Genomic DNA, 57,671 nt, shown 5'->3' on the forward strand with positions numbered 1-57,671 from the left:
TGAGTGCCCACACAGATTGTCTGATAAATTGTTAAAGAGCAGTGCAACGCGGCTTTCGCTCAGCGTTGCGAGGTGGCGTATATTACGCTTTCCTCTTTCAGAGTCAACCCTTTAATTCAGGATTTTTTCTCTTCCGACCCGGCTTAATCTGTGAAGTTGTTCACATTTGCCGTGTCAGTGGGAGCGCATTATAGGGAGTTCTTTTGGTATGGCAAGCCTTAAAATACAAAAAACCTATCAAGCGCTCATTATTTGAACTTATCCATCCATATCACAAATAGCCGAAACCGCTAAAACCCAGACCTGGCGCGGCCTGCGCCTCATTTCAGACTAAATGCCAATTTTTCAAAAAATGCATGGCGGCCAGCATGCAGATAGCCGCCTCTGGCTTAGCGGAGCCACAAACGGCGGATTAAGCAGCCGCTTTGACTCACGACAAAGCGCCCTCGCTTCACACCTTTCTATAATCAGGGCCGTTTCTTCCTTACTGGTGTGAATCTATGGCTTATCAACTGAACATTAACTGGCCCGAGTTTTTAGAGAAGTACTGGCAAAAGCAGCCGGTAGTATTAAAGAATGCTTTCCCGAACTTCGTCGATCCGATCACCCCGGACGAGCTGGCCGGTCTGGCCATGGAACCGGAAGTCGACAGTCGGCTGGTTAGCCTGGTGAACGAGCAGTGGCAGGCCAGCAACGGGCCGTTCGAACATTTTGATGGCCTGGGCGAAACCGGCTGGTCGCTGCTGGCGCAGGCGGTAAACCACTGGCATATGCCCGCCGCCGAGCTGGTTCGCCCGTTCCGCGTGCTGCCTGACTGGCGCCTGGATGACCTGATGATCTCCTTCTCGGTCCCGGGAGGCGGCGTTGGCCCGCATATCGACCAGTATGATGTCTTCATTATTCAGGGCATGGGCAGCCGCCGCTGGCGCGTGGGCGACAAGCTGCCAATGCGTCAGTTCTGCCCGCACCCGGCGCTGCTGCACGTCGATCCTTTCCCACCGATTATTGATGAAGACCTCGAACCGGGCGATATCCTTTATATCCCACCGGGATTCCCGCACGACGGTATCACCCACGAAACGGCGCTGAACTACTCCGTTGGCTTCCGTGGGCCAAACGGTCGCGACCTGATCAGCAGCTTTGCCGACTACGCGCTGGAAAACGATCTTGGCAGTGAGCACTACAGCGATCCGGACCTGACCTGTCGCGAACATCCCGGCCGGGTAGAAGAGTATGAGCTCGAACGCCTGCGCGGAATGATGATCGACATGATTAGCCAGCCGGAGGACTTCACCCAGTGGTTCGGCCGCTTTGCCACCACCCCGCGTCACGATCTGGACATCGCGCCGGCCGAGCCGCCTTATGCAGAAGAAGAGGTTGTTGATGCCCTGAACGGCGGCGAAACGCTGGCCCGCCTGAGCGGCCTGCGGGTGCTGCATATCGGCGACAGCTTCTTTGCGAACAGCGAAGCGCTGGAAATCACCGATGCCGAGGCGCTGGATGCGCTGTGCCGCTACACCTCACTGGGTAAAGATGAGCTGGGCAAAGCGCTGCACAACCCTGAATTTATCGCCGAGCTGACGCGCCTTATCAACCAGGGTTACTGGTACTTCGAAGAGTAAGCCTCCCAAAGCCTGGCACCGCCAGGCTTCTTTTTATGGCCTGCTTTTATTACGCCCGTTTTGGCAGCATCAGAATAAAGCGGGTTGCGCGTACGTCGGACTCCACCGCCACGCTGCCGCGGTGCGCCGTGACGATTGATTTAACGATCGCCAGGCCAATGCCGCTCCCCTCGCCTTTACGCTGGCGGGAGGGATCGACGCGGTAGAATCGGTCGAAAAGCCGCGACAGATGTTCCGCAGGGATCGGCGCTCCCGGATTCTCAACGATCAGCTGAACCTGGTCATTGGCCTCCGTCAGATGAACGGTGACCGCCTGGCCGCCAGGCGTATAGCGAATGGCGTTAGAGAGCAAATTACTCATCGCCCGGCGCAGCATCAACGGATCGCCAACCACCCAGCAGGCGCTGCCGCTAAAGTGCAGGGCCACTTCCCTCTCCTCGGCCCAGGCTTCAAAGAAGTCGAAAACCTTGCTGACCTCGTCGGCCAGATTCAGCGCTTTTAGCTCCGGAATCAGTTGATTATTGTCAGCCTGCGCCAAAAACAGCATATCGCTGACCATTCGCGACATCCGCGAGAACTCTTCCAGATTGGAGTACAGCACATCCTCCAGCTCTTTCTGGCTGCGGGTCTGACTGAGCGCGATCTCCGTCTGGGTCACCAGGTTGGTTATCGGCGTGCGGATCTCATGAGCAATATCCGCGGAAAAGTTGGACTGACGGGTAAATACATCCTCTATACGTTCAAGCATATGGTTAAACGACAGCACCAGCCGCTCCAGCTCAATCGGCACAGACTGCGGGTTTAAGCGCACGTCGAGGTCGCGGGAGGTAATGTTTTGAATCTGTCGGCTGACCCGGCGAATCGGCTTATGTCCGTGATAGACCACGAACAGCACAATAAAGATGATAAGGATGCTGATAATCGTCGCCGCCGAAATCAGCCTCGCCTTCAGATCGTTAATATAGTGGAGATGGAAATCGATCGACAGGGCCATAAGCAGGTGATAGGCCGGCCTGCCGTCCGCCGCACGGCTAAGCGGCAGCATAATCAGCCGCCAGGAGCGGGTCTGCATCTGGTGATTGTCATGGGTTAACGCCCGCGGATGCGGGTCTACCCACGAGATGACGTTGCCATCCTGCAGCCTGGCGGCGAGCCCCGGCGTACTCATGATATGGCTGAGGTCCGGGCCATTCGGCGACTGGAAAAGGATCTTGCCGCTGCCGTCATCGAGGCAAATAAAAACGTTGGCGTAGCCATCGATCACGTTCTTTAAGATCTCCAGCCGCCGCGCCTGTGGATAGTCGGCATGGTTGAGCACCGTCTCAAGGGTGGTGGCCAGCTGCCTGAGGTCGTGGGCGTCACGCTCTTCAAAATGCGCCTTTACCGAGTGGATCATTATCCAGGTGAAGGCGAAAAAGGCCACTATCGTCGCCAGGCTGATAAAAAAGGTCAGCCGCGTCGCCAGCGAAAAAGGCCGCTGCAGAAGCTTAATCGCCATCCGGCACCTCAAGCACATAGCCGACGCCGCGCACGGTCTGGATGAGCTTAGGCTCAAAATCATTATCTATTTTGCCCCGCAGCCGCTTCACCGCCACGTCAATGGCGTTGGTGTCGCTGTCAAAATTCATGTCCCAGACCTGAGAGGCGATCAGCGAACGGGGCAGAACTTCCCCCTGATGGCGGATAAAGAACTCCAGCAGCGTAAACTCTTTGCTGGTCAGCGTGATGCGTGCGCCCGCGCGGGTCACCCTGCGGCTGACCAGATCGAGCGTTAAATCCGCCACCTGGAACTGGCTCTCAACGATCGTCACCGCCCCGCGGCGCAGAAGCGTCCTTACGCGCGCCAGCAGCTCGGCGAAGGCAAAGGGCTTCACCAGATAATCATCGGCCCCGAGCTCCAGCCCCTTCACCCGATGTTCAACGGTCCCCAGCGCGGTCAGCAGCAGGATCGGCATGCCCTTATCGGCGGATCGCAGCATTCTGACGATATCCCAGCCGTTCACGTCCGGCAGCATGATGTCGAGGATCAGCAGGTCATAATCGCTGGTCATCGCCAGGTGATAGCCATTCAGACCGTTATCCGCCAGATCGACAACAAAACCGGCTTCCGTCAGCCCTTTCGTCAGGTACTCGCCGGTTTTCATCTCATCTTCGACGATCAAAATCTTCATCACCTGCTCCTTCACGCGACTGTGGTGCGGGTTTCCAATTTTAGAGGAGCCCAACCGGATAGCAATGAATTCTCAGGAAAATGACAGCTTTGTCATTTTCCCGTCACGCGTCAAACAGACGCCGTTGCGTAAAGTACAGGCATTCCCTGATAGCCGATAAACCTGCCACTATGCGCCAGTTAAAGCTCATTTCGCTCAGCGTTATTTTCATTCTGACGGGCTGTATCTCCTTAGCCCCGGACTACCGCCAGCCGCCCTCGCCGGTGCCGCAGCAGTTCTCTCTCAGCCAGAACCAACTGGTGACGCCGCCTGCGGGCTATCAGGACACCGGCTGGCGCGCCTTTTTCGCCGATCCGCAGGTTAAATCGCTGATTGCGACCGCGCTCGTCGATAACCGGGATTTGCGCATGGCAACCCTTAAAGTACAGGAAGCGCGGGCGCAGTACGGCGTGACCGATGCCGATCGCTATCCGCAGCTGAGCACCGCCGCCAGCAGCACCTACGGCGGGAAGCTCAAAGGCGATACCACCACCAGCAGCGACTATCAGGCCGGGCTGAACCTCAGCTTCGATCTCGACTTCTTTGGCCGCCTGAAAAACATGAGCGAGGCGCAGCGGCAGACCTTTTTCGCCAGCGTAGAAGCCCAGCGCGCGGTGCACATCTTATTAATTTCAAACGTTTCGCAGAGCTACTTCAACCAGCGGCTGGCCGCAGCGCAGCTCGCCGTGGCGCGTGAGACGTTACAAAACTACCGCCAGTCCTACGCTTTTGTAGAGAAACAGCTGCTGACCGGCAGCAGCAGCGTGCTGGCGCTGGAGCAGGCGCGCGGGGTGATTGAAAGCACCCGCGCCGACATCGCCAGGCGGGAAGGCGAGCTGGCGCAGGCCAATAACGCCCTGCAGCTGCTGCTGGGCAGCTATCAGCGGCTGCCGGACGACGCGGCCGACAGCGCGGCGGATATTCACAGCGTCAGGCTGCCGCCCGCCCTCTCCTCGCAGATCTTACTCCAGCGTCCCGATATTTTAGAGGCCGAGCACGGGCTGCGGGCGGCGAACGCCAATATCGGCGCCGCGCGGGCGGCCTTCTTCCCGTCGATTACGCTAACCAGCTCGCTTTCCGGCAGCAGCGCCGACCTCTCCAGCCTGTTTAATCCGGCCAGCGGGATGTGGAATTTCATCCCTAAAATCGAGCTGCCGATATTCAACGCCGGGCGTAATCAGGCCAATCTCGATGTCGCCGAAATCCGCCAGCAGCAGTCGGTGGTGAATTACGAACAGAAAATCCAGAACGCCTTTAAAGAGGTGGCCGACGCCCTGGCCCTGCGCCAGAGCCTGGCGGATCAAATCAGCGCCCAGCAGCGCTATTTTGCCTCCCTGCAAATCACCCTGCAGCGTGCCAGAACGCTCTATCAGCATGGCGCGGTCAGCTATATCGAAGTGCTGGACGCCGAACGTTCGCTGTTCGCCACGCAGCAGGCCCTGCTGGATCTCAACTACGCCCGCCAGGTTAACGAAATTCAGCTCTTTACCGCCCTCGGCGGCGGCTGGCTGGAATAAACCATTATTGAATATCAGGAGTGTTAATCATGAATCATGTCGCAAAAACGGTCATTTTGGGCCTTCTTATGTCTGCAGCGAGCTTCGGCGCCCAGGCTGCCGGGCACCAGCATGGCGAAATGATGTCCGCCGCGCCAACCGCCGGGCAGACGCAGCTCATCAGCGCGACCGGTGAAGTTAAAACCATTGATATGGAAAGTAAAAAAGTCACTATCGACCATGACGCCATCCCGGCGGTGAACTGGCCGCCGATGACCATGCGCTTCACCATCACCCCGCAAACCCAGCTTAACGCGATTAAGCCCGGCGATAAGGTCACTTTCACCTTTATCCAGCAGGGCGGCCTCTCCTTATTACAGGATATCCACGTTAACTAATAAGGTGTTCACGGAGCGCATTACGATGGTCTCTCTAAAACTTAAAACCGCTGCGCTCATTATCAGCAGTATGTGTCTTGGCGGCGTTATTGCAGCGGGCCTGTATATCGGGCTTTCGCCCGCTCACCCTGCGGGCGATGCGGATCCTGCCGCCGGGCAGGCGCGTAAAGTCCTGTTCTGGTATGACCCGATGTACCCCAATACGCGTTTTGATAAGCCGGGAAAATCGCCGTTTATGGATATGGACCTGGTGGCCAAATACGCCGATGAAGAGGCCCAGCCCTCGGCCGCCCCGGGCGTACGCATCGACCCGACGCAAACGCAGAATCTGGGCGTCAAAACCGCCGCCGTCGCGCGCGGGCCGCTAAGCTACGCCCGGACCTTCCCGGCCAATGTCAGCTATAACGAATACCAGTTTGTCATCGTCCAGGCGCGCTCGGCGGGCTTTATCGACAGGGTCTACCCGCTGACCGTCGGCGATAAGATTAAGCAAGGCACTCCGCTGATTGACCTGACCATTCCGGACTGGGTCGAGGCACAGAGCGAATATCTGCTGCTGCAGGAAACCGGCGGCACCGCCACCCAGGTGGAGGGGATCCTCGAGCGGCTGCGCCTCGCCGGGATGCCGGATGACGATATCCGCCGCCTGAAGGCGACGCGCAAAATTCAGACCCGCTTCACCCTGAAAGCGCCGATTGACGGCGTGATTACCGCCTTTGATCTACGCGCCGGCATGAACATCGCCAAAGATAACGTGGTGGCCAAAATTCAGGGCATGGACCCGGTGTGGATTAGCGCCTCGGTGCCGGAATCCATCGCATGGCTGATTAAAGACGCTTCGCAGTTTGTCCTTTCCGTTCCGGCATGGCCGGACAAAACCTTCACCATCAGCAAATGGAGCATTCTGCCCGGCGTGGATGCGGCTACCCGCACGCTGCAGCTGCGTCTGCAGGTCGATAACCCGGATGAAGCGCTGAAACCGGGAATGACCGCCTGGCTGAAGCTGAACGCGCAAAGTCAGCCGATGCTGCTGATCCCGTCGAAAGCGCTGATCGACAGCGGCGCGGAACAGCGGGTCATCACCGTGGACGGCGACGGCCGCTTCGTGCCGAAACGGGTCGAGGTCTTCCAGCAGTCCGGCGATATGACGGCGATCCGCTCCGGTATTCGCGAAGGAGAGAAGGTCGTCGCCAGCGGCCTGTTCCTGATTGATTCCGAGGCCAATATCTCCGGCGCGCTGGATCGGATGCGCGCCCGGCCGACCGCCGCGGCGCCGAGCATGCCGGATAACGCGGCGCATGCGCACTAAGGAGATGACAAATGATTGAATGGATTATCCGTCGCTCGGTGGCCAACCGCTTTCTGGTGATGATGGGGGCGCTGTTCCTCAGCATCTGGGGGGCGTGGACCATCGTCCACACGCCGGTGGACGCCCTGCCGGATCTCTCCGACGTCCAGGTGATCGTCAAAACCAGCTACCCCGGACAGGCGCCGCAAATCGTTGAAAACCAGGTCACCTGGCCGCTAACCACCACCATGCTGTCGGTGCCGGGCGCCAAAACGGTGCGCGGCTTCTCGCAGTTCGGCGCTTCCTACGTCTACGTGATTTTTGCCGACGGCACCGATCCCTACTGGGCGCGCTCGCGGGTGCTGGAGTACCTCAACCAGGTGCAGGGCAAGCTTCCGGCCGGCGTCAGCGCCGAGATGGGCCCGGATGCCACCGGCGTCGGCTGGATCTATGAGTACGCGCTGGTCGATCGCAGCGGCAAGCACGACCTCGCGGAGCTGAGATCGCTGCAGGACTGGTTTTTAAAATACGAGCTGAAAACCATCCCGGACGTTTCGGAAGTGGCGTCGGTGGGCGGCGTGGTTAAAGAGTATCAGGTCGTGGTCGATCCGCTGAAGCTGACCCAGTACGGCATTACCCTGTCGGCGGTGAAATCGGCGCTGGATACCTCCAACCAGGAGGCCGGCGGCTCTTCCGTCGAGCTGGCGGAAGCCGAGTATATGGTGCGCGCCAGCGGCTATCTGCAAAGCCTCGACGATTTTAACAATATCGTGCTGACAACCGGCGACAGCGGCGTGCCGGTATATCTGCGCGACGTCGCCAGGGTACAAATTGGCCCGGAGATGCGCCGCGGCATTGCCGAACTGAACGGCGAAGGCGAAGTGGCCGGCGGCGTGGTGATCCTGCGTTCCGGTAAGAACGCCCGCGAAGTCATTTCGGGCGTAAGAAGCAAGCTTGCGTCCCTGCAGGGCAGCCTGCCGGAAGGGGTTGAGGTGGTCACCACCTATGACCGCAGCCAGCTGATCGATCGGGCCATCGACAACCTCAGCGCGAAGCTGCTGGAGGAGTTTATCGTCGTTGCGCTGGTCTGCGCCCTGTTCCTGTGGCACATACGCTCGGCGCTGGTCGCCATTATCTCTCTGCCGCTCGGCCTGTGCTTCGCCTTTATCATGATGCATTTCCAAGGGCTGAACGCCAATATCATGTCGCTCGGCGGGATTGCGATTGCGGTGGGGGCGATGGTCGATGCCGCCATCGTGATGATAGAAAACGCCCATAAGCGGCTGGAGGAGTGGGATCACCAGCATCCGCAGCAGCGCCCCGACAACGAGACGCGCTGGAAAATCATCACCGATGCTTCGGTGGAGGTCGGCCCGGCGCTGTTTATCAGCCTGCTGATTATCACCCTGTCGTTTATCCCGATTTTCACCCTCGAAGGGCAGGAAGGGAAGCTGTTCGGCCCGCTGGCGTTTACCAAAACCTGGTCGATGGCCGGGGCGGCGCTGCTGGCGATCGTGGCGATCCCGATCCTGATGGGATTCTGGATCCGCGGCAGGATCCCGGCGGAGAACAGCAACCCGCTCAACCGTTTTCTGATCCGCATTTATCACCCGCTGCTGCTGAAGGTGCTGCGCTGGCCGAAAACGACCCTGCTGGTCGCGGCGCTGACGATCCTGACGGTCATCTGGCCTCTCAGCCGGGTGGGCGGCGAGTTTCTGCCGCAGATCAACGAAGGCGATCTGCTGTATATGCCGTCGACGCTGCCGGGGATTTCCGCCTCGCAGGCGGCGGATATGCTGCAGAAGACCGATAAGCTGATCATGACGGTGCCGGAAGTGGCCCGCGTGTTCGGCAAGACCGGTAAGGCCGAGACCGCCACCGATTCCGCGCCGCTGGAGATGGTCGAGACCACCATTCAGCTCAAGCCGCAGAATCAGTGGCGCCCGGGGATGACCATGGAGAAGATCGTCGAGGAGCTGGATAAAACCGTGCGCCTGCCGGGACTCGCCAACCTGTGGGTGCCGCCGATCCGTAATCGGATCGATATGCTCTCTACCGGGATCAAAAGCCCAATCGGTATAAAGGTCTCCGGCACCAATCTCGCCGACATCGACGAGAGCGCCGAGCAGATTGAAGCCGTGGCCCGCACCGTGCCGGGCGTCACTTCGGCGCTGGCGGAAAGGCTGGTCGGCGGACGCTATCTCAATATCGATATTAACCGTGAGAAGGCCGCCCGCTACGGCATGAGCGTCGGCGACGTGCAGCTGTTCGTCTCGTCGGCCATCGGCGGCGCGATGGTGGGCGAAACGGTGGAAGGCGTTGAGCGCTATCCGATCAACATCCGCTACCCGCAGAGCTATCGCGATAGCCCGCAGGCCCTGCGCCAGCTGCCGATCCTGACTCCGCTGAAGCAGCAGATAGTCCTCGGCGACGTGGCGGAGGTGAAGGTGGTGACCGGTCCGTCGATGCTGAAAACCGAAAACGCCCGCCCGACCAGCTGGATCTATATCGACGCCCGGGATCGCGACATGGTTTCGGTGGTTCACGATCTGCAGCAGGCCATCGCCCAGGGAGTGAAGCTGAAGCCGGGGACCAGCGTCTCCTACTCCGGCCAGTTTGAGCTGCTCGAACGCGCCAACCAGAAGCTGAAGCTGATGGTCCCTATGACGCTGATGATCATTTTCGTGCTGCTGTACCTGGCGTTCCGTCGCTTTGGCGAAGCGCTGCTGATCATCGCCAGCGTGCCGTTCGCGCTGGTCGGCGGCATCTGGTTCCTCTACTGGATGGGGTTCCATCTGTCGGTGGCGACCGGCACCGGCTTTATCGCCCTCGCCGGGGTAGCGGCGGAGTTTGGCGTGGTAATGCTGATGTACCTGCGCCACGCCATTGAAGCGGAGCCGTCGCTGGAAAACGCGGAAACCTTCAGCGCAGACCGGCTCGACGAGGCGCTATACCAGGGCGCGGTGCTGCGCGTGCGGCCAAAGGCGATGACCGTGGCGGTGATTATCGCCGGCCTGCTGCCAATTTTATGGGGCACCGGCGCCGGTTCCGAGGTGATGAGCCGTATCGCCGCGCCGATGATTGGCGGGATGATCACCGCCCCGCTGCTGTCGCTGTTTATTATTCCGGCGGCCTATAAGCTGATGTGGCTGTACCGGCACCGACGCCCGGCGCAGCGCGCATAACCGAGCGGCGAGCGGGCCGGATCGCTATCCGCCCCGCTCGCCCTCGCCGACTTATCAGGAGGCAACTAGCACGTTGATGGAGACATCTTCGTCACTCGATGCTGGATATGCGCCCGGAGCAGTTTCTCCATTTCCTCTTCTCTCACTTCGGGAGCAATTTTTTCACACGCAAAGGCCAGCGTTCGCTGCCGGTAAGGAGCCAGCAATGGGTTATTATTTACTAATAATTCACCAATCGCCTTAATCCGGCTCGGTTCAAGCTCCGGCAGCGCTTTAATGATTGCCCCGCATGGAATATCGCCATCCTCCTGGATCATAACCAGCGAATAAAAATCGCTGAAGGCTGAGAATTTCCAGGCCGGCACGTTAAATTTATTATAGTTAACTCCGCTGCTGCCGATATTGGCAAAATCGACGGTATAGAACGGAATAAAATCATTTGCCTGCAGGGCCAGAGAAACAAATGCTGCATCCCCGGTCTTGTGTATCGTCGCCAACAGCAGGTTCAGCAGAAACTCCATCTGTGTAACCGTCAGATCCACAGATATCACCTCCTCATTTTGCAGAAAGAACAGAAAAGTGACCCTATCCTGACGATATTTCATCACGAAATCGGTCACCCGAAGCGCGACATTGGGATTCTGTATCTCATCAAGCGTGACGGAGAGCGTGCGGTTGTTTAACCGTTCTGTATCAGCGATGGTGCGTGCTCTGATGCTTTCAGGGTCCTCGCGGAACACCATCTGCAGCCTGCGGTAACCGCAGAAAACAGCAAAAACCAGGTCCTGTACCCGATCCGGCGGAAGGTACATGAGCGTTTCCGCAATCAAGACGCTTTGCATCTTCAGGGCCAACGCCAGCACGGCGTCGGGTGATTTAATGATCCCGGTATTAATGCCCGTTAAGATGTTCATAAAATAGTCTCCGTAGTAAGCTGCTGTGGCAATAAGGTAAGTTTCGCTAAATCAATGATCCGATCGGCACAGGCGATGGTTGAAGGACGGTGAGCAATAATAATCCGGGTGATGTTTAAAGATTCAATTGCCGCGTTGACCATCTTTTCATTATTAATATCAAGATGACTGGTGGCTTCATCCATAAATAGAATTTTCGGTTTTTGGTAGAGCGCCCGGGCAATAAGCAGGCGCTGCTTTTGACCGCCAGAGATCCCGGCGCCAAGCTCGCCGATAATCGTTTCATAGCCCATCGGCATGCGCAGAATCTCTTCATGAATATTGCATTTCATCGCGCAATCAACGATCAGCGTCTGATCCACCTCATCATCAAAGCCCGAAATATTATCGGCAATAGATCCGGAAAACAGGCGGTCTTCCTGTAATACGCAGGCAATGCTGCTGCGGAAGTTATTAATGCCGATTTTGTTAATATCAAAACCGCCAATAAATATGTCCCCCCGCTCGGGCGTTAGCAGACCAGACATAACTTTTAGTAACGTAGTTTTACCGATGCCTGACGCACCGATCAGCGCCACGGATTCTCCTGCGGCAACGCTGATATTGACGTTAGAAAAAACCGGTTTTGACAGCCGGTCGTACTGATACGCCAAATTCTGCACTTCTAAAGAAACGCCGATATCATCTGCAAAAATCTTTCTTACCGGCGACTCAGCCTCCGGTTCGCTATAAACAATTTCTGAAATGCGCTCGTTATGTAGCGACAGCATTTTCAGCTGCATAGTGAGATCGATGAGCGCCGCGGCGCGCTGCGCAAACTGACCGCGATAGGCGTTAAACGCCATAAACATACCGATGGTCATCGTGTTCTCCATAACCATCTGCGCGCCCAGCCATAAAATGACAACCTGATCGGCCGAGTTAATGAACGTATTAATGCCGCCAAACAACATATCGAAACGCGTTTGCTTCAGACCGGCGTTACTGACATCGATATTGGTATTCAGCCAGTGCTGTGAGCGCCTGTTTTTCAGGTTAAGAGATTTTATCGTCGCAATGCCGTACAGCGACTCCATAAAATGCGAGCCCGAGCGCGCACGCTTGACGATTAACTCTTCATTGATGGCACGATAAAATTTATAGGTGATCGCGCGCATCGCGGCGTAGCAAACCGTGAACCCCAGCACAACCCACACCAGCCAGCCGCCGTACAGACTCAGCATCACAAGCAGGCCGATGGTCATGATCGAGTCAATAATTCCGCTGACGATGCTGTTGGTGAAGGTTGAACGAATGGTATCCAGGGAAGCAAAGCGCGACTGTATATCCCCCAGTTGGCGCTTTTCAAAGAAAGCCAGCGGCAGGCCGATCAGATGATCAAAAAAGCTCGTTTTCCACTGTACGTCGGTCAGCGTATTCAGCTTTAGTGAGACCCACGCGCGGAGCATACTGACCCAGGTTTTAAATATCGTAAAAAACATTAGCCCGACGCAGATGACCAGCAGCAGGTTTTCATCATGTGCGGTAATAACATGATCGGTAACAACCTGCGTGCCCATAGGCAGCAGCAAATTCACCGTTTCAATCACTATCGACAGCATCAATATTTTCGTTAGCGCTGACTTCAGGCCAACAATGTTATGCATTAACTCCCGCAGCTTCAGCCGGGAGCGCTGCTTTTCCTGAATGAAGCCGCTATCCGGCCATGCCTCAAGCGCAATACCGCTGAAGTTTTCTGATATTTCCTTATGATGAACCACGCGTCGCCCAAGCGCCGGATCGTTAATAATAAAGCGCTTACCTTTTACCGCGACCAGCACGACAAAGTGATTTAATGACCAGTGCAGTACGCAGGGCAGACGGAGTTCCCCGATCTCTTCAATATCCAGGGATAGCGCGCGCGTTTTCAGGCCAGCCTTCTGCGCAATCGTCGCCAGGGCATTTAACGTCGTCCCCTGCGATGAGGAGCCGTAGATATTGCGAAAGTTGAACAGATCGATATCTTTACCGTAGAACCCACAAATCATTGACAGGCAGGCATTGCCGCACTCCGTTGACTCAGACTGTATAATAACCGGGACTTTATTCTTAATTGAAAAGTTGATCCGTCGAAAAATTGAATCAAGTACGTCTTTATTCATCGTTGGGTCCCTTAAGGCTCTGAACTACTTTATATACTGGTGAGAACAGCCACTGATAAAGCGGCCTCTCCTCGGTAAAAACAATACTCTTCGCCTTAAGGCCATTAGATAGCACAAGCGTTCTGTTCTTATAAACAAACTCTTTTTCTTTAATTTTGATAATAGCTTTGTAGAGCGTGGGCGACGTATTGCTATTAGCCTGGCTATTGCCATAGTCAGATAATTCCCGGCGGGTAACCGGCATTGATGAGATGGACATCACTTTGCCAGAAAATTGACCAAACTTATCTGAAGGAAAAGCATCGTAGCGGATATTAACGGTATCGCCGATTTTGACATAAGGTAAACTGTTATCGGGGAGCCATAGCAGTAAATAATAGTCAATACCGCTAAGCTGCTTGACCTGGGCTAAGCTGCTCCCGGCCTCTATCATTTGGCCACGCGTAACGGCGATCGACTCCACCCGGCCATCAATCGTGGACTTAACTAAAATTCTTCCGCTCGCGCTGTTTTCAATCAGCTGCGTTTGCAGGTCTCTCAGCTGGCTGTATTGTGACGTAATCTGATTATCAATCTCAGCGGTTTTTACCGTTAAATCGCTACGGGTCTGGGTGAGCTGCAGTTCTATCTGCATTTTCTGCGATGATAATGACTGAAACGCATTTTGCTGCTGGACGAATAGAGAGTGCTGGTTATTGTACTGATCTTTATTGATCAACCCGCGCTGCAGATAACCGCTATAGCTCTGCAGCGAATTCTCAATATGTGAAAGACCTTTTTTTGCCGTCGTCAGCATTTTCTCGGTTTCATCAAGGGAGCGCTCATAGCGCTGAATCTGGCGACCCGTTGTGCCAATAAAATCATCTTTGTTCGCTTTTAGTTTTTTGATGATATCTTCAACATTGACAATTTTGGCTTTCACCATTGAAACATTGGTATCACTAACGTTGCCGCCGTCGGTGTTTTTGGATACATCAAGCTCAAATAACACGGCACCTTTCTTAACAACATCACCAACCCGGACATACTGTTTCGAGATCGAGCCAAGCTGCGGCGAGGAGATATTAAGAGGATGGGGCAGAGTGATAACCTCGCCGACGACATCAATTCTTTTGGTATATTTAAAAAAGCAAAGCATGGCGATAATGATAACTAAAAAAGCAAGACAGCATGCGGAGACTATCAGCGGCGAAACGCCCCCGAACAGAATCACTCGCCCTTTCCAGTAGCTTCGCTGATGTTCTATCGCTTCCTGTCTGAACAATCTTTTACCCATGAGTACCTGACCTGATATAAAAAGGCCCGACGCATCGGGCCAGAAGAAAATCAATTCAAAATCATGGTTTAAAGGTACCGTCAAGGAAACCATCGAGCAGCGTTTTGGTATATTTCCAGGTCTCCTCGTAACCGACAATCGCCCCGCCGATACCGCAGGTGATGCCGCCGATAATACCGCCGACGATCATGCCAACGCCCTGACCAATCGTACCAACACCAAGGACCCCGCCGCCGTCGCCGCCGTGTGTACCACCAATAGTGGCTCCCGCAGCGAAACCGGCAACCGCGCCCAGCGTTGCGCTGACTACCGCTTCACCGATATTGCCAAAAATACTCCAAGGGCTGCTCCAGGAGTAAGCCCCCGAAACGGCATTCATTTCTTCAAGAGAAAGTACCTTCATCACTATTCCTTATCTATTTAAGTTGTATATTCCAGATGGTATAAATTTATCAATCACATATGCTGTGCTGATGGGAGGCTATTTTCGGCACTTCCTGTAAAAAAACAACTTTAGTTTCATGAATAATCCACACTTAAGAATAAAATAAGAAATAAAAATATGAATAAGAAGCGCGTTTATCATCAGGAAAAATAGTTGTCCGGATTTAATCTGTTCTTTGCAACCCTCGTCCATTCCTATAGCGTCCCCTTCATACCGCGACTCTGATAACAGAGCAGGCCAGGCGGGTTCTACCGCGAGGGGCGCGCGACAGGCATTGTTAATTTTTCTGAATCACAAAAAGAAAGATGATCTTTATTATTATTAACAATGAGATAGAAATTATTCGATAGAAGGAATGGCTGAAACGTCAACGCCGCTGCCGAGCTCGAACGAGTATCCTCAGTCCGCACCGGCGATCTTCTCATCTTTTAATCTGCTGAGTACAAGAACTTTCAGCGTGTTACCGTAGTCGATAACGGTGATATTACCGCCACCATTAATAATAAACAGGAAGGTAATCAATCACGTTACCACGATTATTATAAGCGTTTCACTAACGCCAATCCTAAAAATATCGCCACTGATTCAGTCTGTCAGGCAAAATCGTACGAAATCTTTGTAGATATTAACTTTGTTTAACTTGATCGCTTATCCCTGCAAATAATATTTCGCGTTACTCAGCCCGTCAGCCCCTGCTATGAGTACACTTTCCACCGTTCAGAAAAGCCGCTATACCGGCCAGACAGTCAGCTTTTAATGTGTGTTAAGTTTTATTGAAAAAAATTCAGATGAGTATTTTAACAGACCATGATTAATATAGCGGCACTTACCCATGCAGGCCGTAAGGGTTGAAGAGTAAGTATATATGGATACATACAGGATAAGTTTCTGAGGTCATGTTTGGTCTCTTTCCTGTAATTAATAATTTAACTTTAAATGAATGGATTAAACGGATGAAAAAAACAATTCTGGCTATGGTTATTACTGCCTCTGCGGCTTTCAGTGCTCAGGCTTTGGCAACGAACCAGGCTGAAGTCACTATCCTGGGCGAAGTAGCAGACTCTAAGACTTCCTGCGTCGTGACCCCGACGGGTACCCTCAACAACGGTATCGTTAAGTTAATGACCGTGACCACTGCTGAAGCAACCGGTCAGTCTGTTAATACATTATTTAAAAACCAGCAATTTGGTTTCCGGGTTAGCGACTGTGCTATCGGCGGCGCAGATGAAAACAACGTTACCGGCCTGAGCGTTAAAGTCACCGGGACATCCTCTTCTACTCCTGACATTCTGGACAACACTGCCGTTAACGGCGCTGGAAACATCGGTATCGGTATTCAGAAACTGAGCAACAGCGCCCGTATCAAATTCGATGGCACTGCGGTTACCGAAGCCTACACCCCGCATCAGGCAACCAACCTGGAATATCTTGCTGGCTACGTGAAAGTCAACGCGGCAAACCCGGTTACTGAAGGCCCGGTTAAAGGCGTTGCAACCTTTACCATTGATTACACCATCTAATTAATTTTCAAGGGGCCTGCTAATCCAGCAGGCCCTTTTAATTAAATGTTGAAGGAATCTAATGTACCAGATGATGATCAAGGCAATCATTGCCTTCGCCATGATACTGAGTGGCTTTGCGCATGCAGGAATTGTTATCGAATCAACTCGCTATCTTTATAAAGAAGGCGCTCGTGAGATATCTGCGCAAATTGATAATAAAGACGAAATGCCTTATCTGATCAAATCGTGGGTTGAAGCACCAGAGGGAAAAGCGCCCGCATTTATGGTCACACCGCCTCTTTTTCGCCTGGAGATGAAACAGAAAAACACCGTCCGTATATTCTCTACTGGCAACATCAATGCCCCCACTGACCGTGAATCATCTTACTTTTTTAATATTATGGCCATCCCACCGTCTGATGATACCTATGCGAACAGCAATACGATACAGCTAGCCGTCCGCCATCGCATGCGGCTGATTTACAGGCCAAAAGCGTTAGCCGAGTTATCCAATAATACCGAAGCCGAAAAAATAGAGTGGCGCAAGACAGGTAATCGGCTAACCATAAAAAACCCGACGCCATTTTTCTTCTATTTTAGAAACGTACAGATCGGCGCTAATGAATATCAGGCAGTAATTAAGTTTATTGAACCATTTTCTTCAAAAGCTATAACGTTAAAAGATAACGGCAATGCTACCAAAGTAACGTGGAAAATAGTGAATGATTATGGAGGTGCAGGTTCCCTCTATTCATCGAGATTGCCATAAACAGTTCGCATTTATAAATGGATGTTTTTATGCCAATAGAACACAGAGATACCTTCAGGCTATCTACGCTCTGCATAGCTATTATTACTATAATGACGGCGAGCATTCACACTACGGTGAACGCGCGTGAATTCTTTGATCCCGCATTTATTACATCGGCTAATGGAGGTGATGCATCCAACGTTCCCGACCTGTCCATTTATCAGTCGGTCAACGCTCAGGCGCCGGGAGACTACCGGGTCGATATCGTTTTTAATGGTCGCTATCTGGAAACCAAAAACGTTAAGTTTGTTACGACCGAACGCGGCAGCAGGCTGGATAAAAAGCTAAACCTTATCCCCTGCTTCACGCTGGACACACTTTCTCAGTATGGCGTCAGAGTTAAATCATTCCCCGAACTGAAAGAGAACGAAAAAGGCTGTGCCAACTTCGATATTATTCCTGACAGCAAAACCGTTTTCGATTTCACCGCCCAGCGCTTAGATATCTCCACGCCCCAGGCCGCGATGAGCACGGTGGCCAACGACTACATCCCACCGGAAAAGTTTGATGACGGCATAAACGCCATGTTTGTGAACTATCAGTTTAACGGTTCGCAGGATTATAAAAGCGATAATGAATACTATGGCCTGAATCTGGAATCCGGGATAAATATCGGCCCCTGGCGCGTCAGAAACCTTGGCATATGGAACAAAAGTAAGGGAGAGTCAGCTCATTTTGATTCCGCTTATCTTTATCTCCAGCGCAGCTTGCGCTCCATCAGCAGCAACCTGCTTCTCGGCGAAAGCTCTTCCTTATCCGGCATATTCGATAGCGTCCCCTTTTCCGGCGTGCAGCTGGCGACGGATACCAGCATGCTCCCGGAGAGTATGCGCGGCTATGCTCCGGTGATCCGCGGTATCGCTAAAACCAACGCCCGGGTGGTGATCAAACAGAACGGCTATCAGGTTTACCAGACCTACGTCGCACCTGGCGCGTTTGAAATTACGGATATGTACCCCAGCGGCGGGAGTGGCGATCTGTATGTTACGGTTGAAGAGTCCGACGGCTCGAGACAGAACTTTATCGTTCCCTTCGCGGCTCTGCCGGTCATGCTGAGGGAAAATCAGTTCGAGTATGAAATCACCTCGGGGAAATACCGGCCTTACGTCGGCTCCATTAATGAAACCCCTTTTACGCAGGCCACCGCCAAATACGGCGTATCAACCAGCGCAACGATTTTCGGCGGTATGCAGGCATCGGCAAAATACCAGGCTCTGTCTACCGGCCTGGGGTATAACCTTGCCAGCCTCGGCGCCCTGTCGGCCGACGTGACTCAGGCCTGGTCCAAAAAACGCTATGACGATAAAACCTCCGGCCAGTCGTGGCGCGTACGCTACGGTAAAAATATTATCGAAACCGGAACCAATTTTACCATTGCAGGTTATCGCTACTCGACGAAAGGGTTTAACACGCTGTCTGAAGTGCTTAATACTTATTCCGATGACGGACGTTATTACTCGGCGCGTTCTTTACGCAATCGTACCAACCTGACGCTAAATCAGAGCCTGGGAAAATCACGAGGGAGCCTGTCTATTAGCGCGCTGATCGAAGATTACTGGGATAACAAGCGTACCAATAAATCATTAAGCCTGGGCTATAACGGCGGTTGGCAGGGTATTAACTATTATCTGGGCTATAGCTATAACCGCTATACCTGGGGTTCACACGGTTCCAGCTACGAGGCGCGAAACGATCAGCGTCTCGCGCTAACAATTTCCATACCTCTGAGCAACTGGCTGCCAAATACCTATGCAAGTTATCAGGTCACCGAGAGTAGCCCAGGGTCTACGGATCAGTATGTTTCTTTAGGCGGCATCGGGCTGGAAAACAATAATCTTGACTGGGATATCCAGCAGGGTTACAGCAATCGTGAGCACTATAGCGGCGACGTCAGGGGAACCTATAACGGCTCGCGTGGAAGCGTGAACGTCGGCTACAGCTATGACAAAAACAGCCGGCGGATCGACTACGGCGCCAGCGGCAGCCTGATCGCGCATGCAGACGGAATAACGTTTGGGCAGAATATCAGCGATGCGGCCGTGTTAATCAAAGCCCCGGGTCTGGATAACGTCAGGCTCAGCTCGGATTCAACGATCTTCACGGACAGTCGCGGCTATGCCATCGTTCCCTATATTACCCCCTACCGCAGTACCGATATCACTCTGGACAGCACATCCTTTGGCGACGATATGGAGCTGATGCAGACCACGCAGCAGGTTGTCCCCACCCGCGGCGCCATTGTGCGCGCAAACTATGACGGGAATATTGGGCAACGGGCATTTATTCGCCTTAAAACCCCCGCAGGCCGCGAGGTGCCTTTTGGCGCGATGGCCACGCTTGCCGGCGCAGCCAAATCCCAGGCCAGCATCGTGAGCGACGCCGGCATGGTTTACATGACCGGCCTGCAGCCAACGGGTGCGCTGACGGTCAGCTGGGGGAAAAATGCGGGCCAGAAATGTACCGCCATCTATACCCTGTCTGCAGGCCAGAAGAAAAATTCCGGAGTCAGCCAGACTGAAGCCCTGTGTCGATAATGATCATAAAGAGATGAGTGAAATGAAAAAAATGATTGTACTGCTGGCCGGAATATTTTTCTGCAGCGGGGTTTCGGCTGCACGGCTATGCACTTATACGCCTTCTGATCCCCATCAGAATGGCTGGGGAACGGAAGAACGACAGGGTATGACGCTGTACCCTAAGATATCAGCCGATCCTGCTCTTCCGGTAGGCGCAATTCTTTATAGCCGAACGATAGGCGGTATGAATTTGCATAACCGCCTGTATACCTGCGATCCGGGTGCGCAATATATCGTCGCCGTGAACAGGCCAGAGGTTCCGGGGTTGACCGTTCGCGGCATGCCGGTTTATGAAACCGGCGTTGCCGGCATTGGTATTCAGTTTAGCGATATATTCGCCAGCCGAATCGGCAAACAGATCGTCGGACAGGCGGGGAGCTGGCCAACGCCTTTTGGAAGCACGTCAGAGTTCACCGCAACGCCGCACTTCTCTGCGTGGTTAATTAAAACGGGTCCCATTGATACCAGCGGGGCGACCAACATCAACGTCGAAATTGAGTTTCGCGTAGCAGACCCGGCCGACCTGGCATATGCAAGAAAAGGCGCGATCTACTGGGTAAATCCCAAAACAACAAGAATTGCCTTTCGTAATGAGAGCTGCAATATCTCGCTTAAAGGGCCCGGCACGGTCAATCTGCAAACAATCGCTAAAAGCGACCTGCTGGCGCTTGCCCGCGGTGCGACAACCGGCAAAGGTAAAGCAATTGATATGAATATTACCTGCCCAAATGAGTTGCAAGGTAAGAAACTCACCTACTGGTTTAACCCGAAGGGATCGGTTGCCACCGATGTAGGGGTACTGGAAAATACCATCCCTGTAGTACCGGGCGGCGGCGGCGGTGCCAAAAACGTCGGGATCATTTTGAAAAAAGATAACACTCCGGTGAAATTTTTCGATACCGATGCCTACTCTATTCCATCCCTTAGCCTTAACCAGGACATCAGCTTTACCGCAGATTATTTCCGGATGAATGATGATATTTCAGATGGACTGGTCAAAGCGGCGATAGAGGTCGTAATCCAGGAGGATTAATCTCAAAATCCAGGCTACATACGCTGAATAATTCGGGTTGCAGGCCAAAAACGCTTCAGGCGTTTTTAAACAAAGGGATGAGACCGTAGTCCGGGTAACGCGGCAACTGAGGAAATACCCGGGAGCTTAGTAAACTAAGTGACCGGGAAGAACGAAGGAAGCCAGCGTACATTCAACTTGCATGTATCGCGAGTATATAATGCCCTCAGCAAGAGGGCTTAAACGATCGGGGCTGGTACGAATATTTTAAATAGTTTTACCAACGCCCTCCCACGTGAACCTTCACCTCCGGACGTTAACCGGTCGCCCGGGTCATGTGGCAAAACAGCTATCGTGACGTTTATTTTTAGCCAGACGTTACGTTCAAGCATGATTAAATAACAGAATAATAATAAAATTCATTTTACAGCTATTATACTCACGTGCTTATGTTTGTCTTTTATCTGGGAGTTAATGAAATGGCAAACGGCAGCAATGAACTCTATAAATTATTAACGGACCTACGCGCCAATTATATCATTAATGAATGTGTAGAATTTCAACCAGCGACAAGTACCTTGCGTAATGTTCACAACCCGGAGCTTAAGGTCACGCTTAATTTACCCGCCGGTCGCTGTTTATTATTATTAATTAGTCATATCGGCAATGTCGTCACCCAGCAGGACTTTATGGATATCGTCTGGAAGCAAAGCGGTATGAGAGTTACCGCAAACGCCTATTATCAGAATATCTCGATTCTCCGTAGAGGCCTTACCCATGCCGGGTTAGAGGAAAATGTCATTATCACTCTTCCCCGCATTGGGCTGACCTTGGCCGCCGGCACACAAATCCGTAAATCAACCACGGACGCTTCCCCGGACTCAGGAAGCACCAGGAAACCGATCAACAGCACCTCGATCGCGGTGGTTAAGAACAGTAGCCATCAGGATTTAGAACGCTCATCGATGAGCATCGCCGATTATGGCTTAAAAAAAGAGCTGACATGGTCGGAGGCTGGCAACAATGCCCCTCCAGCCATTCTTAGCAGAGTGAAGAAATACAGGCCCGCGTTCACAGTAAAAAATGGCGTTCTTCTGGCGGTAAGCATCACTGCTATCTCAGCGCTTTTCTCATACATGGCGGGTATGAAAGAAAGCTATTTTGCTGACTATGAAACGATAACGTCTACCCAGCGCTGCCATGTTTTATCAGCGGAACCGGCATCCGATAACCTGAAAAAAGAAGTGCTCAACAAATATGGCAAACATATTACCAGCGATTGCCGGAACTACCCTTGGGTATACGTGACGACAACAGCTGACCTCCCCAGAACTTCGATCATCCGCTGTAATAAACCATTCGCGCAATCGACTTCGTGTATTTCCGAATACTTCATTGAGTAATGACAAAAGCACTACACCATCATTTCACTACAACGGCGGATTAAAAGATAAAGGAAAAATCATGCCGGCGCGGGTCTTAACTTAATCTGATTTCGGACAATACGCTATCAGACTCATGCAGACGCGTAATGACAACCCGGCGATTTCCGCCTCCGTTATTGATGGAAAGAATGTCCTGTCCGTGATGACCTGACAAGACAGGCTCGTTGATTCAATACAATTATATAAATAAGACTTTTCGCCAGGAGCCAGAGTATGCAGCACTTAATCTATCACTTATACTTTTGTCTAAATGTGAAAATATCTTAATTTCATCTGCATCCGCAGAGATAAACCTCACCAGTTGCTGAATGAGTTCTATATAATTAATGCATAGATATTACGTTATTAACAAGGTTGTTGAATTTCATCCTACGACCCGTCAGTTAAGAAATCTTAGCAACCCCACGAATATGGTTGTACTAAACTCTCCGGCAAGCCGTTGTTTATTACTATTAATCGAGAGATCCGGCACAATTGTGACGCAACAAGAGTTTATGTATAACGTATGGGAGAAGCTTGGGCTCGTTGTGTCGGCAAATACCTACTATCAAAACATTTGTCTGCTCAGAAAAGGAATGAAAGAAATTGGATTTGCCAGCGATCCCATCACGACGATACCGCGTATTGGTTTAACCCTGGCCCTTGATACACAGATTCAGTCTATTGAATCCACCGACCCGCCACCGCCAGCCAGTGTTGACGAACAGACAACCGACGAGACGGCATTGACCGTATCTTATGATGAGCTCGACAAAGCAGTATTTAGCCATGCCGGGATCCTCCACGAGGCGATCGAGTCTGTTGCCGATATCCCGGCATCAGCTCCCGATATCCCTGAACCGCAATGCCTGCCAAAAAGAGACGCCAGCAAATTAAGTAAGCTGTTTTTTCTCATCACGGTTCTTATCTTTTCTATTCTGCTGGCAGATATAAAGGTCATTCTGAGCCACTTCCAGGAGCAGAGTTACTTCGAAAACTATCAGCTCACCGTGAACACCGATGGTTGCCACCTCTTCCTCAATAAAGATATTCATAATGCAGATGAACGAACGAAAGCGCTAACCTACGGCGCGCAGTTCAAATCTGACTGCCAAAAGTTTCCATGGGTATATATCAGCAGATACGCCATGCTGCCCAGGGCCTCGGTGATTCGCTGCAATAAACCCATGTCCAGCCCTAACTACTGTATTTCGAACTATTTTATTGAGGATCATTAGAATGATACATTACCGTGCATCGGTGTATGTGCTTTGCCTGTGCTTATTTTTAACCTTAATACTGGCAGGTTATTCCTTATGGCAGCGTTCTCAACCGCTTGAGTTCACATGCAAAGCTAACTTTGTTCAGCACCATGCGGACGAGAACCTCAACGTTTCGCTAACTTACAGGATTAGCAAAGATAGCGGCATGCTCAGCATGAATGGCCGCTCCATTAATAATGAAGCCAATAAATTTAATCGTAAGATATTTTTCAACATCGAAAAGCGCAACAACGTTTATCACCTGCACTCGGTCACCAATGTAGTCTTCCCTGATGAGACCGTTAACAACAGCTGGCTAGAGAAATATGAGCCTTTATTTTTCGTGTATCCCAAAAAAGATATTTACGTAAAAATACTTGAGCAACAAAACAGTTATTTATTTATATTCTCGACCTTACCAGCCTATGTATGTCATAAGCAGAAGGTTCTCTGAGAGAGTCACAACACTTTCAGGCCCTGGCGTTCTTTCCCCCACCGGCCATAACGACCGATGCTGACCTGATGACTTAAACGTGATTATATTTCTTACAGTAGAACATCGGCATGTTATGTAAATAAATGACAGGGTTGTTATACTTATCATACTCAATCTTCAGCGCGAGCTCTTTTCCTGCTTCATAAAAGAATGCAGGAAAATGAAAATCCACATTACTGCTTTTACTGTTATCGGTACTAAGATACTCGACATATTGATTTTTAAGTATGTACACATCATTATTTTTCACATATGTAAAGTTAATGACCCTGGCGACCTGCGACTGCACGCCATTCTCAGCGGCGATAGCATGTACCGTAAGCTCGCCTTTATCATTAGCCAAAATGAAGCCAAAATTAGAATCCAGACGAAAGCCATCATGCAGCAAGGTATGACGACTCTGGCATACAATTTTATTATTTGAATCATCCATTTTAAAAAAATAAACTACAGCAAACATAGCGGCTATCAGTAAAGTTGTCAGGTAATATATTTTTGCTCGCATTACTTTACCTTTATGCTTTTCATTACCGTCAGAGAGCGGCAGTTTTGATTTTCTTTATCATAGACAGAACAATACATTACATTTAATCGCGTATTCATTGGCGACGCAGTAAAATAAACGACTTCTTTACTGGCACATGATAATCCCAGGGAACTGAGGATTTCCTTAATCTCAGAGGGTGAGTATTTTCGGTCCGCTGAAAATATATTACAACCATCGGAAGAGATTTTGATATAGTCAGAAAAAGCGTCGCCGCCAGCGCTGTGGTAATGATTTAAAATACTCAATAAAGCCATCGTCAGAATGACGGCTATCCCTGTATTCCTCAACCACTTACCTCTGTTATTATCATCACCGTTTGCTGAAGTATTTGCTAATTTAATTTCATTAACCGCAGGTCCTTGTAATACTTCGGCCGAAGTATTAAGCATTTCGAGAGAATCATCAGCCTCAGCCTGCGCTGACGTTTCGCTGGCGATATTATTAGGAACGAAGGTTTCTTTACCGTCAACTTCGGTTTTTACACTGTTGTCAATTTGTTGCTCATTATCTTCATCAGGATACACGTACGCTACTTTTACGCTATTATTAAACCTCAATCCATGCCTTGGCACCGTATCAATAACGTCTGAAAACCCCATAATTACCAGGGCTTTTCGAAGATGTAAAATACATTGGTAGTAAGTATTGTGGCTGACGCCAGCATTGCGCTTACTTCCCCATCCGCAGAGGATTAGCTCTTCCTGAGAAACAATCTCTCCCTGCTTACGGAGTAAGTTTTCCAGACAGCAGCTCGCAGGAAGATGAAGCTTAATTTCTTTTGCAGTCAGTCTATCAACAATCACCCGCTGGGAAGGGACGAACGCAACCCTCTCCCCAATAATAAAGCTTTGGATGTTATTTGAGCGATCCATATTACTACACCCTTAGCCGCCAGTGTCTTTGAAATCAGTAAGTTAAATATTAGGCTAATGAAAGAAAATTTCCGTGCAAATATTAACCGATCGAATAAGGATTAACAAACGGAATTTAACTATGTTCCGCTGTAGAAAATCCATATCGCAATACGCAAAATGCGAGGGATATCTATTTATTTCATCAACATCCATAAATAGATCATCAATTTGTTTCTAAGTTGACATTGATGTAACCAGGTATAAATTCAAATGCATTCGGGAGGCCGTAAAATGTTATCAAACTGATTAATGTATTAATCGCCGCTTTCGGTAAGTCATACCATACTGAATTCTCCCTCTTAGCAGCCAGCGGTATATTCAGCCAGATACGCCCCTGATCGCTTCATTTTGGCAGGCAACCGGGATCGCTGAGACGCATAAGATGGCGAACGCGAATGATAAAAGAAGCTGGAGTATGGTGCTGCAGGCCACCATGTGCGGTAGAAACATATTAAAACATCCGATAACTTTCTGAAAATAGTCGCCTGTTCCAGCAACCTGAAAATAGCGGCTGATAAGATTCCTATTTTAAAAACGAGATGTTAGGAAACAGCACCAGAATTTAACCACTCTAAAACACATAACTCACATATGACAAGCATTTAATTTACCTAAGGGTATTCGATTTTAAAACGCGCCTCGCCTTTATACTGGTACTGATTATAAATCCGGGAAGATTCTTTTCCCAGACCGACGCGCTCATCGATGCCACGATAAAAATTAGCCAAACATGCTCGCCTGAAAAAGAAAAATCATATTTTTAAATATATATATCTCCCTCCCTCGAAAACCAACCAATACTCGCTATTCCTCAATAAACGAAACCACGCCTTCTCCACCGTGAGACCCGGAGCATTGTTCGGCAATTGAAGGAACAAGTGACGTAAACTGAACGTTGTGAGGCTTGATAGCACTTTTCAGCGGACTTTCGTCGCTCTTCGCTTTTAAATTGTACAGTTCCGTTAAATCATTAGCGACCGTGATGTTTAATTCCTTCCCATAAACTTTCTTGTAATTCATTTCTTTCCCCCATCAATTAACCGTCATCAATATAGATGATTCAATTAAAATTAATATTTGACTTTGCGCGTCTGTCATGTCAGCTTTGCAAATAAAAGGAAATGACAATCGCTATCTTCTGAACAGGATAAAGCAAGATGGAGTTTTCGAAAAAGAGGATAGAGGAGTGGATGATAATAAATGAAGGTTAAAAATTACATCAAGCCGTTACTATATTAAGTTTATCTGCGGCGGTTCCACTTACTTCATCTCATTCTTCTGTATATTAATGATGAAAACCATTAAAGGTTTTTTCTTACTTTACCACCCCATTATTTTTATTTAACCACCCAGGGCAATTTATGAAAATAAAAATACTCTTGAATTTCTGTGCAAAAATCATCTTGTATTTTATTTTATTTCTGGTCATACAGTGCATGAGCCCTGACTGGAGATCCTTAACTAACCATGACATAGGCATAAAAGCAGCATACGCGTTAATGACGACAATTATTTTTTTACTATTGTCGCCATTAATTGATAAATGGAGTAAGAGAAATGAGAGGCCTAAGCCTTAAAGAGCTGACCTCAGCGTTTGGTGCCGGCATCGATAAAGATGCAGCGGTGGCTGACGGGAGTGCAGTTGGAGGGATACACGGAGTTTTTCTCTGGCCTATATCCCTCGGGCTTACCTTGAAGCAGATACAGAGAAACGTCTCCTCAACGGTCCGGAGTTCAGATTGCATCCTTCAGAATGGAATAAAAGAGGAAGGGTCTGGATCATAGATTTCTGTTGTAAGTCTGGTTTCGGACAAAGGGTCATTGCGCATTTCATCCAGTATCCCTATGGGGATAAGGCGAAGCGCGCTGGCTGAACAGAAGGAAGAAAATCATGAAGTTCAGGTCGGCCTTGCAGAATACAGCGCGAGGATCCTCGAAGATGCAGGGAAAATAGTCAATATTAGGAGATGACATGCTGTAGGTATCATCCCGGACGGAATACATCAAATCTTCATTTTGACTCTGACCCGCGCTCCTTTACGTCCGCTAGCAAGCGTAAAGGAGAGTAAACCCCCAGGGCAAACTGGCACTCTCGGGCAGAATTACTAAGCTTAATCAGGGAAACGGTTAATTTTACTTAGAGGGAGCGTATATGGGATTCTGGAGAATTGTTTTAACGATTATTCTGCCGCCGCTTGGCGTACTGCTGGGTAAAGGATTCGGCTGGGCGTTTATTCTTAACATCGTGCTGACGCTGCTGGGCTATATTCCCGGCCTGATTCACGCGTTCTGGGTGCAAAGCCGCGATTAACCGACCGCACCAAACGGCGCCCGGACGCCGTTTGGTGTATTAAACCCGGAACAAAATAGTGACTATTTATTTTCGGGTTTAAAGTGATAGGTTTCTTGAGCCGTTTGCAGCCATTCCCGATCGGAAACGATATTGTTCCTTTCAATCACGCTGAGCCAGCCGCCGTCGCCGGGCATGGTAATCAATGCGCTCCCCGTCGACGCAACCACCGTATTGACCGAATCATTTTGCACCCTGAAAAGTGGGAATCCTTTACTATCCACGCACCAGTTATCCACCATCTTATTTTTGTTCGCCACGCAATAATCTACGATCATCGGGTATAAATAGGGCCGCATATTGACGTACATGGCCCCGCCGATAAAAGGCGTTCTGGTTGCCGTGCTGTAGTGTTTTTCAAGATATTCAATTGCACCTCCTTTTAGCAATTTTTCATCCCCGACTCTTAACGTGCAGGAGATCTGTGACAAAGAAGCGATTATCAAAAGCAGCCATCTCATTATGGAATCCCTATCATTAGCGCTGGCCGAAATACGGCTATGTGGTCAACCTCTTACAACAACAGTGCGGCGGTACCCGCGTATCTATTCCGCCGCCGCGGGGCAATCCGCCTGCCGCTAAAACCCACGCGGCGTTTCGCGACGGAATCCCAGGCCGATGATCCTACCGACCAACCGAGGCAGCCAGCGGCTGTTGCTGAGCCAGGTCATCAGACCGGAGCCGCCAGCCGCGCGGCGTTTTTTCGTCCTGCGCTGGCTCATTTTAATTTGTAAAAACTGCGTGGCTTTGGTGGGAAAATCGCGCCGCCGCTGCACGCGCCGCAGATGCTTTAGCTGCAAACGGCGCTGGCGCAGCGGCAGGCTAACGGCGTTAGCCGCGGCCACCGCATCCTGAATCGCCAGATTGACCCCCACTCCACCGATAGGCGACATCGCGTGCGCCGCGTCGCCAATGCACAGCACCCCCGGCTTCGCCCACTGCTCCAGCCTGTCGATGCGGATGCTCAGCAGCTTCACCTGCTCCCAGCCGGCAATCTCCTGAAAGCGATCGTCCTGAAACGGGGCCACCTCGGCCACCTGCAGCAGGAATTTCTCCAGTCCGCTCTCCCGGATCGTATCGAAGCTCCCCTTCTCGATCGAATAGCCGCACTGCCAGTAATCCCCGCGATCGATCATGATGAAGTTGCGCCTTGGTCCGGTATGGCCCATCGACCATTGCGGATCGCCCGCATGCTTACTGAGCTTCATCCACAGCAGATCCCGCGGCATACCGAACGAGCGGCTGCTGAGCGCCGCTTTTTCCCGCACCACGGAGCCTCGCCCGTCGGCGCCGACCACCAGCTGGCAGGCAACCTCGATCGGCCCTTCCGGGGTCTCCGCCAGCACGCCGCACGCTCGGCCCTGCTCATAGCGCAGCTCAGCCACCTGCGCCGACTTTATCAGCGTGAAATGGGGAAAAGCAGCGGCCCGCCCGGCGAGGAAAGTGAGGAATTCCCACTGCGGCATAAAGGCGATGAATTTGCAGCGCGTCGGCAGACGGGAGAAGTCCGCCAGCATCACGTTGCGCCCGGCGATCTCCGCCCACAGGTTTTCCGCGCGCTGGTGCGGCAGCGTCAGGAGATCGTCAAGCAGACCAAGCTGATGCATCAGCTCCAGCGTGGAAGGGTGAATGGTATCGCCGCGGAAATCACGCAGAAAATCATCGTGCTTCTCCAGCACCGTTACCTTGACGCCCGCCCGGGCTAACAGATAGCCGAGCATCAACCCGGCAGGGCCGCCGCCTACGATGCAGCAATCGGTGGTGTAAGACGCGATCGAGGATGATGCCATGCTCTTAAGCCCCGTGGAACGACCCGCTTTCAGTGAATCGACGCGTCGTGGAAGAAATAGCGTATTGATAATGATTATCAATATCAGATAAAACTGTCAACCCGTTGCGCCATGCGGATTGCCCTCTGTTCAAGCGTCTGGCGGGCCGCAGTGCGGGAAAATAGCCGGCTGATACCGCCTGTCCGCAGGTTTAGCCGCCAGATGAGAAATTTTTTCATTAAATCTCTGCCCGATTTTGTCGCCTGGGTGACCTCTCTACTGAGATTCCAGTTTCACACATTCAGGGAACAGTCGATGTCTATAAAAAACAAAAGCGCGGCAAACAACATGCCCGGCACAAACGTCCGGCGGCATATTCATCATTCCGGCAGAAAACGGGCCGCCGGCAGAGTGCTCAGGCCCGCGTGCGGGCTGCTGGTCTTTGCCTCCTGCGCGACCGCCGTTTTTTCCGCACAGGCGCAGCCGCAGCCGACGCAGCAGGCCGATGTTCAGTCTTTCGCCATTCCTGCCGGCGATCTGACCCCGGCGTTACAAAGCCTTGCCAGCAGCGCCCGGGTCATTCTGACCTTTACGCCAGAACAAACCCGGGGGAAAAGCACCGCCGGCCTGCAGGGGCGATACAGTGTGGCAGAAGCCTTTAGCCGCCTGCTGGCGGGAAGCGGTCTCAGCGCCCGGCAGACGGCAAACGGTTATCGCCTGGTGGCGGCTGAACCGCTTGAGGATCTGGTGATCCCGGAGCTGTCGGTAGTCAGCGGCTTAACCGATAGCGTCTCGGCCGGCCGCTCGACCCTGAATCAGGAAGACATCGCGCGCGTACAGGCCGATAACGTCGCCAGCCTGCTCGATCGCCTGCCCGGCGTCTCGATGGCCGGCTCCCCTCGCCCCGGCGGACAGAGTTTGAACATCTGGGGGATGGGCGATATGGAAGATGTCAACGTGGTGCTGGACGGCGCGCCCAAAGGATTCGAAAAATACCGCCAGGGCTCGGTGTTCATCGAGCCGGAGCTGCTCAAGCGCGTTGACGTCGATAAAGGCCCGCACAACCTGCTGAACGGCAACGGCGGGTTTGGCGGCACCATTACGATGGAAACCAAAGACGCCGGCGATATGCTGGAGCCCGGTGAGAACTTTGGCGGTTTGCTGAAATACAGCTATCACACCAACGATCGCCAGGGGATCTACAGCGGCGCGCTATATGGCCGCACCGAGGAAGGGTTTGCCGACGGGCTGGTCTATTTCAGCAAACGCGACGGGGGCAACATTAAACGGCCTGACGGCACGCGCTTTGCCTACTCGTCCAACGATCAGGCTTCGTGGCTGGTGAAGTCTAACCTGTATCTGACCGATGCGCAGACGTTAACCCTGTCGGCAATGCGCTCCGAGTCCGACGGCTGGCAGCCTTTTGCCGCCAAGCGCGATGATATCAGCGCCCCCAGCCAGGCGGATATCGACCGCTACGGCCGGGATGAGGCGTGGCGGCGCATCCTGGTGTATCGCGATCAGGTAGACACCAACTATTCGGTAAAATGGAACCTGGCGCCGGAAGAGCAGCCGCTGCTGAACCTGACGGTATCTTACGCCCACTCGAAAACCGAACAGCATGATAAACGGCCGGACTCCGCGTCACAGTACAGCTATCTGGGTTCTCTGGGGAACGAGAGCTGGGTGAGCTATGTCGATCAGCAGCTCGATATGAACAACGAGAGCCGCTTTAGCAGCGGCCCGCTCGATCATAAGCTGCTGTTTGGCGTGCGCTGGCATAAGCATAAACGCGATACGCTGATGTACTATCCGGCGCAGAAAAATAGCGCCAGCTACAACTACGGCTATTTCCAGCCCTACTATATGCCGGCGGGCGAGCAGGAAACCCGCAGCGCCTATCTGCAGGATGCGGTCAGCTTCGGTAGCCTGACCGTTACGCCCGGCGTGCGCTTCGATCACGTCACCAACACGGGCCAGCCAAACCGCGCGCCGCGCTATAACGATAGCGATCCTGCCGCCGGGCATGATTACAGCAGCGTCACCTACACCGGCTGGTCTCCGCACCTGGGGGCTATCTGGAAAGCCACGCCTAACTTGTCGCTGTTTGCGGACGTCAGCCGCACCTGGCGCGCGCCGGTCATTGATGAACAGTACGAAGTTCAGTCAGCCAGCTCCAGCGTTCCCGGCACCAGCCGTAATCTGAAGGTGGAGCGTATTACCGGAATTCGGCTAGGCGCGGTGCTGGATTTCAACAACTTACTGACGGCAGAAGACAGCCTGCAAATTCGTACGACCCTGTTCCGTAACCGCGGCAAGGATGAAATCTTCTATCGTCGCGGGGTGCTGTGCGACGCCGCCAGAAGCGGAGGGGAGTGCGGCCAGCCGCTGTCGAACTACCGTAACCTGCCGGGCTATACCATTGAAGGCGTGGAAATTGAGTCATTCTACGATAGCGATCGGGTGTTCGGCAGCTTCGCCTACTCCGCGATCCGCGGTAAGCGCGATGCTTCCCCGCGCGATCCCTGGGGAAACCAGACCTGGATTGCGGAAATTCCGCCGGTCACCGCGCACGCGGTGCTGGGGATAAAAGTACCGCAATGGGATGCGGCATTTGGCTGGACCGGCGACTTTGTGCGTAAACAGGACCGTTCCCCGGCCGACGGCGATCCGCTCGCTTCCGTCTGGGCGCTGCCGAAAACCGCCGGCTACTCCCTGCACGGCCTGTTCGCCTCCTGGCAGCCCACGGCGCTGAAAGGGTTTGAAGCCCGGGTGGCGGTGGACAATCTGTTCAACCACGAATATTACCCCTACCTGGGCGAATCCGTGTCCGGCGTCGGGCGGAATATTAAATTCAGCGTCAGCCAGCGTTTCTGACGTTTTACCCGCGGGGAGCCGTCGGCTCCCCTGCTTCCCCCACCTGAATCCCCGGCGTAATGTAAATAATCAGCAATCTCTTGACACATAACTTACATTATCTTAATTAGTAATGATTCTTATTTTCATTTAAAGCTATCATGTTTGGTGTGCCGAATGGCAAGGAAAGATATTGCAATCGCTAACGGGTTTGCCCAGCAGCTCTATAGTGAACATCACGGCTGGCTGTGCCACTGGCTGCGGCAAAAGGTCGGCTGCGCCTGGCATGCCGAAGATTTGGCGCAGGATACCTTTATCAGCATCCTGCTCAGCCCGCAGCTTACGACCATTCGCCATCCCCGCCCCTTCTTAGCCACGGTGGCGCGCCGGCTGGTAGCCAACTATTACCGGCGCAAGCACATTGAGGAGCGCTATTTGCAGGCCCTGAGCGAGCTGCCGGAGGCCGAATCCCCGTCGGCGGAAATCCGTCTGCAGACGATCGAGATGCTGGAAAAGCTGGACCAGGCGCTGGACGGCCTGCCCGCGCCGGTGCGCGAAGCGTTCCTGCTGGCCCATCTGCAGGGCATGCGCTACTGCGATATTGCCGAGCGGCTGCGGGTCTCCGCCAGCTCGGTCAAACAGTATTTGCAACGCGCGAATCTGCAATGTTTCTTTGCCTTATCATCGTAATAGCGGCGTGTTGATACCAGCATGAGTCCTTCATCCACTCTCAATGAACAAAGCGCCCGCGAAGCCGCCATCTGGCTTACGCAGCTGATGTCGGAAGACGCCAGCCAGGAGGATCGGGAAAACTGGCAGCGCTGGTATCAGTCGCGGCCGGAAAATGCCCAGGCCTGGCAGCAGATCGGCGCCTTCTCCTCCGGCTTTTCCCTGCTTAATGGCATGGCCGCGCAGCAGAGCCTGTCCCATCTGGCCAATCCTCAACGCCGCCGGCTGTTGAAGAGTATTGCCGTCGTCGGGCTGACCGGCGCGGTGGGGATCGGCGCCGGGAACAGCCTCTGGCGGCCCTGGCTGGCGGACTATCGCACGGCGATCGGCGAACAGAAAAATGTGACCCTGGCGGATGGCACGCAGCTGATGCTGAACACGCAAACGGCAGTCAATGTCGCCTCCCACGACGACGGCCAGCGGGTGGCGCTGTTGAACGGGGAAATGATGGTGACGTCGCCGCAAAACGCCGGGTTACTGCGGCTGCAGCTGCCGCAGGGCGAGCTCATCGCGCACAACAACCGCTTCGCGATCCGGCTGGGCGGTACGCAGAGCGATATTGCGGTGTATCGCGGCCAGCTGAGCGCCCGTCCGGCGGCAGGCAGCCAGAGCGTGACCGTCAATGCGGGCTATGGTCTGTGGCTCAATGAACGCGGGTATAGCCCGTTACACCGGGTGCCGGCGGAACCGGCCTGGCTAAAAGGGCTGATCGTGGCCGATGATATGCGGCTGGCAGATTTCCTCGACGAGCTGGCCCGCTACCGCCGCGGCTATATCCGCTACCGGCCGGAGGTCGCTAATCTGCGACTGTCGGGAGTTTTCCCGCTCAATAACACCGACCGCATTCTTGATTCGCTGCCTGACAGCCTGCCGGTACAGATAAACTATCTGTCAAAATACTTTGTCAGCGTCTCCTGAAGTCCTTTACTCTGATAATGATATTTTTATGGCGTTATATTTCGTTATTTCCACCAGACATGCCCTTTCCTGCCGGGCAGCGTGTCCTGTTTGTTATCCGACGCTGATTAACGTTGCGGCATTGCGCTCGCGACGACACGCTCTCCTGTACCGGTGGTAACTTTTCCATGTTAAATAAAAACACACTCTCCGCTGCCCCGCTTTTCCCCCAGGAATGGGAGCGGGGAGCGGGAAGGCGGTGGACTTTCGCAGGTCTGCTGACGCTGCTCCTTCACGTGATGCTGCTGGGCTGGCTCTGCTATCAGTCCAGCCCGCCGCCGCCGCTGCCGGCGGCCACGCCAATGGTGGTGTTAATGATGGCCACTCAGGCGCAATCCGTCGCCAGCCCGGAGAAAATGCCGACCGGAGTGCAGCAAACGCACGCCCTACCCAGCAGCCAGCCTGTGGCGCAGAAGGAGGAGGTGACAGAGGAGACCAGGCCAGCGCTGACCCAGGCTCCGCAAGGCACGGAGCCGAAAACATCCCCGGAGATAAAGAAAAGCAAGCCCGCTAAACGCAAAGACCCGACGCCGCCTAAAACAACGGCTGAACGGGAGGTGACGCCGTCAAAAACGTCTGCCGCAGCGGATACCAGCGCGCCGCCCTCGATGAACGATAAGCAGGTCGCGGCGCCGCAGAACATGGCGGCGCCGCAGGCGAACCCGATGAGCTCAGACTGGAGCGGGCAGCTGCTGGCACACCTGAGCCGCTTTAAGCGCTACCCCGCCGTGGCGCTCCGCCAGCAGCGACAGGGGGTGGTGTATATCAGCATCACCCTGGATCGCCAGGGCAACGTGCTGGCGGCAAAGTTACTCCGCTCAAGCGGGGTGGATTCGCTGGACCGGGAAGCGGAGCAGCTGGCGAAGCGGGCCGCCCCGCTGCCTCCGCCGCCGGATGATATCCGGGCGGGACAGCCGTCGTTCAGCGTGACGCTCCCGATTCGTTTCGATCTCAGAGAGGCGCGGCGGTGAAGCACAAGGCGCCCGCCGCTTCTACGCCAGCATGCGGCGCATCACCTTCCCGGAGAAAGTTTTAGGCAGAGCCGAGGTGAAGTGGATGCGCCGCGGCACGGCAAAGCGGCCGCATCTCGCCACCAGCCGGGCGCAAATGCTTTTTTTAAGCGCGGCCTGCTGCGCAGGGTCGGCCATATCGGTGACCACGAACAGCGCCACCATTTCCCCCAGCAGGTAGTGCGCCGTCCCGGCGGCGACCACCTCGACAATCCCCTCCAGCCCCATCAGAGCGTTTTCTATCTCTGCGGTGGCGATGCGCTTGCCGCCGATATTCATCACGTCATCCATCCGTCCCTGGATAACTATCCGCTCGCCAACCCTTATCGCACAATCGTGGGTGGCATAGCGCCACTGCCGATGCCAGCACGACCAGTAGTACTGGTCGTGCTGGATATCATTCTGCCACAGCGTCGACATCCCTCCGGGGCCAAGCGTGCCGTTAATCACCAGCATGCCCGCCTCGCCCGACGCGCAGGTTTTCCCGCTGGCGGGATGAACCACCTCAACCGCGCGGGTGAACACCGGCGAGAGCGCGCTGCCGGAGCCGGCCAGCAGCGGCCAGCCGGATTCGGTCTGCCAGTAATGATTTTCGCAGGGCACCCCCAGCTGCGAAGCCACCCATTCATCGGTGGCGTTATCCAGCGGCTCGCCGGCAAGATAGAGCGTGCGCAGCGAGGTCAGATCGGCGCGCGGCCTGCCCTGCCGCCGGGCCATGCGGATCGCCCCGGCAATGGTCAGCATCCGGGTGATGCCGAGCGTTTCCACCATCTGCCACCAGTATTCTCCCGGCGAGTTAACCTCGCAGAGCACCGTCGTCAGCCCCGCCAGCAGCGGCCCATAGATGCCGTAGCTGTGCCCGGTCACCCATCCGGCATCGGCGGTGGTAAAGAAAATCTCGTCGTCCCGCAGCCGGAAGAGATGCGCAAGGCTGGCCAGTAGCGCCACGGCATAGCCGCCCGTATCACGGACGATCCCTTTCGGCACCCCCGTCGTCCCCGACGTAAACAGCAGATGCGAAGGCGCGGAGGCCGCAAGCCAGGTACAGGGTACGACGCGGCCGCGATGCCGCGCCAACCGCTCGCCAAACGCCTGGCTGTGGACATCCACCACCCGCAGGCCGGCCATCCGCTCGTCAATCACGGGCAATGCCTTACGCCCGCGCGGCTCGCGGCTATGCAACAGCAGCACCGGCTGGCTGGCGGCAATGCGTTGCATCAGGGCTTCATGGGTGACGGCGGAATAGACCACGACATGCACCGCGCCAATGCGCGCGCACGCCAGCATGGCGACCGCCACCAGCGGCGTCATCGGCAGAGCGATGAGCACCCGCTCCCCAGCCTTCACCCCCCAGCTTTGCATCATGCTGCTGAGGGCGTTGACCTGCTGCCAAAGCTCGCGATAGCTAAGCCGGTGCGTTTGCCCGAGATAATCACGATGAATAATGGCGCACTTCTCCCCCTTCGCGGATAAATGGCGATCCAGCGCGTTAAAGCAGAGATTGGTGCGCCCGCCCGTAAACCAGCGGCAGCGCGGGCCGCCGTCGATGTTTTCCACTACCCCGGTAAAATCCGTTTCCCAGTACAGCCGCGCGGCCTCTTCCCGCCAGAAGTCGCGCAGGAAGGGATCATCATCACTCTGCGCTGTTCGCATCGATAACCTCCCGCGCGGCGATATGCCCGGCACGGCGGGCGATAATGTCCGCCTGCCACAGGGCGTCATCGCCTACGCCTTCGAAACGCCCCGATCCCCAGGTCCAGAGCCAGGGCAGCCCAAGGAAATAGAGGCCTGGCTCAACCGACACGCCGCGCCGATGCCGCGGATAGCCTTTCTCATCGAAGGCCGGGGCCTCGATCCAGCTGAAATCGGTGTGGAAGCCTACCGCCCAGATAATGGCCGAGATCGCCCTCAGATCGATCGGCTCCGCAGGGGACTCGGGCTGCCACGGCGCCTGATAGCGGGCCTCGACCGGAGCATCAATGCCCTGCCGGGCAATCCAGGCGTCGATGCTGTCTTTAATTTTTTGCGCGGCGGCGTCGGCGCCGTCAAGGTTGGCCCGCAGGTCGTCGGCGGTGTGCAGTTTTCCATCGGCATACTCCAGCAGACGCCCGTGCAGCCGCATCCCCTGGAGCGCAAACGCGCGTAAATCAATATCGCGCCCGCCGTCGCGCCCGGTCACATAGTGATTGGTTTTGCGTCGGGCCTCTTCACCCTGCGGATGATCGTCGACCGTCAGGCGGTAGTGGCCCATATCGTCCAGCCACTCCACCACGTCGCGGCCGCGATAAAAACGCGCCACCCGCGGCGCGCTGCCGACGCATAAATGCACCCGACGCCCCGCGAGGTGTAAATCTTCGGCAATTTGCGCGCCGGACTGCGCCGAACCCACCACCAGCACCTCCCCTTCCGGCAGCTGCTGCGCGGATTTGTAGTGGGCGGAATGGATCTGCGCAATGCGCTCAGGGAGCCGGGCGGCGAGATCCGGAAAGCGTGGGCGATGATAGTTCCCCACGGCGACCACCACCTGGTCGGCCTGCAGCTCGCCGAGGGAGGTAAACAGCGTAAAACCACCGTCGCGCTTCACTACGCGCTGGACGTTGACCCCTTCGCGCAGCGGGGCGTTGAAGCTCCTGGCGTAGCGTTCGACGTAGGCCACAATGTCGTCCCGCAGCATAAAGCCGTGGGGATCGTCGCCGTCATAAGGGAAGCCGGGAAGCCTGCACTGCCAGTTTGGCGTCACCAGGCAGAAGTTATCCCAGCGCTGCTCCCGCCAGGCCCAGGCCAGACGATGGCGTTCCAGCACAATATGACGGATGTTTTTTTGCTTCAGGCTCCAGCTCATGGCAAGACCGGCCTGACCGCCGCCAATAATGACGACAGGATAGGAGTTCGTATTCATCGTTTTCTCGGTTAACGTCAGGCTGTAATGGGGGTGATTTTTTCTACCGTGACTCTCTGCTCCGGGCCGAACTGCGCCGCCTTTTGCACGATCGCCGCCGATTGATCCTGCGCGCTGGAGCAGTAATAGCCAAACTTCGCTTTGACCCTTTCGCTGGCTTCGTCCAGCGCGCTAGTGGCCACCTGTACAAACTCATTCAGCGCGTAGGGATGGTCGATCAACAGGTATTTCTCGATCGCCGTTGACGGCGAATAGCAGGTGTCTTTGCTGCCGTCGGGCCAGCGCACCACAAAATGCATTGCAGGCATTGTCTGTTCCTCTATTGGTGAGTCATGCCGGTAAACGGCTGCTGCGTCAGATCCCAGTAACACGCGCGCTGCTCCCGGTAGCTCAGGATCAGCTTTTGCTCATGGGTAAAACGCCCCGCTGCGGCGCAGGCGATCCCGCAGTCGGCAAACCGCCGGGCCACTTCGTGGCAACGCGCCTCGTCCACCGCCAGCAGAAAGCCGAAGCTGGGAAAGGCGCACAGCCACTGCTCCAGGTCGATATCCGCCGGGATCGGGATCTGCTCAAGCGCCACCTCGGCGCCGAGGCCGCAGCTCTCCAGCATCATCGTCAGCGTCCCGGCCAGCCCCGCCTGGCTGATATCCTTCGCCGCCCGCAGGCTCCCGTCGGCGGCCAGCTCCGGCAGCAGCGCGAGCGCCCGGCGCAGTTCGGCGGGATCCGCGCGGGTCGCCGCGTCCCAGTTATTTCCCGGCGGGTGCCAGGCTCCCTGCAGATTGATGGCGACCATCAGTGTCTGGCCGGCCCGCGCCGCGCTGCTGCTGAGCGGGCTGGCCGTTTCGCCGAGCACCGCCACGGCCAGCTGCGGCCGCTCGCTGCGCAGGTTGGTATGTCCGCCGACGATCGGCACCCGATAGGCGCGCGAGGCCGCGGCCATCCCGCGTAAGATCTGCGCCGCGTGCGGCTGCGCCTCGTCCCACAGGGCGTTGACCACCGCCAGCGGGCGCCCGCCCATCGCGGCGATATCGCTCAGGTTGACCATCACCCCGCACCAGCCTGCAAACCACGGGTCCTCCTCTACAAAACGGTTGATAAACCCCTCAATCGCCAGCAGCTTGTAGCCGCTGCCGTCCGGGATCAGCGCGCAATCATCGCCGTTGGGAGACGGATTGGGCCAGGCGTCGCGCAGCTCGCGCGCCACCTGCTGGATATCGCGCTTATGCGCAATGCCGCTAAAGGCATGTAGCCGCGCGATCAGCGCCGGCAGGCTCGGATTCATACCCGCACCTCCGTCAGAAAGGCCGCAGCGTCAGCGGTTCGCTGAGGCCGCGCGCGATGAATCACCATCCCGCTCTGGGGGTCGTCGCAGGGCGGGTAAAAAGCTAAATCAGCCTGCATCCGGGCATGTTTGACGCCGCGAAGCTCAAGCCACTCCAGGGTTTGCCAGTGCATGCGGCGAAACAGCGGCTCGTTCTGATGCTGGACCTGGGCATAAAAGGCGTCGCAGCCCAGGGCGTGCGCGCTGCATACCGCGAGGCGGATCAGCGTCGGCCCCAGCTGCCCCTGGCGGCGATAGGCGGCGTCCACCGCCAGCCGCGACCCCAGCCAGACCCGCGGCGACAGCTGGTGGATACGCACCGTGCCGACCACCCGGTCGTGCCAGCCAGCCACGCAGCCCAGCGCCACCAGCAGGTGGGCGTGGCCGTCGATCTCATCGCGATCGTCATCGGCGAACAGGCCCTGCTCGCGGCAAAAGACCTGCCGACGCAGCGCATAGGCCTGCTCGCGCTCCCACGGCAGCGTGACCCATTTAATGGTATATCCGGCGTACTCGTTCATCGCGCGCTCCTTAGGCCGTCGCCTGTTCAAAGCTGGAGAGCGACGAGCAGGCGCCGCAGCGGCCGCAGCCGGCTTTGATATCGCTGGACCGCAGCTGAGCCTGGTTCAGCATCTGGCCCAGAGGTTGCAAAATCGAGGACATAAACCGGCTGTCCGGCGCCGGATGGTGCTCCAGCGGCGTACCGCCGATCGGCACGAAGGGCACGACGAACGGATAGACGCCCAGACCAATCAGCGTTTGCGATAGCGACAGAATAGCCTCCGGCGTATCGCCCAGGCCGGCGAGAATATAGGTACTGACCTGCCCGCGCCCGAAGACCGCCACCGCGTCGGCGAAAGCCTCAAGGTACTGCTCGACGCTGACCTGCGCTTTGCCCGGCATGATGCGCGCGCGGACCTCCGGCGTCACCGCTTCCAGGTGCATCCCCAGCGCATCGATACCGGCCTCTTTCATCCGCGTAAACCACTTCGCGTCCCCCGGCGGCTCGCACTGCCCCTGCAGCGGCAGGTCCACCGCGGCTTTAATAGCGAGGGCGCTTTCCACCAGAATGCGCGCGCCGCGGTCGCTGCCCGACGGCGTGCCGGTGGTCATCACCATGTGTTTTACCCCGTCCAGCTCCACCGCCGCCCTCGCCACTTCGGCCAGCTGCTCCGGCGTTTTCCGGGCAATGGTGCGCCCGGCGGCCAGCGACTGGCCGATGGCGCAGAACTGGCAGGCCTTCGCCCGATTTTCATAGCGAATACAGGTCTGTAATACGGTGGTCGCCAGCACGTCGGTGCCGTGCAGGGTGGCAATCTGCGAATAGGGGATCCCGTCCGCCGTTTGCCGATCGTAAAACCTGGGTTTGCTGGCGAAGCTTATCTCCCGCACCGGGATGGCGTTGTTAAACAGCCGCGAGGCGCCGGACGCTTCATGCTTCACCTGCCACGGCGAGCGATGGGCGGCGTGGGTGTATATCGGCACCATCACCGTCACGCCGTCAACGTTCATCGCCTGATGATCCGATGGCCCGGCGCCGCCGTGGCGGCTGACGTGCTCCTGTTGGGGGTTAATGACGTTAACCCCCTGGGTCAGCAGCTCAGTAATCAGCTGTTGGCGAGTGGACGGTATGTTCTGCATCGCGACCTCCTCCGGTTTCGGGTTCTGCTTCACGCGTCACGACATAGCGGGCCGGCGTATTATCCAGACGCAGGCTCAGCAATTCCGGGCGGGCGTAGTGTCCGACCGAATCCATCATCCGTTTGCGTTTGGTGATGAGCGCCATATCCAAATCGGCAATCAGTATTCCTTCGCCTTCGGTCAGCGGCGGCGCCAGATGGCGACCCTCCGGCGAGATGATGGCGGTGTGGCAACCTCCCCGCAGCCCCTTCTGCAGGGCGGGATCCTGGGTCAGTTCAGCGATCTGCTCTTCGCTCAGCCAGCCGGTGGCATTGATGACAAAGCAGCCGGACTCCAGCGCATGGTGGCGAATCGTGACCTCCATCTGCTCGGCGAAAATGGGGCCGACCAGCGAGCCGGGAAACTGGCTGCAGTGGATCTCTTCGTGCTGCGTCATCAGGCTATAGCGCGCCAGCGGGTTGTAGTGTTCCCAGCACGCCAGGGCGCCCACCCGCCCGACGGCGGTATCCACCACCTTCAGCCCGGCGCCGTCTCCCTGCCCCCAGATCATGCGTTCATGGTAGGTCGGCGTGATTTTGCGCCGCTTGAGCACCAGTTCGCCGCTGGCATCGAAAACCAGCTGGGTATTGTAGAGCGTGCCGCGATCGCGTTCGTTCACCCCCAGTACGACCACGATGCCGTGCAGGCGCGCGCGCTCGCCGACGGCGCAGGTGATCGGCCCCGGCACCGCGACGGCCTGTTCATACAGCTTGAGATGGGCGGCTCCCGCGCTGATCGCCGGGGTAATAAACGAGAAGTAGGGGTAGTAGGGGACAAACGTCTCCGGAAAAACGATGATCTCCGCCCCCTGCTCCGCAGCTTCGTCGATTGCCTCCAGAACCCGGGCCAGCGTCCTGCTGGCCTCATGAAGGTCCGGTGCAATCTGGGCTGCCGCCGCGCGAATAATGCGTGATTCAGCCATCATGCGCCTCCGTTTACATCGTCCAGGTGTCGATGATGACCGCGTTATCCCGCACGTGGAGCAGTTTGAGATCGAGCACATCCAGCGGGCTGATGGGGCGAATACCTTCCAGCAGAGAGGGTTCGCCGTGGCCGTACAGCGCCTGCAGGGCAAAGCGGCAGGCGTAGACTTTCCCCCCTTCGGACATAAACTTCGTCAGCTGATTGGCGTAGTTCTGATGGCCAGGGAAAGCCTCGGCGCCGAGGGTGGGGAACCCGCGCTGCACGCCGAGCATCACCCCCGGGCCATACAGCAGGATGGAGGTGGCGAAACCTTTGCGCTGCAGGCGGGTCGCCTGCAGCATATTGACGAAGCCGATCGAACCTTCGAAGGCGACGGTGTGGAACGTCACCAGCGCCTTCTGCCCCGGCTCGGCCTTCACGTCCTCAAAGACTTTCTCTTCATAATCGACAAAGAAATCACCGGTCTGGTGGGCGGGTAATGTAACTTTTGGCATAGCGCTCTTCTCCCGATAGTTATGAGGGGGAGTCTCTCTCCCCGTTATGGCACATCTGCAGGTGATGCCATGGGAGTGGAGCAAGCGCCGTGCCAGCGGGCGTTAGGGGTGATACAATCAATGGCCTATCAATTGCTCAAATTGTGCGCTAAAAAAATTTTATCGTGGCCTGTCGCGCCGCCTTTATCGTCGGCGAGGCGGACACCGGCGCGGTAAACGCACCGATTTGATGCCTTTTTGCACCATAAATGCACACAATCAAAATCATTATGCAATCAATGATGCAATCAATGGTAAATATGATTGCATAGCACCCGACAACAGGGAATAGTGTCCCTCTTTGCCGCTCTTTTCAGGGGATCCCCATGCTGAACAAAATCGCCAACCGCTGGAAAACCCATCAACAGCAGCATACGGCGCGCCCGGCCTACCTGCTGATTGCCGATATCATTGCCGATGGTATCAACAGCGGAGAGTTTCAGCCCCGCGACCGCCTGCCGCCGCTACGCGATCTGGCGGTCCTGCTGGCGATGAACTACACCACGGCGACCCGCGGCTACGCCGAAGCCAGGCGGCGCGGGCTGATCGACTCTCGTCCGGGGATGGGGAGCTTTATCCGCGGCAAGGTGCCCTCGGTGCCGCTCAGCGGCGGCAGCAGCTATGAGATGACCATGAACTCGCCGATTGAGCCGGGAGAAGAGCTGGCGCAGGCGATCGCCGCAGGGGCCATTAACCTATTTACCCAGAAAAATATTCTGGGCCTGCTGCGCTACCAGGATTTTGGCGGCCAGGCGGATGATAAAGCGATGGCGAAAGTGTGGCTGGAGAAGCAGCTGCCGCCGGTCAGCATCGACGAGATTCTGGTCGCGCCGGGGATCCACAGCGCGCTGGTGGGGCTGCTGACGCTGCTGTGTCGCCACGGCGGCAGCGTGTGCGTCAGCGATTTAATCTATCCCGGGCTGAAAGCCATCGCCAGCCAGCTGAATATTACGCTGCAATCCCTCCCCTGCGATGAGGACGGCCCGCTGCCGCGCGCGTTTGAACATCAGTGCCAGACCGGCAATATTCGCGCGCTCTACGTCAACCCGACGATCCAAAACCCGACCACCCTGACCCTGCCGTTACGCCGGCGCGAGGCGCTGGCGGACGTCGCGCTACGCTACAGCATCCCGGTGATCGAGGATGAGGCGTACGCCGCGCTGGCGACCCGGCATATCCCCTCTTTCAGCGAGCTGATTCCCGAACTGACCTGGTATCTCACCGGAATGTCGAAGTGCTTCGGCCCCGGGCTGCGCACGGCGTTTATTAAAGGTCCGGGCAAGCGTAATACGCAGCTGCTGGCGGGGGCGCTGCGGGCGCTGAACGTCATGGCCAGCCCGCTGACCAACGCCCTGGCCGCGCAGTGGATTCAGGAGGGGACGGCGGATCGGGTATTGCAGTCGGTGCGCGCCGAATCGGCGATCCGCCAGAAAATAGCCGCAGATATTCTCAAGGAGTTCAGCTATCGGGCAACCCCGGAGGGCTTCCACCTCTGGCTGCAGCTCCCCCGGCATTTTAACTGGAACCCTGCGGAAATGGCGGTGAAACTGCGCGATCTCGGGGTCAGCGCCGTCTCCAGCGCCGCGTTCTGTACCGATAACAACCCGCCGGACGCCATACGTATTTGCCTCGGCGGCGCCTGGTCGCGGGAAGTCTGCACTGAAAATTTACATACCCTGGCCCACGTGATGCGCAACCCGCTGAACTTTGGCAGCGTGATTTTGTAGGGGCGTATTGGGCAATGAAGCCTCGCTGTCCGCGCTAAACAAGACCATTCTATAATGCGTCCAGTGAGGTCGAGGGCGCCTATTACACCTACGTAAAAAATGTCGTTACCCGGCTAACAAATATGAAGACAGGCGAGTACTACTCGCGCTACTGGCAATCTCGCCAGTTAATGAAACAACGTTTCATAATAAAGAGGTTATTTGTTACTCTCAACCAACCATGATTTTCATTGCTAATTTAATGGAGAGAGTATGACTAAGAGCGTCGCCGTCCTGCTGGCACCAGGCTTTGAAGAAGCAGAAGCTGTTATGGTGATAGATATCCTGCACCGTATGAAGATCGATGTAAAAATGCTGTCCTGTCAGGATATGCTGGAGGTGCGTAGCTACCACAATATACGCATGTTTGCAGATACGCTGCTGGAAAGGAGCATGGATACATTATTCGATGCGGTGGTCATCCCCGGCGGCCTGCAGGGCACGCAAAGTCTGGCCGCGAATCCGCTGGTCATCGAGTTTATCCGCCGGCATGACGACGCCGGAAAACTGATCTGCCCTATCTGTTCCGCCGCGGCGCGCGTGCTCGGAGGTAATAAGCTGCTAAAAGGCCGGCGCTACGTCTGTTCAGGGGACCTCTGGCAAAACGTAACGGACGGGGTCTATGTCGATCGGGACGTGATAAAAGATGGTAACCTGATTAGCGGCAAAGGATTGGGAGTGGCTTTCAACTTCGCCGGCACGATTGCCTACTGCCTGACCGGGGATAAGGAAGACACCAATCTCCAGATCGAGCATATCTATTACGACCACTGGCGCGTATCGCCATAAAAAACGCGCGTCCTACCCGAAAATTTGCGTCATCGCCTGGTGTTGATGTTGCATTCCACATCAGGCACGCAGCCGTTTAGGGACGAAAACGGCCGCAGGTTCCGGCGAACGGGTTGGCCAATAATCCTTGTCGTGCGGCGGCGATAGCATGGGTTTAAAAAACGAAGCCCAAAAGCCAGCCATTACCTATAATCTTTTGGCGCATTGCGCATCAGGTCATTAAAGAAAACGGTCAGTTATACATGTCAGGGATAAGGCGATGACAGGCAATTCTTCACCGATAATCGGGATCGATCTTGGCACTTCAAACAGTGCCGTTGCATATTTTAGCGAACAAGGGACCACGCTCATTACCGGCGCTAAAGGCGAACGCCTGACGCCCTCAGCCGTGGGCGTTGATGACGAAGGCAATTTGCTGATAGGCGAAGCCGCAAAAGCCAGACTGGTTAGCCATCCCCATCTGACCGTCGCCAGCTTCAAGCGCTACATGGGCACCGATAAAGTTTTCACTCTCGGCGCCCGGCCGTTTCGCGCCGAAGAGCTCTCCGCATTAGTGCTGCGTAAATTAAAAACCGACGCCGAAGTGGCGCTAGGCTGCCCCATCACGCGCGCGGTGATTACCGTGCCGGCTTATTTCAACGACTCGCAGCGCAAGGCGGTTAAAGCCGCCGGACAGATGGCCGGGCTGAAGGTTGAGCGCCTGCTCAATGAGCCCACGGCGGCGGCGCTGGCCTACGGCCTCGCCGATGCCAGAGAGCAAAAGTTCCTGGTCTTTGATCTTGGCGGCGGCACGTTTGACGTCTCGATTGTCGATATGTTTGACGGCGTGATTGAGGTGCGGGCCAGCAGCGGCGACGCCTGGCTTGGCGGCGACGATTTTACCCAGGCGGTACGCCAGTGGATGATAAGCCGTTATCCTGAGCTGACGCCGGACCACCCCGAGCTGTCAGCGGCCCTCACCCAACAGGCCGAAGAGCTGAAGCAAAGGCTCAGTAGCCAGGATATCGCCAGCGTAAAGCTGATGCATGCCGGGACGGAGTACCGCTGGGAGCTGGATGAACACACGTTCCATGAGTGCTGTAGTCCGCTGCTGGCGAAGCTCAAAAAGCCGGTGCTTCAGGCGCTGCAGGATGCGCAGTTTGACGTCAGTCAGCTCGATCACGTGATTATGGTGGGGGGAGCCACGCGAATGCCGCTGGTACGCCAGCTGGTGGCCCGCATGTTCAGCCTGTTTCCGCGTAGTGAGCTGAATCCCGATGAAGTTGTCGCGCTCGGTGCCGGCGTTCAGACGGGCTTAATCGCGCAGGACCGCGCCCTGGATGATATTGTCCTGACCGACGTGATGCCCTATTCGCTTGGGATCGCGGTGGCGCGACGTAGCGGCGATAAAATAGAAGAAGGGTTTTTCTCCCCGCTTATCGAGCGCAATGCATTTGTTCCGGTGAGTGTGATGCAGACCTTCAGCACCATGAGCGATAACCAGCGCCAGATTGAGATTGAGGTCTATCAAGGAGAGTCGCGTAAAGTCAGCGATAATCTGCTACTCGACAGAATGTCCGTTAAAGTTCCGGTTCGTAAGGCGGGCGAAGTCAGCATAGACGTACGCTTCACTTATACCCTGGACGGTATCCTGGAAGTGGCGTGCACAGTCAGCGGCCAGGGGGCCGCCTCGACGATGGTCATCGAGAAGGCGCCGGGAACGCTGAGTGCAGAAGAAATTGCCCAGCGTCTGCAGGCGCTCAACGCGCTGAAGCAACACCCGCGAGATCTCCCGGCGAATCGCCAGCTGCTCGCAGAAGCCGCGAAGCGTTATGAGCAAGCGCTGGGTGAAAATCGGCAGATTATTGATTACTACGCCACGCAGTTCGAACAAGCGTTGGAAAAACAGGATTTGCGTTTAATCACTTCGGCACAGGATGAGCTGAGCCGGGTACTGGATCAGTTTAATAATGGATTTTAACGATGGCGACAATTTGGGATGTACTCGGCATTGAACCCACAACGGACGAACGGGAGATCCGCCGCGCCTATGCTCGAGAATTAAAGCAACGGCGGCCGGCTGACGACCCGCAAGGATTTCAGGAGTTGCGCGAAGCGTTTGATAGCGCTAAACGCTATGCCAGTTCGTTCGCCACTCTACCCGAAGAGGAAACCCTGGAGCGGGCAGAGCCTGAGCCAACGCCGATGGCGGCATATGTTCAGCGGCTGACGTTGGAACAGCCGGCGCTGCCGGAAACGAGCTGGAGCAGGGACGATCTGTGGCGTCGCGCTCAGGGGCTTGCCACGTTATTGATCAGCGACGAGCTTAGCGGGCTGGGCGAACTGCACCAGTATCTTGATAATGAAATACCCGATGCGCTTGCGGCCAGGCAGGCATTTAGCCTGATGCTGGCCGAATCGCTAAGCGAACAGCCGGGGCTTAATCGTAGTTTGTTAAATGAAGTTTCCGCGGTGATGGACTGGCAGATTGACCGCTACCACTCGTCTCAACTTCCCGACTGGGCTATCTTCGCGCTTGAAGAACAGATAACCCATAGCGAACAGGAAAACTACTGGCAAGCTCTGGCAGCGCGCTATGCCGGTAGCCGCCTGGCACAGCTGAAATGGCGCCTGCTGGCGGAAAAAGGCACGGAGGTCCCGTGGTGGGCAAGGCTGATTCCCGATCTTCTGCAGCAGTTAGTGAAGCAAGTCAGCGAGATACGGCAGCACTACCCTGCTCTTCAGGAGCGGCTTAATCCCCGACTTCTTAACGAGCTCGACAAGCCCGGACTGGCAATAAGCTGGGGCGCCGTTATTGCCGTTCTGTTCTGGGGCTATACGGCCTGGCTGCCGGGCCAGGCATCACCCAAGATGGCGCTACAGTCCGGGTTGATGCTAGCGGTCGTTGCCACCTTTATCTGGGGCTACCCGGCGCTCGATCGGCGATTTAAAGCCGGAGGAGCGGCCCATAAATACGTTAATGCCTTTTTCTGGCTGGCGTCAGTGTCGATTATTGCGGTGGCATTTTACAGTATTCTGCGAGGGGGCAGCGCCTGGCCGGGGAAGGATGCGCTGGCCACGCGGATGCTGGTTATCGTGCCCTTCCTGGTGGTTCCGGTCGGATGGGCGCTGTGGCAGCGGCGCGGCGAGTGGCGCACCCTGCCCATCACCATCATCGTGGTTTTCCTGATGTTTCCCATTTTATTCATTCGTCAGCTTCCGCCGCTGGTCAATTTGCTGGGCCTGATGCTATTGCCAATGCTTTACGGCATCCTCATTGAAATGACCTTCTTTGTGAAATAAAAAAGCCTGTGGATTAGATATATCCGTAGGCATCTCGCTTCGTAGGTATCCGATCCTTACGATAAGGTACAGACTCTGCTGGCCATTGCCCACGGTCAGTATGCCCTGGTTGAAAACTGCTGGCGACTTAGGTTGCCGGCTGCAAGGCGATGGTATCCGCCGCCCTGTAGCATGGAGGCACAGGGATGCCTCCTCCCCTTGTCACTTTATTCATCCAGTTACTGGCGTTAGCCGGTGGCCAGATGTACTGCCCTGCGAATAGCTATCCACGTCACGCCTTCGCAAGCGGATCGTTCAAAACTTTGTACGAATCAGTTTCTTTCTGTCGATCGGGTTACCCTCCCGATCGAAGTAGCGACTCGGCCAGATTTCCGCAGGGTCGATTCCCCAGCGCCTGGGAGATTAAGAACTCCCCTTTGGGCCAGGGACGAGACAGCGTGTTGGCCAGCGTTGACGAACTCAGTCCCGCCTGGCGCGACACCGCCGCCAGCGACAGGTTACGTTTTTTCAATTGCGCAATAATATCAGCCTGATGCATATCGGTTCTGTTCATCTCATTCATTCCTTTGTGTGCGCGAAGTCGTTCATATTCTCACCACAACACTAAGTAATACTTAGTACATTTTCAACCAGCAGCTTCCAGAATCGTGATTCTGTTTCCAGCCTTTCAGGATCATCATGCTGCCGCACCGTTTAAAAGAAGCGCGTCTCAGGACGGGAATTTCCCAGCAGAAGCTGGGTATCCTCGCGGGTATCGATGAGGCGACGGCGAGCGCGCGGATGAACCAGTATGAGCGCGGTATCCACACGCCGGATTTCGCGCTGGCCTGCCGGTTGGCGGAGGTGCTGAATATCCCGGCCTGTTATTTTTATACGGTAGAGGACGATCTGGCGGAAGTGGTGGCGGGCTGGTATCAGCGCTGAGACGGGCGGGGGTTTTCGTAGGATGGGGCGGCGAGACTGACGTTTTTCCGATGGCTGATAATAATATTTAGCGCTAAACCATTTCATTATTAATAAGAAAATAAATCCATTCATTTGTTCTATTCATGCGCTATATACATAAAGATTAAATATTATTCACAGATTCTTAAAATAATCCAGAAGACGCTGATTAAGTTTTATTATCCGCTGGACTTTATTTCCCTCACTGGTTAAATTTACAGATGTTATTTAGCGCGATGCGAACGTGTTGGCGCACGTCCGCATCGCTCATCACAATCACTATTTACAGGGAATAGCAATTATGACTGAGACCGATTGTATTGCAGATTCATTCGATGCAGAAGCGCCGGTGAAAAATAAGCGCCAGCTTACCGTGAGCTATGCGAGCCGCTTTCCGGATTATACCCGTATTCCGGCTATCGTTATGAAGGGCCAGTGGCTGGAGGCGGCCGGGTTCGCGACGGGTGCGAAGGTAGAAGTTCGGGTCATGGTGGGCTGTATCGTGCTGACGGCGATTGAGCCGGAACCGGAGCTGGAAGAGGCGATGCGCCGGGTGGAGAAGCTGTCGGCGAGTAAGCAGAAGCAGGTCCGGGAGTTTATTGGGGTGATTGCGGGGAAAGCCGCGAGAACATAATAAATACCGCTCCTGATAGGTCAGGAGCGGTTATTTTTCATTTAGCTCTCCGGGGAAAATAGAGTATTTTGAGACAAACACATCCCCATCAATAAAGTATTACGTCGGGTATGCTCGGGATGTGCGAAATAATTTAGTAGAAGAGCTTTCCCTTGAAGGGCGATCGCTATGAAAGGCCATGTCACGTTAACGCTGAGGCGCGCAAGCCTATGGTGCGTGTGAACATGTTGGGGGACCGTCACATTCCCTTATCTATCCGGCTACGCTCTCACATTCCAGTCGTCGGTATACTGCACGTTACCATCGACATAGCGCCATGTAATTCTATCGTACATAAGAGCAATAGATTCCATATGATTGATCTGCGAGTTACCGGCCATTTTAGCGTTTGGCATACCCGGATTCACGCCTGTAATCTTCACGCCCTCGAGGGTCATAATGAAGTAGCACTCTTCCTGCCCTGCATAGTTAATGCGATACCAGCGAATCTCCGCGCTTTTCAGCGTCTGACCCATAGATACGGCTCTATATAGATACGGGCTGGAACTATCAAACTCCTTTTCAATCATCATCGGAGAGTGCGATCGCTTGCCAGTGATCTTGCCATTGGCACCGTCCACCGGAATGTTCAAACCGTGACTAAAACCAATAATCTCGATACTCCCTTCACGATCCTTAACGTCTACAGATCCCTTAATATCTGCGCCGCCATCATCTTTAAGCCACATATAAGCCGGAACAGGCATTTTACAAACTCCTTTTGGTTGTGATTGTATTCATAATGACCCTATAACAAGCCACCGTTAGCAAAAAATTGAAAGTGATGATTGCCGTAATAATGAGATCTGAATATTTTTCTCCATCGGGGAGAAAAGCCTGGTAAGGCAGAAAGCGGAACAGTATCCAGAACAACAACGTAAACGCAAATAACTTAGCTAAACGTCGCAGTGTGGATAAAATACAATCCTCAGGGAGGTTGGCTGGACTAACCTTATGTGTAACGCCGCTGTAAGTGGTAATAATCGCACTCATGACAGGAACACTGATCAGGGTATTAATCAGGATACCGAAGTAAATATGTAACGATTCCCACACCTCTAAATCAGGTTCACCCAGTATGAAGCTAGTAAAATTACTGGCGCTTTGGTAATCGAAAAGACCAATGATTGAACTGACTAAATTGTCGTAAGGAATCACCTTAGCGACAATCGCCATAACCACAAAAAACAGCGCTATCTTAATGAACAAGCTAAGGGCATGTTTTGCCATTGGCAATCACCTCAATTGTGCCGTATGCCTTTAGTTTACTCATACAAGGAACATCTACCTGCTGTGTTCTCAGTAACGCATTGCGTAACATGGCAAAATCTGAATCATGTGGAAGGGTGATACAACCTTCTGACAGCGTGCCGGGATGCAAACGGAAATTACCGCGCTCAACACCAGCAATCCATGTGTAATCGTCGATTCCCCAATCATCCCGCCACAGAGCAAACCATTCGTTATGCCTGAACGTCGCACCGTTCGCTACATGGTTATAAATATCCCGGACACCGGCATTAAATTGCGATCTAAGTCCACCTTCAGGGCGATCAACAATCCAGTATTTACCCGCCGGAACCGGGCCTGCAGTCGGTTTCATTCCACAAGCCCCCCGATTGCGATAAATACCATCGCCAGAGAATGCTAAAAACGTCCCTATCCCAGGAAACGATAACGGAGAGTAATGCGCATCGTTGATTACAAACTTTCCATGTAGAGCCATAAACTACCCAATACCTTATTTATAACATGCGGATTAGGGTATAGGCTGTTTAGCAGAAAGTCTATTTTAACTTTATGATTTTATTTAAAGTTATCTTATTTTTGGTGAACTTTTAGCGGTAGTATATGGGTTATGGCAAATAGTGAAATTTATCAGGACATGTGGATTTTCTCCTTATTTTCTGATCAACTTCATAGTTATTAAATAAATAACAGTGGTGATAATAATGTAGTGGTTTACTGAATTTGGCCACCTGAACAGAGGTGATATGCTCACCTCAGAACATTACAGGTGCCTCAATGAAAAAAAGAAATTTCAGTGCAGAGTTTAAACGCGAATCCGCTCAACTGGTCCTTGATCAGAACTACACCGTTTCAGCTGCGGCCAGTGCTATGGACGTGGGGCTTTCTACCATGACGCGATGGGTAAAGCAGTTGCGGGATGAACGACAGGGCAAAATACCTAAAGCCTCCCCTATAACCCCGGAACAGATTGAAATACGTGAGCTAAAGAAAAAGCTACAACGCATTGAAATGGAAAACGACATATTAAAAAAGGCTACCGCGCTCTTGATGTCAGACTCCCTGAACAGTTCTCGTTAATCGGGAAACTCAGAGCGCAGTATCCTGTGGTCACCCTCTGCCACGTATTCGGAGTTCATCGCAGTAGCTACAAATACTGGGAAAAAAGCTCCGAAAAGCCAGACGGTTGGCGAGCTATGTTACGCAGTCAGGTTCGAGAGCTGCATATCATCAGCCATGGCTCTGCTGGCGCAAGAAGTATCGCCATTATGGCAACCCTGAGAGGCTTTAGAATGGGACGCTGGCTTGCCGGCCGGCTCATGAAAGAACTGGGGCTGGTGAGTTGTCAGCAGCCTACCCACCGGTATAAACGTGGTGGTCATGAACACATCGCTATCCCGAATCGCCTTGAGCGACAGTTCGCAGTGACTGAACCTAACCAGGTGTGGTGCGGCGATGTGACGTACATCTGGACAGGCAAGCGTTGGGCTTACCTTGCTGTTGTTCTCGATCTGTTCGCAAGGAAACCTGTGGGCTGGGCAATGTCATTCTCACCGGACAGCAATCTGACTATCAAAGCGCTGCAAATGGCGTGGGAAGCTCGCGGTAAACCAGCCGGAGTGATGTTCCACAGTGACCAGGGCAGCCACTATACAAGCAGGCAGTTCCGGCAGTTACTGTGGCGTTGCCGGATCAGGCAGAGTATGAGTCGACGTGGAAACTGTTGGGACAACAGCCCGATGGAGCGCTTCTTCAGAAGTCTTAAAAACGAGTGGGTGCCAGTGGCAGGTTATATAAACTTTAGCGAAGCTGCTCATGCGATCACAGACTATATCGTCGGGTATTACAGCTCGCTAAGGCCGCATGACTATAACGGTGGGTTACCCCCAAACGAATCGGAAAATCGATACTGGAAAAACTCTAAAGCGGTGGCCAGTTTTAGTTGACCACTACAAGTTAGTGTAAAAAGGGGCAAACAGCCCCTAACACGATTAACATGCACTCATCCCATCAGGAGGCATCTTAGGGTTGGCTGCAGCTTGGTTTACTAATTTAAGTATCGCTTCCTTGCCAAACTCCTTGCATAGACGAGCAATGTCCCTTTGTGCATGTGAACGTTTATGTTGCGCGTGTAACCTTGCGCATTTCCTCATAATCTCCTCCGGTTCGGATTTCAGAGAATGAAGATCCTCTTTACTGATGAAAAAAACCGCCTGATTGGTGATTCCACCAACATCAGAGCCCGTTGAAACGGAATTTGTTGAGACAGGGAGATTCTTCAGCTTCAAGGAGTGAATGACCGCAGATGCTCGTTTAACGCTAAAATCGGCATTAATTTCATACCCTGCAGTTGTGATCGTTTTTCCATCACATAAGGCTGCAAATACGCACAGGCTTGATTTTTGCAAACGCTTTATCACGTCAAGCATGATGAAATTGCCTGAAAAATAAGCATTGAGCTTGTGCCGCGCAATTTCGGGTGAATACTGGTCGGTTACTTTTTCCATCTGTTACTCCAAATCGGTTTATTGGTACCGTTACTGGAGCCACGCTTGTCGATTACGTTGTGAATAACGTATACTCGAAATGCGATTAGCAGGGCTCAAGTGGCGGATTATTCCTCCGCAGAGGTTTTGTTTTTCTGGTGAAGGTTGTCTGCAAACAACCTTCACCATCCCTTTCAGAAGAAATACTCATACAGAACAATTGTTCTATCCAAATATTCCTCCAGAACGATACTGCTGATGATCAATTTATCAACAGGTGTCAATCCTAACTCATTGCAAGCAGTAGATCAACATGTAATAATGGACAGTATACTTAATGTATCATCTATCGGAGTGTTACGATGACAGAATTTCATGACGTTCATTTGGAACTGCTTGTTGAAGCCTATTCGCTTCCTCAGGCAGAGCGACTGGCGTACATCGATTTGTGTATACGCTACCTCGGCAGCATATCCAGGGCCGAAATTATGGCTGAGTTCAAAGTTGCACAGGCTGCAGCCTCAAAAGATCTTGCTTTATATCGGGAACTCAAGCCAGGTAACTGTAGTATTGATACGGCAACCAAAAGGACGATTATTTCTCATGGTACCTATACTCCATTGGTGCAGATTAGTGTTCATACGGCGCTGAATCTGATCCAGTATGGTTTCTCTCGTTCGGAGCTGATGCAAAAACGTCCGATGCTGCCGATTGATGAGATAGACCCGCTTTATCTACCCGAGCGTTTGAAGGAAGAACAGGTCTATGTTGTCACCAGGGCAATAAAAGGCCGCTATGCGATCAAATGCACATATGGCTCAGAAAGTGGCGAGCATGGCAAACGGATACTATTTCCATCAGCATTATTTGTAGATCGGAAAAACTGGTACTTCAGAGCTTATGATCGAAACGATTCGGATCCAAAACTGAGTGGGTTTAAAAACTTTAAGTTATCGAGAATTTTTGATGTTGAGCAAGAGGAATCGATACTGCCGACGGTTGCAGAGTTGACGGACAGAGAATGGAATGAGGAGGTTACCTTTATCATTGCATTCAAAAAGGATCTTCGACCTGAGATTGTAGATAAAATCTCCCGCGAGTTTTCGATCAGCGGTAATGTACATTCTGTTACATGTCGCGCTGCTTTGGCCTGGTACGTAAAGACCAACTGGAAAATAGATCTGACTGGAAATAACAATAATGGTTGGTTGTACTTTGATATCCTGAATAAAGAAGCTTTACAAGAAGTTAAATGCCTGGAGAAGTTGTTTGAAGAGTAATATTTTCAGTCACTGCTCTTCCAAACTGGAGTTTGGTTGCGGATGGGCAAGTTATTGCGTCAACATTCGCTATCTACTGTCTTACGCTAGGTGTGGTTCGGGAGACGTCACATGTTGATGATGCATAGTAGCTGAGACTGATAACGATTCAGCTTGCCCGCTAGTGAGTAGATGTACAGGCTCTGTACTGCCTGAGCATCCTAAATTACTGATCCACTACAACCCGTATTTGCAGGTTGAGCGACCTTTGTGGATGGTTTCACCGAACTAAAGGTTCGTGCCATGCAGAGCTTTAGTCTGCGCTATCTGTGACTTCACCAGTTATCTGAGTGAATTGTGCAGAACCAGAACCGGCTACCGTTCTTCTGCCTTAGCGGCGTATTCTGGCCTGACATGGGCGTTGATTCCTAGCGAACCGCCGATCGACGTTCCAAGCGAAAACATGATCGACCAGAGCTGGATACGCAACTTTGCCACCATTCTTGATTTTCACGAAAAATTTCAGAGTCTGGCACGGCGGTTATCATTTTCAGTAAAGCGCGACAAATGTACTCCGGCAGTTAACAGAGAACGTGTAACATAGATATCAATTGAGCATACATTATACTGCCAGCCGTTCTAGGATTATGGGGCGCTGCATGGCCTGAGACGTGATAAAAATCAAAACAGGGTATACGATGAAATTCACCGAAGACACCCGGGTAAAAATCCCCGTCATCCTCCACCTGATACGGCTAGGCTACCGCTACCTGTCCCTGAAGGAACAACACTGGGACAAAGTAACCAATATCTTTCCTGACCTTTTCACCGCTGCAGTTGGCAGAATTAACCCCGGAATTGCGCCCGACGACATCGGGCGTCTGTTAAAAGACCTCACGCTGCTTCTCGACAACGACGACTTGGGCCGCGCCTTCTTCGAAAAACTCAGCGACCGTTCCGGCATCAAACTGATAGACTTCGATAACTTCAACAACAACAGCTTCCATGTCGTCACCGAACTAACCTGCGAAAACGGCGATGAAGAGTTCCGCCCGGACATCACGCTACTGATCAATGGCATGCCACTGATCTTTATCGAAGTAAAAAAACCCAACAACCGCGAAGGTATAGTCGCAGAACGCAACCGCATCAACGAACGCTTTAAGAACCCCAAATTCAAACGCTTCGCCAATATCACCCAGTTCATGATCTTCTCCAACAACATGGAGTATGACGACAGCGACCCGGAGCCGATTCAGGGGGCTTTCTACGCCAGCAGCTCTTACAGCAACCCGGTATTCAACTACTTTCGCGAAGAAGAACTCTTCAACCTGACGGCGTTACTGAAACCACTGCCAGAAGAAACCGAAATCGCCATCCTGAAAGACAACAACCTGGAAGTAATCCGCACCAACCCAGAATTTCAGACCAATAAAGATCACAACCGCCCGACCAACCGCCTCTGCACCGCGCTGTTAAGCCGAGATCGGCTGGCATTTATCCTGCGCTATGCACTGGTATACGTCGCCGAGTCGGGGGGCATCCAGAAACACATCATGCGCTACCCGCAGCTCTTCGCTACCAAAGCGATCGAACGTAAACTCAACGCTGGCGTAAAAAAAGGCATCATCTGGCACACTCAGGGCAGCGGAAAAACCGCGCTGGCTTATTACAACGTGCGCTTCCTGACCGATTACTTCCAAAATCAGCAGGTGATCCCAAAGTTCTACTTTATTGTTGATCGTCTGGATCTGCTCCAGCAGGCGCAGCGTGAATTTTCCGCCCGTGGCTTAATCGTTCACCTTATCGACTCCCGCGAAGCCTTCACCCGCGATATCAAAGCGACGCAGGCGCTGCACAACCACCACGGCAAAGCGGAAATCACCGTCGTCAATATCCAGAAATTCCGCGATGACCCGGACGTCGTCACCACCAAAGACTACGACATCAGCATCCAGCGCGTGTACTTCCTCGATGAAGTCCACCGAAGCTACAACCCTAAAGGGAGCTTCCTGGCGAACTTAAGCCAGTCGGATACCAACGCCATCAAAATTGGCCTGACCGGCACGCCGCTGCTGGGAACGGACTACAACTCCCGTGATATCTTCGGCGACTACATCCACAAATACTACTACAACGCCTCCATTGCCGATGGCTACACGCTGCGCCTGATCCGCGAAGAGATCGCCACCAACTACCGGATGATCCTGCAACAGGCGCTAAAAGAGGTGGAAGTCAGAATGGGCGATGTGGATCGCAAATTCATCTATGCCCATCCCAGCTTCGTCAAACCGATGCTGAACTACATCGTCACCGACTTTGCCAAAAGCCGGGGCGCGCTGAATGATGACACCATCGGCGGCATGGTGATTTGCGACAGCTCTGAACAGGCCAGACAGATGTTTGAGTTATTCAACACTGACTACGCCGAATCACCCACCGTCGCCGATGACGTCACCGACGAAATGCCGGTATTACAGGCCGCAGAACCCGCCGCCGTTTACCAGATCCACGCCAAAGAAACGCGGAAAATAAAACGCGCCGCCCTGATCCTGCACGACATCGGCAGCAAGCAGGAACGCAAAGAGTGGGTGGAGCAATTCAAGGCGGGCGAGATTGACCTGCTGTTCGTCTACAACATGCTGCTCACCGGCTTTGATGCCAAACGGCTGAAAA

Annotated in this window: 49 protein-coding genes and 1 pseudogene (1 of these 50 running past the window's edge); 26 read left to right on the top strand and 24 right to left on the bottom strand. The window is 53.9% G+C overall.

The genetic code is table 11. The annotated features are described in order from the left end of the window. Positions 1-500: 500 nt before the first annotated feature. Positions 501-1,622: a ribosomal protein uL16 3-hydroxylase gene (locus QFI97_RS01955; RefSeq protein WP_346430474.1), complete on the top strand. Its 1,122-nt coding sequence runs from the start codon at positions 501-503 to the stop codon at positions 1,620-1,622. Between the two features lie 49 nt (positions 1,623-1,671). On the opposite strand, the gene QFI97_RS01960 is transcribed toward QFI97_RS01955, so the two are convergent. Then, complete coding sequence (locus QFI97_RS01960; RefSeq protein ID WP_331850151.1) at positions 1,672-3,120, bottom strand: Cu(+)/Ag(+) sensor histidine kinase; 1,449 nt, start codon at positions 3,118-3,120, stop codon at positions 1,672-1,674. After that, complete coding sequence (locus tag QFI97_RS01965; protein WP_346430475.1) at positions 3,110-3,793, bottom strand: copper/silver response regulator transcription factor; 684 nt, start codon at positions 3,791-3,793, stop codon at positions 3,110-3,112. The genes QFI97_RS01960 and QFI97_RS01965 overlap by 11 nt, the downstream gene beginning before the upstream one ends. 170 nt (positions 3,794-3,963) lie before the next feature. Here QFI97_RS01965 and QFI97_RS01970 point away from each other — a divergent pair, with 170 nt between their 5' ends. The 4 genes from QFI97_RS01970 to QFI97_RS01985 are packed head-to-tail and all read left to right on the top strand — an operon-like array spanning position 3,964 to position 10,199. After that, positions 3,964-5,349, top strand: coding sequence for a Cu(I)/Ag(I) efflux RND transporter outer membrane protein (locus QFI97_RS01970; protein WP_346430476.1), 1,386 nt, complete (start codon positions 3,964-3,966; stop codon positions 5,347-5,349). A 29-nt stretch (positions 5,350-5,378) separates the two neighbouring features. Continuing rightward, positions 5,379-5,726 carry a cation efflux system protein CusF gene (cusF, locus tag QFI97_RS01975; RefSeq protein ID WP_346430477.1) on the top strand — a complete coding sequence of 116 codons (348 nt, stop codon included), beginning with the start codon at positions 5,379-5,381 and terminating at the stop codon, positions 5,724-5,726. A 25-nt stretch (positions 5,727-5,751) separates the two neighbouring features. Further along, a complete protein-coding gene (locus tag QFI97_RS01980; RefSeq protein ID WP_095104136.1) occupies positions 5,752-7,035 on the top strand; it encodes an efflux RND transporter periplasmic adaptor subunit in 1,284 nt (427 codons plus the stop codon). Positions 7,036-7,046: 11 nt separating this feature from the next. Continuing rightward, positions 7,047-10,199, top strand: a complete 3,153-nt coding sequence (locus QFI97_RS01985; protein ID WP_346430478.1) for a CusA/CzcA family heavy metal efflux RND transporter — start codon at positions 7,047-7,049, stop codon at positions 10,197-10,199. Positions 10,200-10,264: 65 nt separating this feature from the next. On the opposite strand, the gene yjeJ is transcribed toward QFI97_RS01985, so the two are convergent. The 4 genes from yjeJ to QFI97_RS02005 all read right to left on the bottom strand — a co-directional run bounded on the left by yjeJ (position 10,265) and on the right by QFI97_RS02005 (position 14,933). After that, positions 10,265-11,113, bottom strand: coding sequence for a YjeJ family protein (gene yjeJ, locus QFI97_RS01990; protein ID WP_346430479.1), 849 nt, complete (start codon positions 11,111-11,113; stop codon positions 10,265-10,267). Continuing rightward, positions 11,110-13,254, bottom strand: a complete 2,145-nt coding sequence (locus QFI97_RS01995; protein WP_095104142.1) for a peptidase domain-containing ABC transporter — start codon at positions 13,252-13,254, stop codon at positions 11,110-11,112. Before QFI97_RS01995 ends, yjeJ begins: the two co-directional genes overlap by 4 nt. Beyond that, positions 13,247-14,530 carry an HlyD family secretion protein gene (locus QFI97_RS02000; RefSeq protein ID WP_095104144.1) on the bottom strand — a complete coding sequence of 428 codons (1,284 nt, stop codon included), beginning with the start codon at positions 14,528-14,530 and terminating at the stop codon, positions 13,247-13,249. Before QFI97_RS02000 ends, QFI97_RS01995 begins: the two co-directional genes overlap by 8 nt. Positions 14,531-14,591: 61 nt before the next feature. Next, positions 14,592-14,933: a hypothetical protein gene (locus QFI97_RS02005; protein WP_331850156.1), complete on the bottom strand. Its 342-nt coding sequence runs from the start codon at positions 14,931-14,933 to the stop codon at positions 14,592-14,594. Positions 14,934-15,928: 995 nt separating this feature from the next. Here QFI97_RS02005 and QFI97_RS02010 point away from each other — a divergent pair. From QFI97_RS02010 to QFI97_RS02040, 7 genes are all read left to right on the top strand, one after another. Continuing rightward, complete coding sequence (locus QFI97_RS02010; protein WP_095104550.1) at positions 15,929-16,495, top strand: fimbrial protein; 567 nt, start codon at positions 15,929-15,931, stop codon at positions 16,493-16,495. Positions 16,496-16,556: 61 nt separating this feature from the next. Further along, a complete protein-coding gene (locus QFI97_RS02015; protein WP_095104148.1) occupies positions 16,557-17,246 on the top strand; it encodes a fimbrial biogenesis chaperone in 690 nt (229 codons plus the stop codon). Between the two features lie 29 nt (positions 17,247-17,275). Then, positions 17,276-19,822, top strand: a complete 2,547-nt coding sequence (locus tag QFI97_RS02020; RefSeq protein WP_346430480.1) for a fimbria/pilus outer membrane usher protein — start codon at positions 17,276-17,278, stop codon at positions 19,820-19,822. A 22-nt stretch (positions 19,823-19,844) separates the two neighbouring features. Next, a complete protein-coding gene (locus QFI97_RS02025; RefSeq protein WP_346430481.1) occupies positions 19,845-20,897 on the top strand; it encodes a fimbrial protein in 1,053 nt (350 codons plus the stop codon). Positions 20,898-21,355: 458 nt separating this feature from the next. Then, the gene (locus QFI97_RS02030) at positions 21,356-22,279 is read left to right on the top strand and encodes a winged helix-turn-helix domain-containing protein (protein ID WP_331850159.1); all 924 of its coding nucleotides are present in this window, start codon (positions 21,356-21,358) and stop codon (positions 22,277-22,279) included. 368 nt (positions 22,280-22,647) lie between these two features. Next, positions 22,648-23,538 (top strand): winged helix-turn-helix domain-containing protein, encoded by an 891-nt coding sequence (locus QFI97_RS02035; RefSeq protein WP_095104156.1) that lies wholly within the window; start codon positions 22,648-22,650, stop codon positions 23,536-23,538. Position 23,539: 1 nt separating this feature from the next. Further along, on the top strand, positions 23,540-24,016 hold the full coding sequence (locus QFI97_RS02040; protein ID WP_095104158.1) for a YqeJ family protein: 477 nt from the start codon (positions 23,540-23,542) through the stop codon (positions 24,014-24,016). Between the two features lie 73 nt (positions 24,017-24,089). On the opposite strand, the gene QFI97_RS02045 is transcribed toward QFI97_RS02040, so the two are convergent. From QFI97_RS02045 to QFI97_RS02055, 3 genes are all read right to left on the bottom strand, one after another. After that, positions 24,090-24,563, bottom strand: a complete 474-nt coding sequence (locus tag QFI97_RS02045; protein ID WP_346430482.1) for a hypothetical protein — start codon at positions 24,561-24,563, stop codon at positions 24,090-24,092. Continuing rightward, entirely contained in the window at positions 24,563-25,477 is a 915-nt protein-coding gene (locus QFI97_RS02050; protein ID WP_346430483.1) for a winged helix-turn-helix domain-containing protein, read from the bottom strand. The genes QFI97_RS02045 and QFI97_RS02050 overlap by 1 nt, the downstream gene beginning before the upstream one ends. Before the next feature lie 846 nt (positions 25,478-26,323). Beyond that, positions 26,324-26,539 (bottom strand): hypothetical protein, encoded by a 216-nt coding sequence (locus QFI97_RS02055; protein WP_346430484.1) that lies wholly within the window; start codon positions 26,537-26,539, stop codon positions 26,324-26,326. Between the two features lie 1,132 nt (positions 26,540-27,671). Here QFI97_RS02055 and QFI97_RS02060 point away from each other — a divergent pair. Next, positions 27,672-27,830, top strand: coding sequence for a YqaE/Pmp3 family membrane protein (locus tag QFI97_RS02060; protein WP_045853240.1), 159 nt, complete (start codon positions 27,672-27,674; stop codon positions 27,828-27,830). Between the two features lie 62 nt (positions 27,831-27,892). On the opposite strand, the gene QFI97_RS02065 is transcribed toward QFI97_RS02060, so the two are convergent. Together QFI97_RS02065 and QFI97_RS02070 are read right to left on the bottom strand one after the other, a co-directional pair. Continuing rightward, positions 27,893-28,330 (bottom strand): hypothetical protein, encoded by a 438-nt coding sequence (locus QFI97_RS02065; protein WP_143350195.1) that lies wholly within the window; start codon positions 28,328-28,330, stop codon positions 27,893-27,895. A 117-nt stretch (positions 28,331-28,447) separates the two neighbouring features. Continuing rightward, positions 28,448-29,659 (bottom strand): FAD-dependent oxidoreductase, encoded by a 1,212-nt coding sequence (locus tag QFI97_RS02070; RefSeq protein ID WP_346430485.1) that lies wholly within the window; start codon positions 29,657-29,659, stop codon positions 28,448-28,450. Positions 29,660-29,953: 294 nt separating this feature from the next. Here QFI97_RS02070 and QFI97_RS02075 point away from each other — a divergent pair, with 294 nt between their 5' ends. The 4 genes from QFI97_RS02075 (at position 29,954) to QFI97_RS02090 (ending at position 35,151) form a co-directional block, all read left to right on the top strand. Further along, positions 29,954-32,515 carry a TonB-dependent receptor gene (locus QFI97_RS02075; protein ID WP_346430486.1) on the top strand — a complete coding sequence of 854 codons (2,562 nt, stop codon included), beginning with the start codon at positions 29,954-29,956 and terminating at the stop codon, positions 32,513-32,515. Positions 32,516-32,671: 156 nt separating this feature from the next. Then, positions 32,672-33,184 carry a sigma-70 family RNA polymerase sigma factor gene (locus QFI97_RS02080; protein WP_095104183.1) on the top strand — a complete coding sequence of 171 codons (513 nt, stop codon included), beginning with the start codon at positions 32,672-32,674 and terminating at the stop codon, positions 33,182-33,184. 21 nt (positions 33,185-33,205) lie between these two features. After that, the gene (locus tag QFI97_RS02085; protein WP_346430487.1) at positions 33,206-34,141 is read left to right on the top strand and encodes a FecR domain-containing protein; all 936 of its coding nucleotides are present in this window, start codon (positions 33,206-33,208) and stop codon (positions 34,139-34,141) included. 167 nt (positions 34,142-34,308) lie between these two features. After that, on the top strand, positions 34,309-35,151 hold the full coding sequence (locus tag QFI97_RS02090; protein WP_346430488.1) for a TonB family protein: 843 nt from the start codon (positions 34,309-34,311) through the stop codon (positions 35,149-35,151). A gap of 21 nt (positions 35,152-35,172) precedes the next feature. Here the strand turns inward: QFI97_RS02090 and QFI97_RS02095 are convergent, their stop codons facing one another. Genes QFI97_RS02095 through QFI97_RS02130 form a run of 8 tightly spaced genes read right to left on the bottom strand, consistent with a single transcriptional unit; the run spans position 35,173 to position 42,508 of the window. Further along, the gene (locus QFI97_RS02095) at positions 35,173-36,843 is read right to left on the bottom strand and encodes an AMP-binding protein (RefSeq protein ID WP_346430489.1); all 1,671 of its coding nucleotides are present in this window, start codon (positions 36,841-36,843) and stop codon (positions 35,173-35,175) included. Then, positions 36,824-38,089 (bottom strand): MSMEG_0569 family flavin-dependent oxidoreductase, encoded by a 1,266-nt coding sequence (locus QFI97_RS02100; protein WP_346430490.1) that lies wholly within the window; start codon positions 38,087-38,089, stop codon positions 36,824-36,826. Before QFI97_RS02100 ends, QFI97_RS02095 begins: the two co-directional genes overlap by 20 nt. A 17-nt stretch (positions 38,090-38,106) precedes the next feature. Further along, the gene (locus QFI97_RS02105) at positions 38,107-38,397 is read right to left on the bottom strand and encodes an MSMEG_0570 family nitrogen starvation response protein (RefSeq protein ID WP_095104189.1); all 291 of its coding nucleotides are present in this window, start codon (positions 38,395-38,397) and stop codon (positions 38,107-38,109) included. Between the two features lie 11 nt (positions 38,398-38,408). Continuing rightward, entirely contained in the window at positions 38,409-39,371 is a 963-nt protein-coding gene (locus tag QFI97_RS02110; protein ID WP_095104190.1) for a sll0787 family AIR synthase-like protein, read from the bottom strand. Next, entirely contained in the window at positions 39,368-39,931 is a 564-nt protein-coding gene (locus QFI97_RS02115) for an MSMEG_0567/Sll0786 family nitrogen starvation N-acetyltransferase (RefSeq protein WP_346430491.1), read from the bottom strand. The genes QFI97_RS02110 and QFI97_RS02115 overlap by 4 nt, the downstream gene beginning before the upstream one ends. Positions 39,932-39,941: 10 nt before the next feature. Continuing rightward, on the bottom strand, positions 39,942-41,051 hold the full coding sequence (locus QFI97_RS02120; RefSeq protein WP_095104193.1) for an MSMEG_0568 family radical SAM protein: 1,110 nt from the start codon (positions 41,049-41,051) through the stop codon (positions 39,942-39,944). Then, positions 41,011-42,015, bottom strand: coding sequence for a Nit6803 family nitrilase (locus QFI97_RS02125; protein WP_346430492.1), 1,005 nt, complete (start codon positions 42,013-42,015; stop codon positions 41,011-41,013). The genes QFI97_RS02120 and QFI97_RS02125 overlap by 41 nt, the downstream gene beginning before the upstream one ends. 10 nt (positions 42,016-42,025) lie before the next feature. Continuing rightward, on the bottom strand, positions 42,026-42,508 hold the full coding sequence (locus tag QFI97_RS02130) for an MSMEG_0572/Sll0783 family nitrogen starvation response protein (RefSeq protein ID WP_095104195.1): 483 nt from the start codon (positions 42,506-42,508) through the stop codon (positions 42,026-42,028). 365 nt (positions 42,509-42,873) lie between these two features. On the opposite strand from QFI97_RS02130, the gene QFI97_RS02135 reads away from it, so the two are divergent. From QFI97_RS02135 to QFI97_RS02150, 4 genes are all read left to right on the top strand, one after another. Beyond that, complete coding sequence (locus QFI97_RS02135) at positions 42,874-44,274, top strand: aminotransferase-like domain-containing protein (protein WP_346430493.1); 1,401 nt, start codon at positions 42,874-42,876, stop codon at positions 44,272-44,274. Between the two features lie 252 nt (positions 44,275-44,526). Further along, a complete protein-coding gene (locus QFI97_RS02140) occupies positions 44,527-45,102 on the top strand; it encodes a DJ-1/PfpI family protein (RefSeq protein ID WP_095104198.1) in 576 nt (191 codons plus the stop codon). A 259-nt stretch (positions 45,103-45,361) separates the two neighbouring features. Beyond that, a complete protein-coding gene (locus QFI97_RS02145) occupies positions 45,362-47,062 on the top strand; it encodes an Hsp70 family protein (RefSeq protein WP_346430494.1) in 1,701 nt (566 codons plus the stop codon). Between the two features lie 2 nt (positions 47,063-47,064). Then, positions 47,065-48,384: a J domain-containing protein gene (locus QFI97_RS02150; RefSeq protein WP_346430495.1), complete on the top strand. Its 1,320-nt coding sequence runs from the start codon at positions 47,065-47,067 to the stop codon at positions 48,382-48,384. Positions 48,385-48,678: 294 nt separating this feature from the next. On the opposite strand, the pseudogene QFI97_RS02155 reads toward QFI97_RS02150, so the two are convergent. Beyond that, a pseudogene (locus QFI97_RS02155) lies at positions 48,679-48,937 on the bottom strand (helix-turn-helix domain-containing protein). 125 nt (positions 48,938-49,062) lie between these two features. Here QFI97_RS02155 and QFI97_RS02160 point away from each other — a divergent pair. Together QFI97_RS02160 and symE are read left to right on the top strand one after the other, a co-directional pair. Then, entirely contained in the window at positions 49,063-49,308 is a 246-nt protein-coding gene (locus tag QFI97_RS02160; protein ID WP_095104202.1) for a helix-turn-helix transcriptional regulator, read from the top strand. Positions 49,309-49,630: 322 nt separating this feature from the next. Then, on the top strand, positions 49,631-49,963 hold the full coding sequence (symE, locus tag QFI97_RS02165) for an endoribonuclease SymE (RefSeq protein WP_346430497.1): 333 nt from the start codon (positions 49,631-49,633) through the stop codon (positions 49,961-49,963). A 260-nt stretch (positions 49,964-50,223) separates the two neighbouring features. Here the strand turns inward: symE and QFI97_RS02170 are convergent, their stop codons facing one another. From QFI97_RS02170 to QFI97_RS02180, 3 genes are read right to left on the bottom strand one after another with little or no spacing between them, the layout of a single operon-like run. After that, positions 50,224-50,709, bottom strand: coding sequence for an Hcp family type VI secretion system effector (locus QFI97_RS02170; protein ID WP_346430498.1), 486 nt, complete (start codon positions 50,707-50,709; stop codon positions 50,224-50,226). 1 nt (position 50,710) lies between these two features. Next, the gene (locus tag QFI97_RS02175; RefSeq protein ID WP_346430499.1) at positions 50,711-51,232 is read right to left on the bottom strand and encodes a hypothetical protein; all 522 of its coding nucleotides are present in this window, start codon (positions 51,230-51,232) and stop codon (positions 50,711-50,713) included. Beyond that, the gene (locus tag QFI97_RS02180) at positions 51,213-51,728 is read right to left on the bottom strand and encodes a DUF2778 domain-containing protein (RefSeq protein WP_346430500.1); all 516 of its coding nucleotides are present in this window, start codon (positions 51,726-51,728) and stop codon (positions 51,213-51,215) included. Before QFI97_RS02180 ends, QFI97_RS02175 begins: the two co-directional genes overlap by 20 nt. 299 nt (positions 51,729-52,027) lie before the next feature. On the opposite strand from QFI97_RS02180, the gene QFI97_RS02185 reads away from it, so the two are divergent. Continuing rightward, a protein-coding gene (locus QFI97_RS02185) for an IS3 family transposase (RefSeq protein WP_346430501.1) occupies positions 52,028-53,196 on the top strand; the annotation gives its coding sequence in 2 pieces (ribosomal slippage) (positions 52,028-52,277 and positions 52,277-53,196; 1,170 coding nt in all). Between the two features lie 45 nt (positions 53,197-53,241). Here QFI97_RS02185 and QFI97_RS02190 read toward each other — a convergent pair. Then, on the bottom strand, positions 53,242-53,757 hold the full coding sequence (locus tag QFI97_RS02190; protein ID WP_000416975.1) for a hypothetical protein: 516 nt from the start codon (positions 53,755-53,757) through the stop codon (positions 53,242-53,244). A gap of 341 nt (positions 53,758-54,098) precedes the next feature. Between QFI97_RS02190 and QFI97_RS02195 the strand changes: the two genes are divergently transcribed. Further along, positions 54,099-55,016: a WYL domain-containing protein gene (locus QFI97_RS02195; protein WP_261145935.1), complete on the top strand. Its 918-nt coding sequence runs from the start codon at positions 54,099-54,101 to the stop codon at positions 55,014-55,016. Positions 55,017-55,693: 677 nt separating this feature from the next. Beyond that, a protein-coding gene (locus QFI97_RS02200) for a type I restriction endonuclease subunit R (RefSeq protein WP_346430502.1) crosses the window boundary here: on the top strand, positions 55,694-57,671 show its 5' portion. Its footprint extends 1,121 nt past the window's final position; the window shows 1,978 of its 3,099 coding nt (coding positions 1-1,978); its start codon is at positions 55,694-55,696; the stop codon falls past the right edge of the window.

Source organism: Klebsiella scottii, assembly GCF_036561945.1.
Taxonomy (GTDB): Bacteria; Pseudomonadota; Gammaproteobacteria; order Enterobacterales; family Enterobacteriaceae; genus Klebsiella; species Klebsiella scottii.

What these genes read in the sequence shown, in the direction of transcription:
- QFI97_RS01955 (WP_346430474.1), top strand. Translation starts at nt 501, where the DNA reads ATGGCTTATCAACTGAACATTAACTGGCCCGAGTTTTTAGAGAAGTAC.
- QFI97_RS01960 (WP_331850151.1), bottom strand. Translation starts at nt 3,120, where the DNA reads ATGGCGATTAAGCTTCTGCAGCGGCCTTTTTCGCTGGCGACGCGGCTG.
- QFI97_RS01965 (WP_346430475.1), bottom strand. Translation starts at nt 3,793, where the DNA reads ATGAAGATTTTGATCGTCGAAGATGAGATGAAAACCGGCGAGTACCTG.
- QFI97_RS01970 (WP_346430476.1), top strand. Translation starts at nt 3,964, where the DNA reads ATGCGCCAGTTAAAGCTCATTTCGCTCAGCGTTATTTTCATTCTGACG.
- cusF (WP_346430477.1), top strand. Translation starts at nt 5,379, where the DNA reads ATGAATCATGTCGCAAAAACGGTCATTTTGGGCCTTCTTATGTCTGCA.
- QFI97_RS01980 (WP_095104136.1), top strand. Translation starts at nt 5,752, where the DNA reads ATGGTCTCTCTAAAACTTAAAACCGCTGCGCTCATTATCAGCAGTATG.
- QFI97_RS01985 (WP_346430478.1), top strand. Translation starts at nt 7,047, where the DNA reads ATGATTGAATGGATTATCCGTCGCTCGGTGGCCAACCGCTTTCTGGTG.
- yjeJ (WP_346430479.1), bottom strand. Translation starts at nt 11,113, where the DNA reads ATGAACATCTTAACGGGCATTAATACCGGGATCATTAAATCACCCGAC.
- QFI97_RS01995 (WP_095104142.1), bottom strand. Translation starts at nt 13,254, where the DNA reads ATGAATAAAGACGTACTTGATTCAATTTTTCGACGGATCAACTTTTCA.
- QFI97_RS02000 (WP_095104144.1), bottom strand. Translation starts at nt 14,530, where the DNA reads ATGGGTAAAAGATTGTTCAGACAGGAAGCGATAGAACATCAGCGAAGC.
- QFI97_RS02005 (WP_331850156.1), bottom strand. Translation starts at nt 14,933, where the DNA reads ATGAAGGTACTTTCTCTTGAAGAAATGAATGCCGTTTCGGGGGCTTAC.
- QFI97_RS02010 (WP_095104550.1), top strand. Translation starts at nt 15,929, where the DNA reads ATGAAAAAAACAATTCTGGCTATGGTTATTACTGCCTCTGCGGCTTTC.
- QFI97_RS02015 (WP_095104148.1), top strand. Translation starts at nt 16,557, where the DNA reads ATGTACCAGATGATGATCAAGGCAATCATTGCCTTCGCCATGATACTG.
- QFI97_RS02020 (WP_346430480.1), top strand. Translation starts at nt 17,276, where the DNA reads ATGCCAATAGAACACAGAGATACCTTCAGGCTATCTACGCTCTGCATA.
- QFI97_RS02025 (WP_346430481.1), top strand. Translation starts at nt 19,845, where the DNA reads ATGAAAAAAATGATTGTACTGCTGGCCGGAATATTTTTCTGCAGCGGG.
- QFI97_RS02030 (WP_331850159.1), top strand. Translation starts at nt 21,356, where the DNA reads ATGGCAAACGGCAGCAATGAACTCTATAAATTATTAACGGACCTACGC.
- QFI97_RS02035 (WP_095104156.1), top strand. Translation starts at nt 22,648, where the DNA reads ATGCATAGATATTACGTTATTAACAAGGTTGTTGAATTTCATCCTACG.
- QFI97_RS02040 (WP_095104158.1), top strand. Translation starts at nt 23,540, where the DNA reads ATGATACATTACCGTGCATCGGTGTATGTGCTTTGCCTGTGCTTATTT.
- QFI97_RS02045 (WP_346430482.1), bottom strand. Translation starts at nt 24,563, where the DNA reads ATGCGAGCAAAAATATATTACCTGACAACTTTACTGATAGCCGCTATG.
- QFI97_RS02050 (WP_346430483.1), bottom strand. Translation starts at nt 25,477, where the DNA reads ATGGATCGCTCAAATAACATCCAAAGCTTTATTATTGGGGAGAGGGTT.
- QFI97_RS02055 (WP_346430484.1), bottom strand. Translation starts at nt 26,539, where the DNA reads ATGAATTACAAGAAAGTTTATGGGAAGGAATTAAACATCACGGTCGCT.
- QFI97_RS02060 (WP_045853240.1), top strand. Translation starts at nt 27,672, where the DNA reads ATGGGATTCTGGAGAATTGTTTTAACGATTATTCTGCCGCCGCTTGGC.
- QFI97_RS02065 (WP_143350195.1), bottom strand. Translation starts at nt 28,330, where the DNA reads ATGAGATGGCTGCTTTTGATAATCGCTTCTTTGTCACAGATCTCCTGC.
- QFI97_RS02070 (WP_346430485.1), bottom strand. Translation starts at nt 29,659, where the DNA reads ATGGCATCATCCTCGATCGCGTCTTACACCACCGATTGCTGCATCGTA.
- QFI97_RS02075 (WP_346430486.1), top strand. Translation starts at nt 29,954, where the DNA reads ATGTCTATAAAAAACAAAAGCGCGGCAAACAACATGCCCGGCACAAAC.
- QFI97_RS02080 (WP_095104183.1), top strand. Translation starts at nt 32,672, where the DNA reads ATGGCAAGGAAAGATATTGCAATCGCTAACGGGTTTGCCCAGCAGCTC.
- QFI97_RS02085 (WP_346430487.1), top strand. Translation starts at nt 33,206, where the DNA reads ATGAGTCCTTCATCCACTCTCAATGAACAAAGCGCCCGCGAAGCCGCC.
- QFI97_RS02090 (WP_346430488.1), top strand. Translation starts at nt 34,309, where the DNA reads ATGTTAAATAAAAACACACTCTCCGCTGCCCCGCTTTTCCCCCAGGAA.
- QFI97_RS02095 (WP_346430489.1), bottom strand. Translation starts at nt 36,843, where the DNA reads ATGCGAACAGCGCAGAGTGATGATGATCCCTTCCTGCGCGACTTCTGG.
- QFI97_RS02100 (WP_346430490.1), bottom strand. Translation starts at nt 38,089, where the DNA reads ATGAATACGAACTCCTATCCTGTCGTCATTATTGGCGGCGGTCAGGCC.
- QFI97_RS02105 (WP_095104189.1), bottom strand. Translation starts at nt 38,397, where the DNA reads ATGCCTGCAATGCATTTTGTGGTGCGCTGGCCCGACGGCAGCAAAGAC.
- QFI97_RS02110 (WP_095104190.1), bottom strand. Translation starts at nt 39,371, where the DNA reads ATGAATCCGAGCCTGCCGGCGCTGATCGCGCGGCTACATGCCTTTAGC.
- QFI97_RS02115 (WP_346430491.1), bottom strand. Translation starts at nt 39,931, where the DNA reads ATGAACGAGTACGCCGGATATACCATTAAATGGGTCACGCTGCCGTGG.
- QFI97_RS02120 (WP_095104193.1), bottom strand. Translation starts at nt 41,051, where the DNA reads ATGCAGAACATACCGTCCACTCGCCAACAGCTGATTACTGAGCTGCTG.
- QFI97_RS02125 (WP_346430492.1), bottom strand. Translation starts at nt 42,015, where the DNA reads ATGATGGCTGAATCACGCATTATTCGCGCGGCGGCAGCCCAGATTGCA.
- QFI97_RS02130 (WP_095104195.1), bottom strand. Translation starts at nt 42,508, where the DNA reads ATGCCAAAAGTTACATTACCCGCCCACCAGACCGGTGATTTCTTTGTC.
- QFI97_RS02135 (WP_346430493.1), top strand. Translation starts at nt 42,874, where the DNA reads ATGCTGAACAAAATCGCCAACCGCTGGAAAACCCATCAACAGCAGCAT.
- QFI97_RS02140 (WP_095104198.1), top strand. Translation starts at nt 44,527, where the DNA reads ATGACTAAGAGCGTCGCCGTCCTGCTGGCACCAGGCTTTGAAGAAGCA.
- QFI97_RS02145 (WP_346430494.1), top strand. Translation starts at nt 45,362, where the DNA reads ATGACAGGCAATTCTTCACCGATAATCGGGATCGATCTTGGCACTTCA.
- QFI97_RS02150 (WP_346430495.1), top strand. Translation starts at nt 47,065, where the DNA reads ATGGCGACAATTTGGGATGTACTCGGCATTGAACCCACAACGGACGAA.
- QFI97_RS02160 (WP_095104202.1), top strand. Translation starts at nt 49,063, where the DNA reads ATGCTGCCGCACCGTTTAAAAGAAGCGCGTCTCAGGACGGGAATTTCC.
- symE (WP_346430497.1), top strand. Translation starts at nt 49,631, where the DNA reads ATGACTGAGACCGATTGTATTGCAGATTCATTCGATGCAGAAGCGCCG.
- QFI97_RS02170 (WP_346430498.1), bottom strand. Translation starts at nt 50,709, where the DNA reads ATGCCTGTTCCGGCTTATATGTGGCTTAAAGATGATGGCGGCGCAGAT.
- QFI97_RS02175 (WP_346430499.1), bottom strand. Translation starts at nt 51,232, where the DNA reads ATGGCAAAACATGCCCTTAGCTTGTTCATTAAGATAGCGCTGTTTTTT.
- QFI97_RS02180 (WP_346430500.1), bottom strand. Translation starts at nt 51,728, where the DNA reads ATGGCTCTACATGGAAAGTTTGTAATCAACGATGCGCATTACTCTCCG.
- QFI97_RS02190 (WP_000416975.1), bottom strand. Translation starts at nt 53,757, where the DNA reads ATGGAAAAAGTAACCGACCAGTATTCACCCGAAATTGCGCGGCACAAG.
- QFI97_RS02195 (WP_261145935.1), top strand. Translation starts at nt 54,099, where the DNA reads ATGACAGAATTTCATGACGTTCATTTGGAACTGCTTGTTGAAGCCTAT.